This window comes from Ferrimicrobium sp., from assembly GCA_022690815.1.
Classification (GTDB): domain Bacteria; phylum Actinomycetota; class Acidimicrobiia; order Acidimicrobiales; family Acidimicrobiaceae; genus Ferrimicrobium.
Window position 1 is genome coordinate 1 of the sequence record JALCZJ010000005.1, and the last position, 57,671, is coordinate 57,671.

Genomic DNA, 57,671 nt, shown 5'->3' on the forward strand with positions numbered 1-57,671 from the left:
GGGCTTGGCGCTGAATTTGAACCTCCAGTACGCCTCGGGGAACACCTCGGTGACCCAGGAGATGGACGCCTATCAGTCAGCGGCCAAGCAGGCGGGTATCACCATCAACCTGAGTTCGGCGACCTTTAATACGGTGATCGGCAATGCTGCACCGTGCAAACCCAGTCAGGCTGCCTGTAAGTGGGAGATGGAAAACTGGGCTGGTGGCTGGGAGTACAGCCCGGATAACTATCCGTCTGGTGGTGAGCTCTTCGGTACGGGTTCAGGATCGAACTTCGGTAGCTACAATAGCTCCGAAGCCAACACCCTGATCGCGGCGACCCATACGTCGTCTAACCCACAGGCGGCTCTCGATGCCTACCAGAACTACATGGTCAAGAACCTGCCGGTGATCTATCAGCCATCAGCTGACTATTCGATCTCGTTGATCTCGAGCAAGCTCCATGGCGTTACCCAGAATCCGTATCTCAATCTCACACCTGAGAACTGGTACTTCACTAAGTAACTACCATTAGCCTATTACTATAAGCTGACTGTGAATGATGGTCCTGAGCGATAGCAACTACGCTGCAGCTCAGGGCCATCGTTTGCGATCCATTCACTATCGCTAGAGGGGAAGCCATGGTTGGTTACACCATCCGCCGAATCATTCAGTCCATAATCGTGGTGCTCGGTGTCCTGGTTATCATGTTCATCTTGCAGTCACTGCTGCCTGATCCGGCGAGAGCTATCGTGGGCGTGCATGCCTCCCCTGCTGTTGTCCACGCTTTCATTGTGCAAAATGATCTCAACAAGCCCTTTTATATCCAGTTATGGCATTACTTAGTGCAGGTCGTATGGCACCATTCCCTGGGTCGCTCTTACAAATTAAACGAATCGGTGGGATCGATCATCGGTCGCGATGCTCCGAAGTCGCTGCTGCTCGTTGGCGTTGCATTGTTGATCTCGATCGTCGTGGCCGTCCCGATCGGCATCTTCCAAGCTGTGCGACGCAACAAGGCCAGTGATCAGGTTGTCACTGGTGTCTCGTTTATCTTGTACGCCATGCCGACGTTCTTCCTAGGCGAACTGCTCATTCTTTTCTTCTCCGAATACTTCCACTTATTTCCCGCCGAGGCGCCACAAGGCTCCACTGTCGGACAGATCTTGGCACAGCCCAGCGGCCTCGTTCTCCCGATTGCGACGCTCGCTCTGGTAAACTTCGCTGGATACTCACGTTTCATGCGTTCTTCGGCTATCGAATCCCTTGCACAGGATTTCATCCGTACCGCACGGGCGAAGGGCCTCTCCGAGCGTGCGGTACTTTTCAAGCACATGTTGCGCAACTCACTCATCCCGATTGTGACACTCATCGGCCTCACGCTTCCGGCAGTGCTTACTGCGGGTCTGATCACCGAGGTGCTGTTTAACTTCCCAGGCATTGGCTCGGACTACATCACGGCTTTAACCAGCCAGGACTACCCAACGGCGCTAGGGATCACTTTAATCGTTGCCATTGCTACCGTTCTTGGTAATTTGCTTGCCGATATCGCCTACGCGGCCCTTGATCCGCGCGTGCGCTACTGAGTCAGGAAGGAATCCATCCATGTCCATCACTGAGGATCTCAATCCAGAACTTGAGGGCGAGTTTGCCGCCCCGTTTGCCAACCCTCCGGGCGGACCGATCCCAGATGGTGGCGACGTCTCCGGGTCGGGTTCGGCTGCCCGCCTGATCGTCCGCACTTTTTTTGACAACAAGCTCGGTATTCTCGGCATATCCCTCCTGGTATTGTTGCTGCTGTTCAGTTTCGTAGGGCCATTGTTTTACCATTCGGATACGGTTGTCGCCACGTACAACATCAACCTGCCACCGGGTGCTGGTCATCCATTGGGGACCGACCCAAGCGGCCGCGATGTCTTAGGTCGACTCATGATCGGCGGCCAGGATAGCCTCATCATTGGCATTATTTCGGCGCTCGTTTCCACCATCATTGGAGCCCTCTGGGGTGCCATCTCTGGATTCTTCGGTGGGGTCGTCGATACGGTCCTCATGCGTATCGTCGATGTCCTTCTCGCCATTCCGACCATCTTTATCTTGCTCTACCTCGAGACCATCTATCACCCGACCGTCCTCCTACTCATCATCACTATTTCCGCCGTGTCGTGGCTCACCGCTGCCCGTTTGGTCCGGGGTGAGACCTTGAGTCTGCGTACGCGTGAATATGTTCGTGCGGTCCGGATCATGGGTGGCGGGAGATTGCGGACCATCCTCCGCCATATTATTCCCAACACCATTGGCGTAATCGTTGTACAAGCCACCTTCTCGGTTGCCAACGCGATTCTGCTGCTCGCGACGTTAGGATTTCTCGGTTTTGGCCTCGCCCCACCAGCTGCTGACTGGGGTTCGATGCTTTCTGGTGGAGTTAGCTATATCTACGACGGTTACTGGTGGCTTATCTACCCCGCCGGTGTCCTTATCGTCTTGGCGGTTCTGGCGTTTAACTTTATTGGTGATGCCGTGCGCGATGCCCTCGAAGTTCGTCTGCAGCGGCGTTAAGGACTACTGAACTCTGGCTAGCCCTACGCGCAAGTTCGCCTGGTAGCCTGTTGGCATTGTGACTCATCAACATCAAAAGAAGGTCGTGAAGTCTTCGAAGCTGCGTCGGCGTCGTCGTCTGGTAACCGCCCTCGTTGGCTTTCTAGTCTTGGTTCTCATTCTGGGGATCGGTGGCTACGTCTACGTGCATTATCGCTACGATCAAATTGGGCGGGTTCACGTCGATGGACTCACAACGCAAGCAACAGGCGGCAAGCCCGAGAACATACTCTTAGTCGGTGACAACAGTCGCTGTACGCTCAAGAAGTACTCAAGCTTCTATCAGCAGCAGAACAACCATTTCGGCACCTGTTCGGAAGTTGGGGGCGGCAGGAGTGATGTAACGATGGTGCTCCATCTCGACCCGGCGACCCACTCGGCGTACCTCCTCTCCATCCCTCGAGACCTTTGGATGCCAATGCCAGGCGGGCATGGGCTCCAGTTGCGGGTTGATGATTCCCTGAACTCTGCTGAAGACTCCTATCTCCATCTCAAGTTTGGACCAACCATGTTGGTCAAGGCCATCCAACAGGACCTTGGTATCCCCATTAGCCACTACGTCGAACTCAATTTCTACACATTCGAAAAAGTAGTCAATACGCTTGGTGGCGTTACCATCGACTTCCCAACCAAACTCAAGGATTACTACTCTGGGCTCAACATCACCCAACCAGGATGCCAGCATCTCAATGGCACCCAGGCCCTCGCGCTCGTTCGAGCTCGGCACCTCTACTACTACGATCCAACGACAGGTACCTGGAAATACGACGGTACCGGAGACCTGGGGCGCATCCAGCGTACGCACATCTTCCTAAGGGTACTGGCGTCTCAGGTGAAGTCATCGGCCCTGTCTAATCCGCTGAACGCCAATGCTCTCCTCGGTTCCATCCTTCCGGCGCTCAAACTCGATCAGGGGTTTACGTTGAGCGACCTCGTCTCGCTTGCGCTGACATACTCGCACGTCAATCCTGGGTCGATCCCCACTACGACGCTCCCGGTGATTATCCCCAACGGTACGTTCCACGATCTCGCGAATCCGAGCAACTATCAGGCGCCAGGCTCTATCGTTCTTCCCTACCAGCCAAACGACCTTGCCCAGATCTCGAAGTTCCTCGGCTCCAGTGCCACCGACTATCAGGCGGTCAAGCCGAGTTCCGTAACGGTATCGGTACTCAACGGCTCTGGTGTGACCAACGAGGCCGCGCAGACCGCCTCAGCCTTGCACGCGTTGGGATATCAGATCCAGGGCACTGGCAACGCCACGTATGCAGGCAACGATTCTGAGGCAGTAGTCTCCTACCGGCCCGGTGATCTCGCGATGGGTGAGAAGGTGCTGTCATCCCTCACCGGCCAGGCGATCATGGCGCAAGGTCCAAGCTCGCAGGCTGCAGATGTTGTTGTCACAACCGGTTCTACGGTGGCTGTCGATCCCCCTAGTGGCACATCGGGGGCTTCGTCGTCGAGCTCCTCGAGTTCCACATCGACGAGCTCCTCGAGTTCCACATCGACGAGTAACCTTCAGACTGTTAGCCAGATTGCCAACACCAATCTCTGGCGCTCCTCTGAGCCGATCAGCTGGTGGGATCCAAAGGCTTGCCCGACGAAGTAGGGCTTACCCGACCTGCACTGCATCTGCCGTTCCAATGGCATGAGATTCCCGGAGCAGTCAGTACGCGACGGCGATGCTCATCATACATGGCTGGGCCCGTTAACGGAGGCTGGAGCGGCCGTGGTGAAAGAGCCTTGGCTTCAGATGGGCGCTTCCACTGCGAGTTCATTGGACTTCAACACAGCTGGAGTACCACGGTACGTCGCACGTCGAGGTTGCCCGAAGCATAGTCATGGCGCTCTCCTTCACCTCGCAGACCGTCTCTTTGTATCGCAACAGAAGCAGCCACCCATAGGTAGATGTTAGATTTTAGCTTCGCTGAGCATCGATGCAATCGAAGGAGAACCGATAGATCACCTGGGACAAGTGCTTAGCCCTAAGCAGCAAGCCTCGCAGTATCACCATAGCGTCGCTCACCACCAACAACGTCTCCCGTCACCGGCATACCGGAGACCACAAGCGAACTCGAGGAAAAATCGCATCCGCTGTCTTTGTTGGAAGGCTTCCTCCGCAGCGGTGCCGACGGTTTGATAGCCGAGCCCTACCTGTTCAGACTACGAAGGCGTTGGGCACAGCAACAGCCATCCGATCCCTGCGTATGGTGGTTGCTGCGTACCCCAGCCACCGCCCACTAGGAAGGCAGCGCACCTGCGGCTTTAGCGGCTGTCAAAGGATGCGATGGCTACGAACTTTGAGTACACTACCCAACCGTCGCTGCAACAACGGCAATCATCCATCACCCAACGCCACACAGAATGTTCAGTGGGATTGAGCAAATGCGGACGAACGCCCTGTAGCGTCGACCAGGACACCATCTCTGTCAAGTTCGCTGACCGGACCCCCGTATGATGACTCTAGGCGCGCGCTGTGCGCAGCTGCCCACATGCAGGCTAGCCAGCGGCTTCTACCTCGGCAAAGCGTGGCGCCTGCGCCATCGGGAAAAAGCAGGCAGCGTAGTGCTCATCGCCGTATTGGGTATACTCTGGCTGCTCCTCGGCACAACGGGCTTGTGCGTACGCACATCGCGTCCTAAATCTACAGCCAGATGGTGGCGTGATCGCCGAAGGGATCTCACCACGAACGGTACCGTGTTCTTTAGCAAGTTCGGTCTCCGGGTTCGCCTCTGGGACGGCATCGAGCAACATGTGGGTGTAAGGATGCTTTGCCCGCTGAAAGATGTCGGCCTCCGTTCCCAATTCCACCAACTTTCCAAGATACATAACAGCGATTCGATCAGCCATGAACCGGACCACCGACAAGTCGTGTGAGATGATGATGTAAGTCAAATCGTGTTGCTTTTGGAGATCCTTCATCAGATTGAGCACTTGGGAGCGAATGGAGACATCCAAGGCGGAGACAGGCTCGTCAGCAACAATGACCTCAGGTTGTAGCGCCAGGGCTCGAGCAAGACCAATACGCTGCCGTTGACCGCCAGAGAACTCATGTGGGTAACGGTCAGCCGCTGACGGCGAGAGTCCGACCTCTCGAAGCAGCCGTGCCACCGTCGCATTACGCTCGCGCTGGTTCCCTACGCGATGGATCGACAATGGTTCAGCGAGGATTTCCCTCACCCGCATACGAGGATCAAGTGATGCGTATGGGTCCTGGAACATGAACTGTAAGTCCTGGCGAACTGACTTTAGGTATGCGCCATGATGTTCGATGATTGACTTGCCTTTGAAGCGGATATCACCAGCGGTTACACCTTCGAGGCCGACGATCATCGACCCAGTAGTCGTTTTGCCGCAACCGGATTCACCAACGATTCCAAACGTCTCGCCACGATAGATCGTGAAGGAGACGTCGGTAACAGCCTTGACGGTACCGATCTTGCGCTGAACCAACGCACCTTTGGTGACTGGATACTCTTTGACCACATGATCGAGCTCGATAACTGGCTCAAGCCCAGTCTTAGATCCTGCCTGCGCTCGACGCGTGACGCTCACGGGCACACGGTCAGGGGCACTCACTGGGTAGAAACAGGTAAATGGGTGTGAGTAGCCATCGGGAGTTTCATACGGCGGCTCTTCGATCCGGCACCGATCCTGGACATAACGGCATCTCGGTGCAAAGCGGCATCCCACTAGGTCGGTGCTCAAATCGGGCGGCAGCCCAGGGATAGAATAGAGACGCTCCGGAATCGCTCCTTCGAGAGGAGGGATCGAGGCCAAGAGGGCTTCGGTATAGGGGTGCGATGGGTTGCGGAAGAGCTCCTTGGAGGTCGCAAATTCAGCGACCTTACCGGCGTACATCACGACAACTTCATCGGCTCGGCCGGCGATGACGCCCATATCATGGGTCACCAAGATCATCGCCATGGAGAGACGTTCCTTAAGGTCCTCAAGCAGTTCGAGGATCTGTGCCTGAATCGTGACGTCAAGAGCCGTCGTCGGCTCGTCGAGAATCAAAAGCTTGGGATCACAGGTCAGTGCCATTGCGATCATCACGCGCTGGCGGAGACCACCCGAGAGCTGATGAGGGAAGTAGGTTAGCCGCTCCTTCGGGTTCGGCATGCCGACCAAGTTAAGCACTTCAATAGCTCTTGCCTCAGCATCAGTCTTGTTCATGCCCAGGTGTAAACGAGCGGTTTCACCAATCTGATCGCCGATGGTTAGCACCGGATTCAATGAGGTCATGGGGTCCTGAAAAACCATAGCGATATCGTTGCCGCGGTATTTTCGCATTTGTGCCTGCGACAGTTTGGCTAGATCTACCCCGTCAAACAGGATCTGCCCTTGAGCTATGTAACCCCCGGTGGGTAGAAGGCCGAGGATTGACATCCCCGTCATGGTCTTACCGGATCCTGACTCGCCAACGATCCCAACGGTCTGACCAACATTGACCTCAAAACTCACACCGTCGACCGCCCGCACCTCACCCTTGCGAAGTCGGATGTTAGTGTGCAGATCGTTGATCTCTAAGAGTGGCACGTGCGTTCCCCTTACGTGAATGGCCTCATAGTATGTTATCCGGTCGGCGCATAGGCGAAGCTGCCTTGGGTGAGGAAAACTTCCTCTCTGCGTCAGCACTCAGGTTGTGCAGTGGGTAGTATAGATTCTCGCACGTCGGAGTGGCGGAATAGGTAGACGCGCTAGGTTGAGGGCCTAGTGACCGATAAGGTCGTGCGGGTTCAAGTCCCGCCTCCGACACCAAAAGGGTTTCGACCGATACCACATACAGTTCATACAGCTTTGGGTCGACACAGCACACAAACTATGCCCCCACAAAGACCATGGCATCCGGAGGACGCTATTACAACAAGGGCTCCATGTATACCAGGCGAGACTGGGTTCTACCTCCCGGCGTGATAGCCAATTGATTGCGCAGCGCTCGATAGTCCACTAACAGCGGTCGTGCGAATGCTCACCCAGGTCATCCTGTGAGCTGGCTCGACCTATGTTTCTTGTATTGTTTGTAGCTGGTGGCCGTTGTTCATGTTGCGCTGGTACCCAGCTGGATGTTGCACTCAAACCATGGGCCACACGGCCTCAAAGCCACTCGCCATCGCTTCAGTCCATATGACAATCCTGGTCTTTGGAGGCACGGGTCATAGCTAATTTGGAGGTCATCTTCGAGTCACCCCGAGGAGACCTCGCGGGTCCGCAGTCTACTGACGTGCCAAATTATGCAAGTATCGTTTAAAGGCCTGCCGGAGTCGCGTCATCGATTCCACCAGATGCACGTGGATCTCGTCCCATTGGGCCTCCGGGGATTCGAACCCCCCCGGTATCATCAGGGCAATCCGAAAGTGTCCCGAACCCAACGACTCCCACAACAATGGATCAGGTGCAATCGCCTGCTCCAGATCCTCTCTGAGCGCCAGTAACGAGTTGAAGATGTGATTGGCCTCAGCCTGGCGGTCTCCTGGACCAGCAATACGAATCTCAACGCCACTCTCAAGTGGCTCAACAACGAAGTTGTAGGTCACTCCCGCCAGACGAGTCAATCGATGGATGACAGAAGTGGCACCGCGGACCGCGGGCACCATCACTGGTGCGCTCTCATGTCCAGCGAGGAGAGCAAAGAACCTTCGGCGCTCTTCACTGCGATCTACCAGGGTCCGGCGCTCAAACTCGGCGATGCGAATCAATCGCGATGGACCGAGGATTCGATTGACCAGATGCGATACCGTACCATCGATACCCCGCAGACCATGAACCTGGAGGAGGAAAAACCGTGTCATCGAGCAGCGATTGAGCCATGCCACCGCACCGATGTGTTCGGCGCTAAACTCTTCCGCAACCCAGATGACGGTTGTTGCGCCCAACGCGCTTGAGTATGTGAGCAGTCGCCCAAGACCTGCGTTATTGCTCTTTGTGAGGCATATCTCGACTACGACGATGCCGCCCTCGGAGTCCTCTCCAATGAGATCGGCGGACCGCGGGCCAGCGTTCACCGGACGCACCAGTGTGGTGATGGAGCAATCAAGCGCATCATTGAGCGCATCCGGGTGGCGGGTAAACCAGTCGATGAGCTCATGGGTGCCACCGAGCCAGATCTCCCGAGCCGAAACCCTCATCGGCCTGCCGATGACCTGCTCCGCCACGATCACCCTCCTTGGTACGTCTTTTGGACCCTATGCTCGTCCCATGTCACCAGCCGCTGGGGCAGGACACTTGACTCCTTCGCACAACGATAGCCGACCGCGCCAGAAGTGCTTGCGCTCTTGCCAAGGAAAGTCCCGAAGAACAAGGCATGTCGCTTTCGCTCGCCCGTACGAGTCCAATTACAATCACTTTTAGTGCTTGCATACCCACATATAGTGAAGTACCATTCAACGCAACACCTCGATGCGTTGACACCGATTTAAGGGTGAAGCGCGGAACGCCATTTGCCAACTCCATGCTCTGCTCGATTGGAACGGGACCATCGACACTCCCCAACGGTCCTTAGTTTGGAGGGTAGAGTCACGACCCGACCAGTGTCATTGGGCGAGCGATGGCAACGGGGCGAAAGCTCCAATCTCGCCGCTGGCCACCAGTTCGGTTGCAGCTTCGATATCGGGCGCCATGAAGTGGTCGACGTCATAGTGAGGGACGACCTCGCGCAACCGGCCAATCACCTGCTGGAGTTGAGGGCTGGTCTCGACCGGGGCTCTTAGCTCGATGCCCTGTACGGCAGCGAGGAGTTCGATACCGACGATCGTGGCAACGTTACGCGCCAATGGCCCTAGACGCCGTGCAGCGAAGGTCGCCATTGAGACGTGATCCTCCTGATTAGCAGACGTCGGAAGCGAATCAACCGATGCCGGATGCGCAAGGCTCTTGTTTTCAGAGGCGAGCGCAGCAGCGCTCACATGCGCGATCATGAAGCCAGAATTGACTCCCCCATTCTTGACAAGAAATGGCGGTAAGCCGCTCAGCGTTGCATCGATCAGAAGTGCAATACGGCGTTCTGCGATACCCCCTACTTCGCTAGCGGCGATGGCAAGAAAATCACTTGCCATAGCGACGGGCTCGGCGTGGAAATTACCGCCAGAGAGCACCTCTTGGGTTCCAGTAAAAACCAGTGGATTGTCAGAAACGCCGTTAGCTTCGGTCAACAACGTTCCCCCGCACCACTGCAGTGTGTCAAAGACCGGACCCATCACCTGCGGTTGGCAACGCAAGCTGTACGGATCTTGGACTTTCTCACAGTCCTGGTGCCACTGGGTGATACCAGAGCCTTCAAGCAGGGTACGGTAGGCAGCCGCAACCACTGCCTGGAGATGATGACCACGCACCGCCTGGATCCTAGGATCGAAGGGGACGACCGACCCCGCTGCGGCATCGACACTCAATGCCCCGGTTACCACTGCGGCTCTGGCCACGCGATCGATGGCCAAGAGTCCTTCGATGGCCAATGCGGTGGAGACCTGCGTTCCATTGAGGAGGGCTAAACCCTCCTTCGGCTGGAGGGTGATCGGTGAACGCCCGAGGAGCGAAAGAGCCTCTGACGCAGGCATGCGTGATCCGCGTACTCGAACCTCGCCGATGCCGAGGAGGACGGCCGCGAGGTGCGCCAGCGGGGCGAGATCCCCCGATGCACCCACCGAACCCTGGGACGGAATAATGGGCAAGACATCGTGGGTGAGCAGGTCGATGAGGGCCTCGAAAACCTCGGGTGTCACGCCTGAATACCCTTGGGCCAGACTTGCAATCTTGAGTAGCAGCACCATGCGCACCACCGCATCCCCCAGGGGCTCGCCGACACCAACAGCGTGCGATAGGACGAGGTTACGTTGCAACAGCAACAACTCGGACGGGGGAATCTGCGTATTGGCCAAACGGCCAAACCCAGTGTTGATCCCATAGGCCGGATCGGTGGCCTCAGCGATGGTAGCTACGGTGGCCGCGGAGGTCCTGATGGTATCCCATGATCGGGTTGGCAGGGTGAGTTTATTAACTCCATCCCTGACCATCAACAGCTGCTCGTAGGTGAGCGAACCTGGTTCAATCTCCATTGGTGATCCCTTCGTTCTGTGGCGAGGCTGTAGTGCTTGCATGAAATCTGATGGATGTGCGGTTGTTATCGACCCCGATGACCAGGCAGCCAAAGGAGTGATGGCCGCACAGGCTTACCCACGTCGTTCGTCTCTTTGTGATCAGGGTAGCATCGAATGCCTATTCTTTGCCATCCAAGCTGCGCCGATATCCAAGGAGCTTGACCTGTGGTAATGTGAGATCTCGCTCGGGAACCCGAACGAAACCCATTCGTTCATACAGCCGCTGAGCCTGGACCATCTGTACATTCGTATGTAGTGATACCGCATGCTTCTGGTTAGCTCTGGCTTGATCGAGACAGGCTGTGACCAGCGCTCGACCCGCTCCATGACGCTGTACCTTGGGATCAACGCCAAGCATCCGAATGCCGGCCTCGCCAACTTGGAGCCCCTCCGCGTATTCGGATGCTTCATCAAGCACGAGCGTCACTGAACCAATAAGCCGCTCGCCCAGGAAGCAACCAAGGACTGGCACCTGCGAAAGCCGAGCACCAACGTCTGCGACGTAATGCAGATAACCCTCTTCGCTCGACTCTCCTTCGGGATAGATCTGGCGATACGCCGCCAACAATACGGCACTCGCTTGTGGGGCCTCCGCTTGTCGAAGCTGTCGAACCATCAGCGTATCCATCACGACCTCCTTGCGTCTTAGAACGTGTGTATGCCCGCGGGACCTACACCCTTTGCTACCTACACTAGAGCTATGTCAACCCAAGAACCAACGATCCTTGCCACCTCTGGTGGGCTCATGCGTGGTGGACGCACGGAGATGGCGTTCGCCCCCTTGCTCAAGTATGCACTGGCACTCAGTGGTGCCAGCAAACCCAAGTTGCTCTACGTCGGTACCGCCATGGGAGACGATTCCGCTATCGCAGCTCGGATGATCGAGGCCGGGCGAGCCGCTGGGGTCCCAGTTGATCTGCTGAAACTCTATCCAATGCCAAACGTCGATGACCCCCTGGCTTGGGTACTCGATCACGATGTGGTTTGGGTCGGAGGAGGAAGCGTAGCCAACTTGTTGGCGCTCTGGCGCTTGCACGGTCTCGACGATGTCCTGACGCAAGCATGGCACCAAGGAATCGTCCTTGCGGGTGTCTCAGCGGGTTCGCTCTGCTGGCATAGCGGAGGCACGACCGACTCCTTCACCCCTCGGCTCTCCCCGGTCACCAACGGGCTCGGCCTGCTTCCCTACTCCAATGGCGTCCACTATGACTCCGAAGAGCGTCGGCGACCGCTGTTTCAGCGGCTGATCGCCGAGCGTGTGTTACCCGACGGCTACGCCACCGAGGACGGCACTGGCCTTGTCTTTCACGGTACCCAACTTGTCGAAGCAGTGGCCGAGATCCCGGGCAAGCAGGCCTACTCAGTGCGACTCGACGGAGATAGCGTTCAAGAAGAGCCTCTCGCCACACGCCTCCTCCAAGCCTAAGGTTCGCAACGACAACCCGCCGACCTTGTCCTAATCGAGACTCATGGCGCTATCACGAGGCAAGAGTTTGGTACCTGGCCGCTGTTGTTACGCAACCACGCCTCAGATACCATCCTGGCACCGTCCGCTTAGGCGGTGCCCTTGAGTTTACGCCCTACTGAGTCGACCAACGTATTCCAGTCAGCGGTAAAGCTCTGAGCTCCGTTGACCTGAAGCTCATCAGCGAGCTGCTCGATATCGAGCCCCGCCTCTTCAAGGCGGGCAATCGTCGCCTCTGACTTAGCAAGCGCGTCATCAAGCACCGAAGAAATCTCGCCGTGATCGTCAAAAGCCAGCAGCGTCGTCTCTGGCATGGTGTTCACCGTTCCAGGCGCAGCTAAGGCAGACACGTAGAACGTGTCCGAGAAGGCGGGGTCCTTGGTCGAGGTGGAGGCCCATAACACGCGCTGCATCCGATCGGCACCGTTGCAGAGATCCTGACAACGGTCGGTCGCAAGTATCTGTTGATGGGCTGCCCAGATTGATTGCATGACGGCCAAGCCGGTCTGTTGTTGCAGCTGGGGCGGCAGCTTCGGGTTGGCAGCGGAATCCCAACGAGAGACGAAGACCGAGGCAACTGAGGGAACATCCAAATCCAAGCCAGCGCGTTGGCGAAGTTCGAGACCGTCAAGAAAAGCCGTCGCCGCAGCAACATAATGCTTAAGGCCAAAAAGCAGGGTCACGTTGACACCGATGCCATCGGCGATAAGATCCCGAATCGCTTGGCATCCAGCCTCGGTGCCCGGCACCTTGATGAGCACATTCTCGAGATCGAAGCGCGCACGCAATCGACGGGCCCAGGACATGGTCTCAGGAACCGAGTTGGCATACTCTGGAGGTACCTCGATGGATACAAAGCCATCTCGATGACCGCTTCGCTCCCAAGCCTCTCGTAGCAGGTTCGCTGCGTCCGTGAGGTCGACGATCGCCAGCTCGTAGATCATGTCCTCGGCCTCGTGCACGCCCTTGGCCACAAAACGATCAAGCGCCCCATCGTAATCATTCGAATGGCCAATCGCATGGGCCAAAATAGATGGGTTCGACGTGAGACCGGTGATGCCGACATCATGCACATAGTGAGCTAACGTACCCGAATCGATCAACTGCCGTGAAATCGAGTCCAACCAGACACTTTGCCCGAGCTTTGCGAGCGAACGTACTCCATGCATTATTTACCTCCAATGATGGTTTTGATGGTCTCAACGACCTCGTCGGTGCTGAACCCAAAGGCCTCAAGCACCTCATCTTTGCGGCCGGAGGCACCAAAGGTACGCATTCCGATAACCGAATCAACGAATTCGTACCAGCCAAACGGCGACGCAGCCTCGATGGCGATCTTCGGTGCGTGGCCCAGGAGCTCCGTACGTTCGGCGTCTGGCCTCTGACGCAGTAACTCAAGCGATGGGACCGAGACGACGGCGGCCTCAACCCCACCTTGGGCGAGGACATCAGCCGCATCGAGGGCGAGGCTCACCTCGGAGCCGGTCGCAACCAAGGTAACATCGTTACCGCCGCGAAGTCGGTACCCGCCGAGGGATTTTTGATCGATCTTGGCTGCCACCGGCAACACCGGTAGGCCCTGCCGTGACAGCACGAGCACGGTCGGACCCTCCGAACGTCCGATACCGAAGGCGACACAGGCCGCGGTCTCGTTCGCATCTGCTGGCCGCAATACCACGATGCCCGGCATAGCCCGCAAACCAGCCAGCTGCTCAACCGGTTGATGCGTGGTGCCGTCCTCGCCGAGTGCGATGGAATCATGCGTGAAGATGAACATCGTCTGCAGCTCCATAATCGCGGAAAGTCGCAAGGCGGGCTTCAGGTAGTCAGAAAACACGAAGAACGTGCTTGCAAATGGCAGGAACCCACCGTGGGCCGCAATACCATTCGTGATGGCGGCCATCGCGTGTTCGCGGATCCCAAAATAGATATCGCGACCTGCGTAGCTGGGCCACATCACCTCTCCAGCAAGCTTGGTCTCTGTCGAGCTCTCGACGTCGGCAGCTCCACCGACGATCTCAGGGAAGTGTTCCGCGCCAGCACGCAGGGCTGCACCGAGCGCCACTCGGGTTGAGACCGTCGTTTGATCAGAGAAGTCAGGCAACGCAAATGATCCCTGGCCAAGCTTTCCATCGAGAACCCGTCGCGCAAACTCCTTGAACCTAACCGGGTCGCGTGACGAAGCCAACTGACAGGTGGCCTCCCACGCGGCGTACCCGGAGTCACGATCCGGACGCCATGCGGCGTAGGCCTCGCTAGGCACAACGAATGGGGCGTGGGGCCACTTGAGCTGCTCACGCGTCGCCAGTACGGCTTCAGCACCCAACGCTGCCCCATGGGCACGATGATCGTCATGATACGGGCTACCCATCCCGATGTGCGAGTTCATGATCACCAAGGTCGGTTGTCCCCGGGTCTTGGTGGCCTCTGCCAACACGGCATCGACTTGAGCAAAGTCATCAACATCGGTAATCCTCAAAACCCGAAAGCCATAGGCCAGGTACCGCGTTGCAACCTCTTCGTCAAACGAGAGCGCACTGGGCCCATCGAGGGTAACGAGGTTGGAGTCGTAGAGGACCGTCAGCTTCTCCAGCCTCAGATGGCCCGCCAGCGAGGAGGCCTCAGAGGCGATCCCCTCCATCATGTCCCCATCTCCACAAAGCACCCAAGTGCGATGATCGACGACGGTGGCTCCTTCGACGTTAAATTGCTCGGCCGCCATTCGCTCAGCGAGCGCCAGCCCTACCGCGTTGGCCACTCCTTGTCCGAGTGGACCAGTGGTGACCTCGACACCGGGGGTCATCCCACGCTCGGGGTGACCAGGGCATCGTGACGGATACCGTCGAAATCGCTGCAGATCCTCGAGCGTCAGATCGTAGCCATTGAGGTGCAGTGCTCCATAGAGCAGCATCGAAGCATGCCCTCCGGAGAGGACGAAGCGGTCACGGTCCGCCCAATCCGGACGGCTGGGGTCATGCCGCAGAAACCGCGTGAAGAGCCGGTAGATGACGGGGGCCATCGCCAGCGGCGTCCCCGGGTGGCCCGAATTCGCCAGCTCCACGGCATCAACGGCGAGAAATCGCAGCGCATTGGATGCGACGTCGTAGACGTCCGGACTTCGTAGGCCACCAAAATCGTTCTTCTGCTCACTCATGTAGGTCGTCCTCTCATATGTCGGTAACGCAAGACCAAGTCAGCGGTGGAGGCATCGACGGTGTCCAGCGCTGGGGACTCTGGGGCGCCGAGCATCGGCACCAGCTCCGAGGCCAACTCCTTGCCGAGTTCAACACCCCATTGGTCGAAGGAGTCGATCCCCCAAATCACCCCTTGGGTGAACACGCTGTGCTCGTAGAGGGCGATGAGCGCACCGAGCACCTCTGGTGTGAGGCGTTGAGCAAGGATCGTGGTAGTTGGACGATTCCCGGGCATGCGCCGTGATGCACGCTGCTTGAGCGGAACACCAAGGGCTTCGAGCTCGGCATCGTTGCGTCCGAACGCAAGCGCCCGTGTCTGGGCCAGTCCATTGGCAAACAACATGTCTTGTTGTGCGTCTGGGCCTCCAAGCGGCTCTCCAAAGAGAATGAAATCTGCCGGCACAAGGAGCGTGCCTTGATGCAGCAGCTGATAGAAGGCGTGTTGACCGTCGGTACCGGGCTCACCCCAATAAATAGCACCCGTACCATAGTCGACGGTGGTACCATCGATGCGCACCGACTTGCCGTTGGATTCCATGGTGAGTTGTTGGAGATAGGCAGGGAACCTCGCGAGTCGCTCGCTATAGGGCAAAACTGCTTGCGATTGGGCCCCAAAAAAGTTTCGATACCAAACCGACAAGAGGCCCATGATGACAGGAGCATTCTTGGCGAATGGCGCTTGACGGAAGTGTTCGTCAACCGTGGCGAAGCCATGAAGGAACGATCGGAACCGTTCTGGCCCAATGGCCAACATGATCGAAAGTCCTACCGCGGAATCCACCGAGTACCGGCCACCGATAAAATCCCAGAATCCGAACATATTCTGAGGATCGATGCCGAACTCGCGCACCCCAGCCTCGTTGGTAGAGACGGCCACGAAATGCTTTTCGATGGCATCCGGGTGGTCGCTGAGGGCTTGAGAGATCCATTGGCGAGCGGCCTTGGCATTGGTTAATGTTTCGAGCGTGCCAAAGGTCTTCGACACGACCACGAATAATGTGGTCTCAGGGTCATTGCGTTCGAAGATAGACGCGATGGCGACAGGGTCGATGTTCGAGACAAAATATGTCGATCGGGACTTGTCAGCGAAGTCGTACAAGGCGACCGTAACCATCTCAGGGCCAAGATCTGACCCTCCGATACCGATATTGACGACGGAGGTGAAGGGCTTGCCGGTCGCGCCAACCCGTACGTTAGAACGGATCGAGCGGGCGAAGGCCTCCATCCGCTGGAGGACATCCTCGACCTCGCGGTCCACATCAATACCGTCGATCGGTGCCGTGATCTGGGCACCGTGGCGCAGGGCCGTATGCAGAACTGCTCGATCCTCGGAGACGTTGATATGATCTCCTCGCAGCATTGCCTTGATAGCCTCTGGAAGGAAACGGGCCTCAGCAAGGGCTATCAGCCGCGCGAGGGTCTCCGTGGTAATGAGCTGTTTGGAAAAGTCCAGATACAGTGGACCAACCTCGGCGCTAGCCCAGCTAAGTCGTCGATTATCTTGGGCAAAGAGTTGGCGCAAATCGGTGCGCTTGATCGTTGCAGCGTGTTCAGTGAGCGCGCTCCATTGGGGTAATTGCTTTGGCGAAACCCCAGCAACCGGATACGGCACGAATTTCCCTCCGATCCATTGATGACTCCAGCCTAGACGGGACCGTCGGCACCCCCGACGTTGGTAATTGCGACCCGAAGCTCTCGGTCAAACAGGGATTCGAGCAACCGACGCTTCCTTCGCAACGCATAGAGTTCGGCCCCCAGATCAGTCGTGGCGCTGATGGAGAGCTCCAGCGACGAGGGATGCACCTTGCAACGAAGCGAGCGAATCAGCTGTTGGTGGGACCGATCCAGAGCATCAGCCAAACGCACCAGGGCTGTCGCTACCTTGATCTCGTGTACATCGATCTCGTCGAGCTCTTTGGCGATCGAAATCTCCCCTTTGGTATGGGATCCGATCACGTGAGCGATGATCTCGATCTCACGCCGCGAGAACCCCCGCGGGGGCGACGCCGTAACCAGGTATTGCCCGTGACGATCGTGGTTATCACGGCTGATAAAGGCTCCAATGTCGTGCAACAGGGCAGCTACTTGGAGACGCTCACGAGCTTGCCCTGAGAGCCCATGCAAGACGGCGAGATCGTCAAAGAGTCGACATGCCAGATCGGCCACAAACGTCGCGTGGGCCTCATTGCCCCGATATCGCTGCAACAACTCCCGCACCGATCCATGCCTCAGCTCTGATGGGTCGACCGAGAATGCGAAGTGCTCCTGGCTTGCAGCCTCGCGCAGCACAATACCTTCACGAAGTGCCCAAGAACACAGCCAGACTTCGTCGACGGCGACGGCATCAAGGATGGCCATGAGAATATTGGCACCAAATCCAACGGTCGCGGCTCGTCGGTCATCGATCCCTTTGAGGCTTGGCCGGTCGCTGATGGGAGTGGCAAGAATCGCCGAACAGGCCCCGAGCAGCGATTGGCGGCTGACCAAGCGGGCCAAAAGTCCATCATCGAGTTCATCGCGCTCGCTGTCGAGCGAGAGCGCGAGACGGCCAATGGCATTCATCGTCCCACTGGTGAGGATTAGCCGAGTGGGCAAATAATTAGCCAGTGTCGACAGCGGCTCGTTGAGCTCATGCGCAAGGTAGGTTCTCACCCTTTGATCGCCGTCATCATCGCCAAATCTGGCTCGCAAGCGTCCGACGCCGAGCCTGAGGCTACGGGCTGCAATCAGCTGCCGCTGGTCACCAAGCATCAGCTCCAGACTTCCCCCACCGAGGTCGACACCCAACACGGGCCGTGAACCGAGATGACAGGCAGCGCGTATGGCATCAAAGATGAGTGTTGCCTCTTCGTGACCACTGATCACCTGAACATCAATACCGGTTTTCGTCGCGATCGCATCGATGAGCTCCTGGGTGTTTTCAGCATCTCGGAACGATGCTGTCGCCTTGGCAACCACGACGTTAGCGCCAAAACGCTCAGCAATGATGGAAAATCGAGCAACGGTGCTGACCGCGGCCTCGATGCTTTCGTCGGGGAAATATCCCTCGCGATAGACGACCTCGCCAAGACGCAGCATCTCACGCTCTTTCGCAATCGGCTCAAGCGTGAGATCGGGTCGCACCTTCACCACCGCGAGGTGAAATGAATTCGAACCAAGGTCTATTGCTGCAACGACGACATCAGCGGCCATGCTGGGTGACCTCACGGTAGTGGCTTCATTGATCGACACCACCTCTGGCGTCAGACCATGGAGTGATGATTGGGGTCGATTGCTCGAGCAAGTCCGCCAGGCGGCCACCTAAGTCCGCAACCCGGTCAACCGACGAGGGTCCAGATATCGACTTCGCCCCCCCTTGGGCGCAAGCGCTCCCTTCAAGGGCGGTTGCCAACTTCGATGCCGGACTGGGGGTGACATCGGGGAAGCGTTCGTCGATCTCGTCAACAAGTCGGCGAAGCAGGTCACGATCTTGGCTCTCGACCTCGATCTCGACAAAGGTCAACCGGCGAGGGAAGGCAACGTGGACGACATCGAGACAGATCTCGAGCTCGGCTCCCCCACGCTCACCAAGCCACCGCTCCCGCGTGGTGTCGAAGGCGGCGATCTCCACGAGCGGTAGACCTACTCCTAGGGAGCGCAACGCAAGCGAGAGCGCAGCTGGAACCTCGCTCCATGAGCCCATCGTCTCGTACTCCCTAGCGATAGCGAGACCACTCGCATCTGGCACTGCGCCAATTTTGACCGTCCAACAGGTTTCACTGGCTCCGCGATCTCCGCGAGCTCTCAGCCCAACGCCGTGTCGACCAAGGGTGACTTGGTCGTCGTCAAGGTAGCGCGAGGTCAGGGTTTCAATCGTGGATGGCCCGACCATGCGCTCGCATGTTGCCACGATGGCTGCAACGACCTCTCGGCCGCGTGGCCGGTCTCCTGGACGCCGCTTGAGTTCGCTTTCACGCGCCACTGAGAGTCCCGTGATCAGGTGCGGACCCGTTAAGGATTAGCTGCGCAGAGATTCCTCGTTGACGAACCAGACGCGTCCAGCGTCCCTCGGCGCCGAGCGTCCAGGCATTCGTATCGTCTTGCCACTCCAGCTCCAGCATTTGAATAACCCGGCGGCGAAGGTCGAGGTTCTCGAGAGGGAACAGTAACTCCACTCGTCGATCGAGGTTACGCTGCATGAGATCGCTTGAACCGAGAAGAATCTCAGCCGAGGAGTCCCCAGCGTCTCCGAAGACAAAGATGCGCGAATGTTCAAGGAACTCGCCGACGATCGAGCGGATCTCGATTCCTTGTGAAAGCCCCTGAACCCCTGGACGCAGCGCGCAGATGCCACGAACCAGTCCGCGAACCCTGACACCAGCCTGCGATGCCACATACAGGGCATCGATGATCGTAGGATCGACGAGCCCGTTGACCTTAAAGCCGATGTATCCCTCGGATCCACGTGCTGTCTCTCGCTCGATCAGCGAGGTGATGCGGGCTCGCAGATCGATTGGGGCAAGGATGAGCTTCTCCAGATGCGAAGGGTGTGAGAAGCCGGTGAGGTAGTTAAACACCTCACCGAGATCATGACCAATCTGGGGGTCAACGGTGAAGAGCCCGTAGTCTTCGTATGTCTTAGCAGTCTTGGCGTTGTAGTTGCCGGTGCCAAGATGGCAGTAGCGAACCAACCCTTGGCTCTCGCGGCGAACGACCATAATCGCCTTGCAATGGGTTTTGAGTCCGACGACACCGTACACGACATGGACGCCAGCATCCTCGAGTTTTCGCGCCCACCCGATGTTGGCGAGTTCATCAAATCGAGCCTTGACCTCGACGATCACCACCACTTGCTTACCGCCTTCAGCCGCATCGATCAGTGATTCAACGATCGCAGAGTCCCCAGAGGTGCGATAGAGCGTCTGTTTGATCGCTAATACGTCAGGATCGCGGGCAGCCGCCGCAACGAAGGTCTCCACCGTTGATGAGAAGCTATCGTAGGGATGATGAACAAGGATGTCCCCCGCCTTAATGGCGGAAAATAGATCGACCGGCTCGCCTTCTGGGCAGGCAAAAGCCGCCGGTGTACGGCCGGCCGCCCGAGGACCACATTCGTCCTCCAGCCCGAGGTCGTACACCTCAAACAGGCATCGCATGTCAAGGGGTAGCCCCGTGCTGTAGACATCATCGCGATGAAGCTCTAACTCGTCGATCAGTAAGGCCAAAATCGCCGGCGACGAGTTGGCGGCGATCTCAAGGCGGACCGCTCGCCCAAATCGACGCCGCCGTAACTCGGTCTCGACCATGGCCAGAAGGTCATCAGCCTCGCCTTCTTCCAGCACGAGATCGGTATTGCGGGTCACGCGGAACAACGCCGTCTCACCGATCTCCATCCCAGGAAACAGCAGTGCACCAAAGGACTGGATCAGGTCTTCAAGCAGTACAAAGGAGCCACCACCAATCGGATAAAGGCGTGGAAAGTTCGAGGGCACTTTTATACGAGCAAAGCGCTCTTCGTGGTCGAGGGGCTCTCGAACTGCAACCGCGAGGTTCAGTGAAAGATTCGAGATGTAGGGAAACGGGTGTGCTGGATCCACCGATAGCGGCGTCAAGACTGGGTATAAGTCGGCCTCAAAGGCGCTCTTGAGCCGCGCCCGAGTCGCATCCGGAAGTGTCGCTACTTGCTCGATCCTGATGCCAAGCTCTGCGAGGCGCGGCAGCAGCCGATGGTGATAACTTGCCTCACCAGCCTCGAGCAGACCAGTTAACCGTCCCCGAATGTTGCGCAACTGCTCACGTGGGGTCAGGCCATCCGTAGAGCGGATCGTAAAGGGTGAGACCAGTTGATCCTTGAGACCGGCGACCCGCACCTGGAAGAACTCGTCAAGGCCAGCACCGAAGATAGCAAAAAACTTTGCCCGCTGCAGCGCACCGAGGCTTTCATCGTCAGCCAGCTCGAGAATACGAGCGCCAAACTCCAGCCACGAGAGCTCACGGTTGAAATATCTCGAATCCCCCGGTTCCAACGGCTTTGGATGAAGTTCGAGTGGCAGTTCAAAAGGTTGGCGCATCTCGCTCCTTGTTCTACATGACGGGCAGACTATAGTCTAGGTTGTGGCAACAACGGAGCAGGTGAGGATACGTACCCGCGGGTACGAGCGTCGTCGACGAGAGCTTGAGCTGCTCACCGTCGCTGCTATCGTGACCATCTTCGCTTGGGTTCTTGGATTCTACGGACTCCACCCCAACGGGCGCATTGACATTGTGGACCCATGGCTCGCGATCGTGGTGCTCGTTCCGATCGGAGCCCACATCGCCAACCGCTACCTGGCATCGGATGCGGACGCAATCCTGTTACCGATCGCCGCACTCCTCAACGGGTTAGGCTTTGTCATGATTGGAGTCCTCGACCCCCCTCAGGCACATCTCCAGGCGATCTGGACGCTGGTATCCGTTATCGCCTACGTCGCGTGTATCTATTTCATACGTAATCCAGACTCGCTGGATCGGTTTCGTTACATCCTCGCTATCGTTGGTATTGGTTTGCTCTTTAGTCCACTACTCCCAGGTATTGGCGAGGATATTGGCGGCGAACGCCTCTGGGTGCATCTGGGTAGCTTGAGTTTCCAACCGGTTGAGATCGCCAAGTTGCTCCTCGCCATTTTCCTCGCCTCATTGATTGTTGAGAAACGGGATCTTCTCGCTCGATTGCGAGGCGGTGGTCTGCGCCGCTTTGGACCGATTGCCTTGACCTTTGGTGTCGCACTCGCCATCATGGCCGCCGAGAAGGATGTTGGCTTTGCTCTGCTCATCTTCACCACCTTTGTGTTGATTATGTGGATCGGAACCGGCAATAAGGCCTACTTGTTCTTTGGGGCGGTGACTTTTGTCCTGGGGTTCGTGGTCGGAGGCCTCGTGCTGCCACAGGTCCATCAACGCATCACCGTGTGGCTTGACCCATGGAAGTACGCGGCCACCAGCGGGTACCAGTTGATCCAGGCCCAATACGCCTTTGGCCTTGGGGGCCTGAGCGGGTCTGGACTTGGACTGAGCCATCCCACGGTTCCTGTCGCAACCTCTGACTTTATCTTCGCCGCCTTTGGCCAGGAACTCGGGCTTTTGGGCACCAGTGCCATTATCATCTCCTTCCTCCTCCTCGTCGGCGCTGGCCTTCGAATCGCACTGAGGGCACATGGGGAGTTCAGCTCACTGCTTGCAATGACGCTCACGGTCATCGTTGCGCTGCAGACCTTCTTTATTCTGGCTGGGGTGATCCGGGTGCTGCCCTTGACGGGGATGACCCTTCCGTTTCTTGCCTATGGTGGATCGTCACTGCTGGCTAATTACATTCTTTTGGCTATCCTCATGCGCATTTCGCATCGATCAAATCAGTACGGCGATCAACGCGAGTCAAACCTCAACGCGGCCAAGGAGTGTGCTGAATAAGTCATGTTTCAAGAACATCACAGCTCTCTGAACAGGACCTTTAGCATCTTAGTTTGGCAATAATCGGGCTTATTCAGCACGCTCCTAGCATTACGCCCCCGCGCCGACACCGAAGGCACCCTCGCGCAGGCACGAGCCACCACTCACGCTGGATTTGATTAAACGCCCGGCCGATCGGCTGCAAACGACCTTCAAGAAATCGAGCAGCACTACGATATCTATACCATGACATTGGGTCAACAATGCGAATTCCCTTCGAGGGCCGAGACGGCTGGGTCGCAGGTATACCCCGGAGCATTCGTACGCGATGGCTGCTGAACTTGCTCTGACGATCATCCTCGTCATCGGGGTCGTCGCCGGTGTCGGATATGGACTGAGGCGCAATGCCTTCGGTAAGCGACTAGCTCGCAACAACGAATACCAACGCCTGCTGGCACAAGCGAGTGAACTCATCCGTGCCGATGCCCATGAAAGTGTTCTCTTTCAAGACCTCTGCTCTCTGATCTGTCAAATCGACCCGGTTCGCCTCGCCTGGATCGGTCGCCCTGGGCCTAACGGGCAGGTCGTTGCGTTGGCAAGCTGTGGGGATACTGGTTATCTCGACAAGATCGATGTCTCCATTCTCGAGAACATCCCCGCCGGACAGGGACCGGTTGGTAGAGCCTGGCGAATGGGCCGCGCTGTCTTTGATGCCGAAGCGCTTCACAACCCTAGTTACGAGCCCTGGCGTCACGCCGCTTCTCAACACAACTTGATGGGGGTGCACGCGCTCCCGATCATGGAGCACACCTCGATCGACGCTATTCTTGTGGTCTACTTTGGCAAGCACGCCCTTCCAGGAGTTGAGGAGCAGTTGTTGCTTGAGCGTCTCGCGAACGACCTCTCCAACGGCCTCACCGTAATTCGCGATCAACAACAACGTCGTCAGCTTGCCGCCGCAATCGCACAGGTGCCCGAGGCGGTCTTCATGCTCGATCAAGCTGGACTGATCTCCTGGTGTAACGAGGGGTGCGAACGTCTCTTCGAACTTGAAGCCGGCAGGTGCGTGGGAGCCGACCCTGGGGTCGTCTTTGGCGACCGTCATTTTGACGGGCTTCTCACCCGACTTGGTCGAACGTCCCATGGCGACGACGCACTCGAGTGGGATGCACCCCAGGTGAGTCAGGCCGGCGTACATCACTGGGTGCACGTCTCAGCAACCCGCCTGTTAGATGATCACGAAGAGGTCATCGGCGCGGTCGTCGTCGAAGTCGACCTCACCGATGAACGCGCGGCAATCGATGCCCAGCAGCGACTGCTCGCAATTCTTGACTCCACCTCAGACGGCATCGGCATCACCGATCGCAACGGCAAGCTCATCTACCTCAACAACGGGGGGCGTCAGCTCCTGAACCTTACCCCAGAAGCACACGTCGAGGGTCAGCACTTCATCGAACTCATCGGTGACCCTGCAGGGCAAGACTCCTTCCTGATCTCCGTCCAACAAGCTGTCTCGAATGGCCGCTGGCAAGGAGAATTGAGCATCACACGTACCGATGGCACTACCATACCGCTCTCGATGGTCATGATGGCCCACAGGAACGGTTCCGGACACGTCGAGTACCTTTCTGCAATCGCTCGCAATATCGTCGACCTCAAGGAGCGTGAGCAGGAGCTGAGCTATCTGGCTGAACACGACGCGTTGACTGGTCTACCGAACCGCCGTGCACTTGACAAGCTGCTCACGAGCGCCCTGGGCCAAGCGAAGGTGAACCAGCGCACGCTTGCCATCGGCGTGATCGACCTCGATGACTTTAAGCCGGTCAATGACCGATTCGGCCACCATAGCGGCGATGAACTACTCGTGCAGCTTGCACGCAGACTCATGGGGCTCCTGCGTGAGGGTGACAGCATCATCCGTCTCGCCGGCGACGAGTTCGTCGTCCTCATCAATGCGCTCGCCACGACACCATCGCAGCCAAGCCATGACCTTACCCATACGCTCACACGCCTCCATCAGGCGGTAGAGATGCCTTTTGATCTTGATGCAAACACCAGTGTCACCATCGACATGAGCATCGGTGTCGCCCTCTTTCCTCACGATGCGCTTGAACCAGACGCACTACTGCGAGCTGCCGATGCGGCACTATACAATGCTAAGCAGAACAAGTATCATCGCCAACGTTGGTGGACGTTGCTCTCAGAGTCCATGGAGTTGTCGGTGGCCAACCCCCCAAAACCATCACCCCCGTCCGCCTATGGGGACCAAGCCGCTGGCCTATTGGCGTCGGCGCTCACCGAATGCGACGGTCTCGTCGAAAATGCCATCGGTGCTTATCACGAGGTAATCGACCGCTTTGGAGCCAGCCAACGGATCCGTGCGAGCCTTGGCGCCGACGGACACACGGCGCTGAAAGCGCAACAAGCAAAATACTTGGCGGCGATCCTGACCCCAACACTGGAGCAGTCCACATTGGAGCGCATGGCCGCTCATGTCGGTGTTGCTCACTGGCTCGTCGGTCTTAGCCCGGCGAATTTGGTTGATTCCACCAACACCTTTCGTCAAGCCCTGATCGACAGTCTCGATGGCGTGCGCACGCAGGCTCACAACGCCAAGCAGCTGATGGCACTGATCGACCGACGAATCGACGACGAACTCGCGGCTCAGCTCGCGGCCATCAGCGCGGTCAATGACCGCTATTTCAACATCTTCGCCAACCCGATCCCCGCCGAAGCGGCGACATGGATCGATATCATCCAGGCCGAGGTTGACATCATTGGAGACCTACCAGGCGTTCGTGCCGTGGTGCTCGCCCGACAGGCGAGTAACGACGCCCTGATTGTAGAGGCCTATGCAGGCTCGAAGGGCCGCGCGATCGCGGATGCCTTCAACACCCCCGAGGCCTCCAATGTCGTGTACCCATCGAACACGGCAAATCAAGGTCTCCCAGCCAGGGCATGGCGCGAAGCGACCATCGTCGCCGCTGACCGTCTCGTGGGTGACGACATCAACGTAGGTAACGACGCCGTGGTAGGCAAGTTCGGCCTCACTTCAGCGGTTGCGATTCCAATTCAGAATCTCAACGGACGCCCGGTAGGCCTTGTGATGATCGTTGGCACACATCCAGCACAGTTCTCGTCGGACTGGATGAGGCGATTCTGCGTTAATCTCAAGCAACGCTTTGAGAACCTTTTCTATCGAATTGTCACCCCGACCCAGGTGCTCGCACGTGGTCAGGCCATCGCGTATCGCGAGCTCCTACTCAGTGGCGGTTTGCGCATGTATGTCCAACCAATCATCGAACTTGGTACCGGCAAGGTGGTCAAGGTCGAAGGGCTTGCTCGCCTTGCCGATCCTGATGGGACCATTATCGGTCCCGGATCGTTCCTTGGCATCCTTGGCACCAGCGAGCGCTATCAACTGTTCCGGCTCGCCCTCTTGCAGCTCCTTGATGCCGAGCGCCATTGGCGATCCCATGGACTCATCCTCGACATCACCGTCAACATCGATGCATCGACACTTGCCAATCCCGAACTAACCTCCTGGTTGTCCGGGACGCTTCGCGAGCACCGATTTCCTCCCCAACGCCTCATCCTGGAGCTCCTTGAGACCGACCAGCACCCCGTCACCGACCCCAGGACGCTTGCTGCGGTGACCCAGACCGGTATCCAGCTCGCCATCGACGACATGGGCTCTGGCTACTCGAACTGGTTACGCTTGATCGACATTCCCGCCAAGTTGATCAAGATCGATCACCACTTCGTTGCCCGCATCAAAGACCATCCTCGCACCGCCCTGAACCTCCTCGGCACACTCATTCTTTCGGCCGTCGACGCGGGTCAAAAGGTTGTGGTTGAAGGAATCGAAGACGCGACGCTGGCGGAGGTTGCCAAGCGCCTCGGTGCCACCTTCGGCCAAGGGTTTCACATTGCACGCCCCATGCCCACCGATCAGCTCGTACCCTGGGCACTGTCGTATCACTGCGGCATTGACGACGAACTACAATCGCTGCTCGGAGCGATGGCCTACCATTGGGCCTTCGTGCACAGCCCGGGCCACTATCGCCGTGGACCACTCACAGAGTGCGCATTGACTCGCTACTTCGAGCGTACTGGGTACTCGGACAGCGTCGGAGCAATGCTGCACAACGATCTCCACGCTCACGACATACCGCCAACCGAGGTGGTAGACGCGCTCACCGACTGGTTCGAGGAGGTCACCACCCAAGTTCTAGCTCAAGCACCACTGGAAAATCCCACCGCATTTGACGGAGCCTCACTCGATCCTCTCCAGTCAGAGCGCCAAGATCGGACTCGAATGCCAGCTTCAGCCCAGGAAGATCACGATACTCCGTGGTCATGGACCATCTAGCACGGCCACTGATGATCGGTCAACGCCAGGCGCTGCTGGGGGCGTCTCCGCTATGGCGCCTCGCTCGCGAAGTGTGACGGACGCTCTTCGAATAACGTGGCCATCATGGTTACCGAGCCCATCAAAGAAACCGAGCCCATCAGAGAAACCGAGCCAAGCAGCGAACCTCCGGTCTTTCTTGTGGTCGTCCCGTTGCAGCTCGACGCACACCAACCCTTCATACTCGCTGAGCAAAGGGGTACCTGCCTCTCACTCCTTCGCGTGCATCTCAATGCCCTCGATGCGAGCCTCATCTCCAAAGCCGAACGGTTCTTGGTTGGTACCGTTGGCCTTACCATCTCGCGCTTGACCTTGAGCATCGCTACCCAAAACCTGGCAATCGAACCGTCGGTTGTAGAACTTTGCTATTACGGCTTTGCCAAAAGTCGGTTTACCAACGGAGACAACCTCACCTGGGCCCCCCTCTACCAGCTGCTCCCAGAGGCTGACCAACGCCAGCCGCCATCACGGCCATGCAGCGACACGCCCGATGAGCAGCTCAACCCCCATGATCGGGAGCTGCTTGCGGCAACCCTCGATCACCTTCGGCAATCACTGGATCGACGGCCAGTGATCGAAGAGATCGAACCCGAAGCCTTCACCCTCTCGTATCTACAACACCGCACCGAGATGCTGCTTGGACGCTCACTCCATACCCAGAACTTCCGGCGAAAGATCCTTGAGTCTGGGTACGTCGAATCGACTGACCTGGCCGTCAACCAAACCATAGGACGCCCAGCTCTCTTATACCGCGTCAGCCGATCTCAGCACGACTAGCTCAATCGTTCTGCCTAGCTTCCTGGTAGCCAAGCTATACTAATGCTCATCATGAGTATTATTGCACCGCCGCTCGACCAGGTGGATTTCGAACGACATATTCGGCAAGCCGTCGACGATCATCACGCCATCATTTTGGCACACAACTACCAGCCGCCTTGGATCAAACGGGTTGCCGATGTAACTGGAGATTCTCTCTACCTGTCTCAGCAGGCTCGCGACACCGACGCCTCAACGATCGTCTTTTGTGGAGTCCGCTTCATGGCCGAGACGGCAAAGATGCTCTCCCCTCACAAGCGAGTCATCCTCCCAGCCGACGACGCTGAATGCTCCCTTGCAGACTCGATTACCGCAGCCGATCTGGCTGCTTGGAAGTCGACGTACCCTGAAGCCATCGTGGTCGCCTACGTCAACACCTCGGCAGCCGTAAAGGCGCTTTCCGACGTCTGTTGCACCTCGTCAAACGCTGTCGAAGTCGTACGCTCCATCCCCGAGGACCGTGAGATTCTCTTTTTGCCCGATCAATTCCTTGGAGCGTACGTCCAACGCATGACGAAGCACCCCAACATGCACCTCTGGATGGGCGAATGTCACGTCCATGCCGACATCTCACCCGATCGACTCCGCGCCAAGATGGCCGAGCACCCCGAGGCGAGTATGATGGTGCATCCTGAGTGCGGTTGTACTACCTCGACCCTGTACGAACTCGCTGATGGGGACCGAATCCATGGACGCCAACGCGTACAGTTTCTCTCCACCAACCAGATGATCGCAAAGGCACGGGAGACGACCGAGGACCACGTGCTCGTCGCCACTGAGATCGGGATACTCTCTGACCTTCGGGCAGCGAACCCAGCGGTGCACTTCGAGGCGGTCAATGACCAGGCTGAGTGCCCGTACATGAACCGGATTACGCCCGCACGACTCCTTGAATCGTTCGGTGGTGCCAACGACGAAATCATGCTCGATGACGAGACCATCGCAAGGGCTCGCTTAGCCGTTGAACGGATGGTCGATCCCGCCTTGAGAACCTGGGCACGGCCGTGACCACGATGCAGATCGACGACGATGCAGCCTTCGACGTGGTCATCGTCGGTGCTGGCATTGCTGCGCTCACCGTCGCACTGTCGTTGCCAACCACAACACGCATTGTGATTGTCAGCCAGAGCTATACCAGCACCTCCAGTCACTGGGCAAAGGGTGGTGTTGCCGCGGCATCGGATGGATCAGCCGACATTCTTGCCCACGCCGACGACACCATCGCCGCCGGAGCAGGCCTCAACGCCCCCGCCCAGGTCCGTCGTCTGGTCAGCGAGGCACCAGAGGCGATCGCCTTTTTGATCAGCCAGGGTGTTGAGTTCGAGCCAACACTCGAGCGCGAGGCAGGACATCAGAGCCCACGAATTCGCCACGCCAATGGCGACGCGACCGGTCTTGCCATCATGGAGGTACTTGGGCCCCGGTGCGCTAGCGCACCCAACATCACGCTGGCGACCGGTCGGCTAATCGAAATTCTGGTCGACGATGCCGGGGTCTGTGGCATCATCGCTGAACGCCAAGGAAAGGGGTGGTCGGTGCGTGCGCCAAGGGTGGTGCTCGCTACTGGTGGATCCACCGGTCTGTGGCGAGATCACACCTCGCCCGACACAAATATCGGTACGGGCATCATCGCCGCATACCGGGCTGGCGCAATGCTTGCGGACCTGGAGTTCACGCAGTTCCACCCGACAGCCATTGCCCTGTCGGGCTCTCCGCTTGCGCTCGCAACCGAGGCCCTACGAGGAGCAGGTGCCTTCATCGTCGACGAGGACGGCAAACGCTTTCTCTTCGAGACTGATCCAGCTGGTGAGTTGGCAACACGTGATCGGGTTGCCCTGGCCATGCATCGCCACTGCGGACCGAGTTATCTTGACGTGAGACCAATCGGTGCGCGTGAGGTCGCGGCGCGCTTTCCGACCTTTCTGGCCAACTGTCGGCGTTATGGGCATGATCCGTTTGTCAACGGTCCCGTTCCCATACGACCGGCTGCGCACTATAGCATGGGCGGGATCGTCGCTGGTGCCGACGGCGAGACTAGCGTCGACGGTCTCTATGCCGTTGGTGAATGCGCGAACAGTGGCGTTCACGGAGCCAACCGTCTTGCGTCCAACTCACTGCTCGAAGGCCTGGTATTCGCCCGGCGCATCGCCACCTCTCTCGCCGAGAGTCCGCGACATCTGCGCTCATCACACCCCCATGAAAGCCTCGATCTGCCATCACGTGCTCCCAAGCGCTCCGAGCTTTGCGCACTTGTAGATGCCGGCTTAGGCATCGAGCGAGACCGCGCGACACTCATGGCTGCCCGCGCAGACCTCACAACCCTCCCTACCATCCCCATGGATCCCTGGGATGCCCATGCCCTAACCGGTGTCACGGCGTTGGTCGAGCTCATGTTCACCGCCGCCATCTTGCGGGAGGGAAGCGTTGGCGCACATACCCGATCAGACGCCAGCAACGAAGACCCAAAGTATCGCATCGAATTTGTTGGCGCCCAAGTTCCTCGACGAGTAGGACGGCCCCAATGACACTGCTTGATGTCATCAATCACGCCCTTGACGAAGACCTTATCCAACCACAGCTTGACCCGATGTCAGCTTCGACTGAACCACCGGCGCATCGCGCATCCTCCACCCATGGCTCGATCCAAAGCGACGACTCACGCCCAATCGACCTCACTGGCTCCTTGCTCGAAGACCACGATGTGGAACTCGCGCTCGTCGCACGGGCGCCTGGCGTCTTCGTTGGTCAGCAAGTCGTCCCCTTGGTGTTGGCACTGACCGCACAACGTCTCGGTTATGAGGTGCCAAACTATGAAGCCCTCCTCGGCGATGGTGACCCGCTCGAGGCGACAACGAAGATCGCCACGATAAGCGGTAGCTTGCGAACCATCCTGGCTGCAGAGCGCACACTACTGAACCTGACGTGTCATCTCTCAGGCGTGGCAACGTTGACCCGCACCTACGTAACAAAGGTCGCTCACACCTCAGCCAAAATACGCGATACCCGCAAAACTACCCCCGGCCTGCGCCTCGAGGAGAAACACGCGGTGCGCTGTGGCGGCGGCGTCAACCATCGCCTCGGGCTCTGGGATGCCTTTTTGATCAAAGATAACCACCTTGCCTACGGGTCGCTCGCCGACCTGGTCACACGAGCACGACTCCATCAGCCAGCGCGGCCGATCGAGGTAGAGGTCGACGATCTCGACCAACTCGACCAAGCAGTGGAACTGGGTCTAGATCTCATCTTGTTGGATAACATGGATGTCGACACAATCAGCGAGGCGGTCAAACGCGTGCGAAGCCGCTGTCGACTCGAGGTCTCGGGCGGAGTGAGCCTTGACAATGTGGTCCCAATCGCAGAGACGGGCATCGATTACATCGCAATCGGTGCACTCACCCACTCAGCACCGATTCTCGACCTTGGACTCGATGACCGCTAAGGCGCGCCCGCCCACATGAGGTCGTGATCGCACCCAATCATATGATCGCGGTCGAGCCTGGCTCCATCAGGGCCTCTGCCCCATTACCACATGTGCCCCATCACCAATCGTGCGCCCTGGCTCGTCAGATGTTGGTCGAGAGTTCTCGTTGGAGCCGTCCGAATCGCGTTCGTCTTTGTGAAACGTAGTGTCCATCATCGTGTAGTCGTCACCTTGTTGCGTCGACCCAGTCTCAGCGGCCTGGATGTCTCCAGGTTCGATATCTCCCGCCTCGATATCATGGTCGGCCTCGTCTGGACGCCCACCCACCAATCGAGGTGCGACCAGGATAGGAGCCGGAACTGGCTGCAGGAGCGCCAGCATGATAGCATCCGATGGACGAGCGCTAAAAAGCTTGATATGCCCGTCTCGACTTGACACCGCCAAGATCGCGTGGACGTTGCCCTCAACGACATCGTCGAGTGCGACGTAGCTCACGCCCTGCCCGTGGGCAGCGAGGATATCTTGCATCAATTCGGTCGTCATCGGCCGCGGTGCACGCTCCTTCGCTAGGATCAGCGCAAGTTGGCGCGCCTGTTCAATAGAGATCGGTATGTCGAACTCGACCAAGGACGTGTCGTCAGGCAACAGCGTGATACGGGCAAATGGCTCCGGAAGGTCAACGCCGACCCGAATAAGTCGACAGGGTACAAAACCGGCGAGGTTGAAGTTCTCAGGATCGACTACGGGCACGCTGGGCCCCAATGTTGAGTGCCAGGCCGACCATCGCCAAGAAGGCCAACATGGCCGACCCCCCGTAGCTGATAAGCGGCAGCGGAATACCGGTAATCGGCATGATACCGATGGTCATGCCGACGTTCTGAAAGATCGAGTAGCCAATCCACGCCACGGCCCCGGCAACGATCAGTGTTCCGGTGATGTCTTTTGCCCAGCGCATTGCGCTCCAAAGTCGCCATATCAGTATCGCATATCCGGCCAGTAAGGCCGCTGATCCAACAAAACCAAGTTGCTCTCCAATTGCCGTAAAAATGAAGTCAGTCTGCTGCTCGGGAACGAACGCCAGTGTCGTCTGCGATCCCTTGAAAAGTCCAACTCCAAAGATATGTCCGGAGCCGATAGCGATCTTGGATTGAGCCAGGTTGTAGCCAAAACTTGAAGTGTCAGCCTTCGGATTGAGAAATGACAGCAACCTATGGAGCTGATAGCTTTTGAGAAAGCCAACGTGAAGCACCGTGACAACTCCAAGAACCCCGACGACGAGCAAGGCCAACAGGTATCGTGCCGGCACGCCGGCCATGACCAGCAGCAACGCCGTAATGATGCCGATCACGATCCCGGTACCGAGATCCGGTTGCTTGATCACCAACACCATTGGGATACCACCCATCAGGAGAATGGTGATAACCCCTCGCAGATCGATGGGATCCTCTCGATTCGCCACGTATGCAGCGATGCCGAAAATTACACCGATCGGCGCAAATTCCGATGGCTGCACTTGGACAGGACCGAGCTGGAACCATCGCTGCGATCCGAGCTGTGAAGACCCAACCGGAGTCAATACGGCCAGCAATCCAAGAAGGCTCGCACCATAGATGAAATAGGCGAAGTGAGCGATCCGCTGGTAGTCCACAAGCGCTAGCACCACCATAGCCACGGCTCCGAGGAGGAAATAGATGGCCTGACGCTCGAAATAGTAGTTTCCAGAGATTCCTGCGTGGATCAGCTGTTCTTTGGTGGCAGAGTAGACCATCAATACGCCAAAAGCACCAATGCCCAGCGCCACGACAGCGAGCAGAAGATCGACCTTGAAGAGCCGCTGCACCAGGCTCGTCCTGCGACGAACGGCCATCTGGGTCATGACAGTCCCAGGATCCTCTCAAGCGTCGAGCGCGCCATCGCGCTTTGACCGGCCTCAGCCTGGAAGCGAACAAGTGCGGTGGCAATCCAGTCGGAGAGCTTCAAATTCTCTGATCGAATGCGTACGCCACCAACGACGTGGTCGACCCTGCTGGCCACCACCTTGCCGTTTTTGTCACGTTCAAGGCTAAAACGCTCTGATCCAACATCGAAATAGTCGGTGCGCTGTTTGCGCTTGGCTTCTGTGTGCACCCGATCCCCAAACAGCTCGAGCACGCGCTCCAGACCTACCGTCTCAAGGGCTTGTGCCTCTGCAGCCAGCTTGAACAAGTCTGAGGAATCAACCAGACCATCGGCATCCGCGCCAAAGGCGCCACCTGATTCTTGACCATTGTCTGCTACCATGATAGCTATAGAGTAGTAGCTCTAGCTGGTATCACTTTAGGGTTAAGGAGATCCTTTCATGAGCATGTTCAAACGCGTCTCTCAGGTCTTCCAACAGAAGTCGAACGCGCTTCTTGACAAGGTTGAGGATCCAACACAGGCCATCGACCTCAGTTATGAAAAGATGCAGGAGAATCTTCAGCAGGTTCGTCGCTCGATCGCCGACGTCCTCACCTCACAAAAACGTCTCGAAGCCCAACGTGCGCAACTCCAAGCGCAATACGACAAATTGCAGGGCCAAGCCCGCCAGGCGCTGCAGCAAGGACAGGAGGACGTCGCAAAGATGGCGCTCCAGCGAGCGACCGCGATCCAACCCCAAATCGACTCTCTAAACCCCCAGATTGCACAACTCGCCCAACAAGAGAGCGCACTCGAAGAGACCGGGCGCACGCTGAACTCAAAGATTGAGGCGTTCCGTGCCCAGCGCGACACCATGAAGGCCCAATATACCGCCGCCAAAGCATCCTCCTCCGCGCTTGAGAACCTGACTGGCCTCTCCGATCAAATGACCGATGTCAACATGATGATGGACCGAGCCCAAGATAAGATCACCCAGATGCAGTCTCGTGCTGCAGCCGTCGGCGAACTCGCCAACTCGGGTGTTCTTGATTCACCATCACTTGGAGGTCATGGCGATGACATCGAGGCAGCCTTGGCGCAGAAGTCCTCGGCCAGCGACGTAGATCTCCAGCTTGCCGCCATGAAGGCGGAGCTTGGAGGCGGAGCTGCCCCCGCAGCGAGCATCGCTGCCCCGTCGACGCCGGCTACTCCTGCCGACGATGACGCCACAAAACAAATTCAAGCAGGTTCGACCGACGCATCACCATCCGATGGTGCCGCCCAGCCACCAGTGGTATCCGGAGCCAATACTTTCGTTGTTCGTGTGCTTGGACAGAATCGTTTTCGAATCGCGAACTCGATTCGACCAGCGCTTGACGGCCTCGACGCCGCCCTTGAGATGGCCGTGGACAAAAACGATTCCGACTCCTTCGCACAACTGGTCAAGCAACTCGGACTGTTGGTTGCAAGTAACGGAACGGCACTTGATGAGACCGACACCACCAAGGCGGACCTCGTACTCCCTAGTCCTGACATGACGCTCGAAGAAGCGAAGAAGCTCTTCTTCGACACGCCGACAGCATCAGTTCCCGATGAGGATGCTCAAACAACACCAGCCAGTGGGAGCTGAGCAGCTCCATACTGTCGCGACCAAATTGGTCTGATCGACAAGCTGCTAATAGCTGTAGTTCGATCGTTGTTGGGTTCGATCGTTGTTGGGTTCGATCGTTGTTGCCTTGTCTGTCGATCACAAGCGTTATTGACGCCATGCTTTCGTCTGCCTCGATGCCTGGGATGAGCCCGAGCTCCAGCGCAAAGAGTTATCCTCACCCGCCCACAAATCATGTGCACCAATACGTCGCAAACCACCCAGTTCGGCAAGTTCACAAGTTTGGAATTGAAGTCTAACCAGCGGCCCATCAATCGGGTGGTCTCTTGCTATCGTTACCTCGCGTTGACTTGCGTCGATCGCGCGATTCTTGACATCTTGGCCGAAGTTCCCCCACCATGACAACCAATATCGGGCCCCACCAGGGGGTTTGTAAGTAGAGCCCTGCCTACAGGTAGCCGAGAGTCGGAGAGACTCCAAGAAGCTCAAAGGCACGTTGTTGTAAGGGGGTGGGTTTGGTGATCATGACAAACGAGTCAAGATCGGTGTCTCTGGGTTGGATCCGGTTGGCTGTGACGGTTGCCAGATCCTCCATGAGGGTAGCAAAGCTGTGTACTGGCATGTGATCGGCGCTCACCTTGGTGCTCGCCTTTGCCTTAGCACTCGTTGATCGCATCGCCGGTGCAACGGGTGAGTCCCTAAGGGCTTTGGCACCGGCTGGATCATCGTCTTTGAATAACATCGGAGCCAAGGTGTGTGCCATCGCAAAACTCACGTAGTAGCTGAGCATCCGTAAGAACACATGCACCCTCACTCGTGTCTCGGTGCGGTGACGGATTGGCCGGATATCGAGGTCGGTGTTACAGCCACGAAAGACGCGTTCGACGTTTGACAAGGACTTATACGACAAGACGACCTCTTCGGTCCCCAGTACCTTGGACTCCACGCTGGTACGAAGCACAGAGACACCGTCCAAGATGGTCTCAGCTGCGATCTTTGCCTCATCACGTCGGTAGGTGAAGGTCTCATCGGTGATCTCGATAATGAAGTGCTTGGCCATCTTGTAGCGGTCAATGACGTTGCCGACCTTCATCGCTATCTTGTCCTTACCCCGGAGTGGTCGACGTTCGCGATTCAAAGAGGCGACGATCTTGTCGAGCTCTGTTTCGGTAGCCGCCAAGAGGGATTGGCGCGTCTTGGTACGCTCCTTGGCTACGTGTGGGTTCAAACACGCAACGAGGCGTTCACCCGGATCGTCAGGGTGCGTGACCTCGACGAGATCCCTCTCGTCAAAGAGGGAGAGCTCTATCGCCTCGTCTCGTATCAGGGCTCGAATCTGTGGAGCACGTCGTGCGGTGATGAAGTCGAGCTGTTTGGGGGTGACGTCTTCTCGTAGACGTGCTTGGGTCAAGAGTCCTCGATCTTAAACGAGCACTACGTTGGCAAGTCCAAAGCGACCCTTTAGCTTTTCGACCTGTTGGGCGATCGTCGTTGGCTCACCGGTGTTGCCGGCAAAGACCAAAATGGCGATTGGAACCCCCTCTTTGGTGGCCAAGAGCCCATAGACGATCTGGAGTCGTCCCCTCACCCCATCCTTTGGGTGACCCCGTTTGCCAAGGGGACAGGTCTTACCCTCAAAGGCTGCCGATGACATGTCATAGAGAACCAGGGTTCCATCTTCTAGGTGTCGCTTTGCGGGTTCGGCCTCGATTCGTGACTGACGTGGTGCCGTCCATCGCCTCATAGAGGTCATCCTCATCGACCGAAGAAAGTGAGAGCACCTCACCGAGTGAACTCGTCGCACGCTTGGCCCTTAGCCCCCTGGCACCGGCGAGCTTGGAGGAGGGGCGAATCACCTGGGAGATGATCATGGCTACAACGAGATCTCGTTGGCGAGAGGGGACAGGATCAATGAGGGTATCAAGGCCTAGGTTAGCTATCGTGCCAAGCACGGCCGCGACATGACCATGGCCAAGGCTACGGGTGATGTCAAAGCTCTCTTGGAGCTTTGCCTTTGGGGGTTGGTTCATAAGCACCCGGCGCAGTTGCTCTACCTTGTCTGGTGACCAACGGCTCAAGTTCGCAAGCGTACGGGTCTTGACCTTGCCATTGTCTCGATAGCTCTCTCGTAGCAGCATCGCCGGTGCTAAGTTACGATTGGGGATCGTGGCCGCGTAACTGCTTACTACCTTAGACGTCGATAACACTCATGTCGGGACCAACCCCAACACATCCTCACCATGCCTGAGCATACATGCCTACACCCTCTACTACCCTAGGCAAGAACATACTGGTCAAGGCGCGATTTGGGCATAAATCGAGACCGGCTGGGGGGAACTTCGGTCTAGGTTGATCGGGCTTGAATTCAGGCTGAGACCAGACAGGATTGCCAGTTATTATGAACTTGCATCGCGAACAGGCACTGTGATCAATACCTGCAACAATGTGTCGCAGCCTTGCCCGGCGCCTTGCGCCACCACCAATCAAAACTCAGCCGTGCTGGCGGGCCAGCGACATCTTCACGTCTCGCAAGGTTAAACGCTATCGTCAGCCGCTGCAGTGTTTTAGCCAAGCAGCCGACTTAGCTCCTTGATGTCATCGCGAAGCTTCGCTGCTTCCTCAAAGCGAAGCTCGGTTGCGCAAGTCTCCATCTCGACGGTCAACGCATCGATGACCTCTTGGAGCTGTTCTGGCGCCAGGTGTGAGAAACGCTCCTCCACCTTCGAGCGTCGCAACTTGGGCACACGGGTGGGGCCATGTTCATCGCCCATCAGCGATCCGAGCCGCGCAGTCACCGTCGTTGGCGTAATCCCATTGGCGCGATTATATTCTTCTTGGAGAGCGCGCCGACGTGCGGTCTCTGAAATGGCGTACTCCATCGACTTGGTTACCTTGTCGCCATAGAGCAGCACGGTCCCACGACTGTTACGCGCCGCGCGGCCGATTGTTTGCACAAGCGAAGTCTCAGATCGGAGAAAGCCCTCTTTGTCGGCATCGAGAATCGCCACCAATGATACTTCCGGGAGGTCCAAACCTTCTCGCAGCAGGTTAATGCCAACCAGTACGTCGTACTCGCCGAGTCGTAGGTCACGAATGAGCTCGATCCGATCGAGAGTCTCTACGTTTGAGTGAAGGTACCGCACACGCACTCCAAGCCCCTCAAGGTAGTCGGTAAGGTCCTCAGCCATTTTCTTAGTTAACGTCGTGACCAGCACACGCTCATCACGCTCCACTCGATCGCGAATCTCGACCAGAAGGTTGTCGATCTGACCCTTCGTCGGGCGTACCTCGATAACCGGGTCCAACAGACCGGTGGGTCTGACGATCTGCTCGACGACTTGAGAGGATTGGGCGAGCTCATAGGGTGCCGGCGTCGCGGAGAGGAAGATCGCCTGATTGATCCGCTCGTAGAACTCATCAAAACGCAGAGGACGGTTATCCATCGCCGACGGTAGGCGAAATCCATGCTCAACCAACGTCTCCTTGCGCGAGCGATCGCCAGCGTACTGGCCGCGAAGCTGGGGCACCGTCACATGGCTCTCGTCGATGATAAGGAGATAGTCCTTTGGAAAGTAATCGAGTAACGTAAACGGAGGCTGGCCAGCGGCGCGACCATCGAGATGCCGGGAGTAGTTCTCAATGCCGGAGCAGAATCCAACCTCGGCCAACATCTCCAGATCGAACTCGGTTCGCATCTTGAGGCGCTGGGCCTCCAAGAGTTTGTTGTGATCCTCGAAGTAGCGCAGTTGGCTCAAGAGTTCGTCTTCGATAGAGCCGATTGCCACCTTGAGACCCTCAGGACTCGCGAGGTAATGTGACGCCGGGAAAATCACAAACTCGTCGATATCTTTGACTAATTCACCAGTCATGAGATCAACCTTCGCGATGCGCTCAATCTCGTCCCCGAAGAACTCAATACGCATGGCGAACTCCTCGTAGGCTGGGTGAACCTCAACCGTGTCACCACGCACGCGGAACCGTCCGCGTACCACCTCAAGGTCGTTGCGCTCGTACTGCATGGCCACCAACGAACGTGCCATCGCAGGAAGCGCCAACGTATCCCCAACGTGCAGCGGGAGAATCTGGCCCTGATACTCTTCCGGAGAGCCCAAGCCGTAGATACACGACACTGACGCCACCACGATGACATCACGGCGGGTCAGGAGAGCTGAGGTTGCCGCGTGCCGTAAACGGTCGATCTCGTCGTTGACCGAAGAGTCCTTCTCGATGTAGGTGTCAGTCGATGGAAGGTAGGCCTCCGGTTGGTAGTAGTCGTAGTACGAGACGAAGTACTCGACCCGGTTGTGTGGGAAGAACCCTCGAAACTCATTCGCAAGTTGGGCAGCCAGCGATTTATTCGGTGCAATCACGAGGGTTGGCCGCTGCACCGACTCGATGGTCCACGCGATGGTTGCGCTCTTGCCCGAGCCGGTAATCCCGAGCAACGTCTGGAAGCGATCTCCACGGCGCACGCCCTCAGACAGCGCAGCGATAGCTTTCGGTTGATCACCAGCCGGTTGGTAATCGGACACGACCTGAAACGTAGTCACTCATTTAGCTTAGGCGGCTGCTCAATACGAGGACGTCTTGGCCACCAGGCTCCGGCAGTACGCGGTGTGCGCTGTTCCGTAGACGCAAGGAAGGCCGTCACTTTGCCGCAAGTGAACCGTATCCGACCAATCACCATCGTTCGTGTCCGACATTATCATCCATTGTCACTGGACTACGAGCTCCAAGAGCGCGATCGACACACTTCCCTACCCACGAGATGCTCTGTCCACCGAGATGCTCTGGCCAAGACATAGCTGCGCCAGCGGATACGGTGTTGTTCCCCAACGACATGCTAGTCACACAGTTGGTCAAGTCATGATTCGTGACTCTCCAGGCAGCCTCGTCAACGGTATTGTGCCATCGCGCGAGGACCTTTCAGAAGGTGACGTTGCCGGACGCCGACCAGGGAGAGGATAAGGTGAACTAGTTGCAAATTGCAACTTCTTGACCGCGGTGGTGCCCCCTCTGCATCCACCCAAACAACCGTATGGAGGAATTATGACAGACCACGCAGTACTCGGTGAAGAGATCGCATTACGAGGAGCGGACGGCGACTGGATCGAGGGATTTTATGCACGTCCACTCGGGCTCGCATCCATCGGCTCCGTCGTCGTTATCCATCACATGCCGGGCTACGACGAGGCAACCAAAGAGATCGCCCTTCGCTTCGCTCGACACGGTTACGCGGCGCTCATGCCAAACCTTTATTTTCGTGAGGCCCCCAACGCTGCCCCAGACGACGCTGCGGCCATTGCGCGCTCCAAGGGAGGAGTACCTGACGACCGACTTCTTGGCGATGTTGCCGGGGCTCGTGACTTTTTGCTGCATCAACCCAATGCCAACGGCAAGAGCGGCGTGATCGGCTACTGCTCGGGTGGCCGCCAGTCCTTCCTCTCAGGCTGCGAACTGCCATTTGACGCAGTGGTCGACTGCTACGGGGCCTTCGTGGTCAATCAGCCGCCGGCTGAATCGCCAATGCAAGTACGTGCCGTCGTCGATCGCGCCCCAAAGCTTACGGGACCAGTACTCGGCCTCTTTGGCAACGATGACTCGTATCCAGGACCAGATGAGGTCAATGTCTTAGACGCTGAACTTACCAAACTCGGCAAACCACACGAGTTTCACCGCTACGACGGCGCAGGCCATGCGTTCTTCAACACTGCGGCCCCTTCATATCGACCAGAGGCTGCAAAGGATGCCTGGGGACACATCTTCACCTTTTTTGCAACGAACCTAGGGGCACAGTAACCGATGTGTACCTATACGACATCGACACTCACCCTCGTTGGAAATGCCAAAAGCGGCGAGTCCTGGGAGCGCGTCAAGACGGCCTCGGTGTACCTCGATCACCCAGTTTCCTTCCCAGCTACACACTCACTCAACATCGATCTCTTTGCTGACCAGCCTGACCCTAAGCGGTCGACGGCCCTTGAACTCTCACCTCGCTCGGCTAAGGCCCTCGCTGAGGCGATTCTCACCATGATCGCAGAGGCACCTGAGGGTTTGATCGAGGAGGAATAATTATTCGGAGCTGACTTCGCTTTTGCCACGATTGTGCCGCCTATCGTCACAATCGTGGCAAATCTTTAATTTTGTGACTGTTTTCATTCGATGCATAGTACAATATTCTTCATGCCGAGAGCCTGCGACCGAATGGCTCTCACGTCCAAGGATGGTAATCATGCATCGTTTGCTCTCGCTTACGTCACTACGTACCTTGATCCCGCTCGGAGCCGTCGGGATCCTCTCTTTGACCGGTATCACCACTCAGACGACGGCATCAGCGCAGCTTGCCGACTTCTCGATCCCCAACATTGGGGTCGGATCCGCACCCCATTGGGGAACCCTCGTCGAACAGAATGCGACACTGTCGGGTACAGTCACCGGTGGTTTGGCTGTTGGTGGGAGGTTAACGATGCACCCCAAGACATCCTGGTTGTGCACCCGAACGTCCTGCCCTCCGATTCCAGTCGCCTTCAACGTCGTCAGCCAGGCGTACACGATCGACGCAACGCGGTGGGGGGCCCTCGCACCGAGCATGACCCAGCACTCGACGCCGGCCAGGGTTGAACTCACTGGCAGTAACCGAACCCTCGACGTCGCGCGACTCACGTCAGTCCCGACGGGGTCCTTCTCGGTCACCATCAATGCGCCAGCGACAGCGACGGTTCTCATCGAGGTCACCCCGCAGGTCGCCAGATTCATCGACCGCCTGCAGGTTACCCGACTCAACGGCGTCCACACCGATCACCTTCTCTGGGATTTCGGGAGCGTCACATCGTTAAATCTAGGCAGTCAGTCCTTTGTCGGGACGGTGCTAGCGCCACAAGCACTGGTGACGCTACCAGCGCTCATTGCAGGCGATCTCTTCGCTAAAGATCTGCAGTCTACACAAGCTGTGGTCATTCACGATGTGACCAATGGGTTCACCGGATCGTTGCCACAGTATCCGATCACGGCAGCACGAGCGACGGTCGTCATTCCCAACGCTCAAGCGAGCCGTTCAGCAACGACGGACGGCCCTGCTCACATCACAGCACCCTAGGAGCGTAGGTCCAAATCACCCCCCAGGTCCGGTAGCTGGCACGGAGTTGGTCAAAGTCGTAGCACCTTGATGTTCCTCGGACAGCCAGGGAGCAAGTCTTCACAGGGAGATACTCAGACCGGAAGCTGTTGAGCGCGCAAAGGGTACTGCGACAGCTATCAGGGCGCGTTAGAACAAGCACCGCCCGATTTTGTCGGGTAGCCAGCTGCGGTCGCGGGGCTGGTGCTAGAGTGCGAGGGGCGCGAGCGCCCGTGTTGGGTTGCGAGACCCAGAGCGGAGACCCTTTGCGAAATTCTTCACTCCTGCCAGGCGAAGGATGTTAATTACGAGGTTCCGTAGTGTCGCGAATGCTCTGGGTGCTGAGCCAGAACGTACTTTAGAACGATCCTCTCCCATCGTCGCATCGCGAACTCAGTGCAGCGCGTTCTCGATCCCCCTGTGCTGACGTATGAAGCCAAGAAGTTTGGCCTTGCTCGCCCGAGTCTCCTGAAGGCTTGTCACGTAGTAGGCGGACTCGGTAGAAAGCTCATCTCCAGCCTTTGGATTGTCGACCGTTCTTTCGATGCGAATCGCTTGGGCGACATAACGGAAGGAGAGCAAGCCATCCAATGCACTCGAGACCTGGATCGAACGGGTCTCGTAGCGTCCATGGCCTTTGTTGGTCTCGCTGTAGTGTTGAGAGAAAGCCGTCTCTTCCAGGGTGCTAATCGCGTTATAGAGGCCGGGCTGGTTCTCCTTTACTTGAAGGACAAAGTCAGCGTGTTTCTCAGTGAACAAGAACTCTGCGTGGTCACGTTGTGCGTGGACTTGTTCTAGAGACGTTATGGCAAACTATGCTAAGGAGCGATGAACTTAGCCATACCAGTAGCGTGCCCCTGAAACCACAACACAGACGGGCAGACTTTGAGGACCCACAAGTACAGTTCCACGGCAACCCGAACAGACAAGATCAGCCCTAGGATGTCCATATGACAAACAGTTCCGGCCTGCCCATCGACGAATTTTCCAACTCCATCACGCCCCAAGTTGACCTGTTTGGACACGTGAACGACTCCTGGCTTGCGACAACGCCGATCCCACCTGACAAAGCATCATATGGTACCTTCTCCATCCTGGCTGAGCAGGCGGAACTCGCTGTGCGAACGATCCTCGAGGAGGCCCAAAGCGCTGCTCCGGGTACCGAAACCCGTAAGTTGGGCGATCTCTACACCAGCTTTATGGACGAGGAGGCGATCGAACGCCACGGCCTTACCTCGCTTGAACCCTGGTTTGCCCAGATCGCTGCCATCGACAGCATCGAAGACCTCTTGCAGTTCCTTGGTCGCGCACAACACGAGGGTCTCGCAAGCGTCTTCGATCTCTACGTCAGCTCAGATCCTGGTGACCCCAATCGCTATCTCGTCTCAGTGGAGCAGGGCGGGCTCTCGCTACCAGACGAGCGCTACTACCACGAAGAGCAATTCCGTTCAATCCACGACGGCTTGGCGCTCCACATCGAGCAGATGCTTCGACTTGCACAGCTCGACGACGTCGCCAACCGCACGGCGGGTATCGTCGCCCTCGAGAACGCGATAGCGGCCCACCACTGGGATAATGTAGCCTGCCGCGACGCCGTCAAGACCTACAACCTGACGACCATCGACCAGGTAAGTAACACGATCGCTGCCGCTGGTACCTTAAAGGGACTCACCCCTTGGCTCAATGGCTTACAAGCCCCCGCGAGAGCCCTCGACGAACTCATCGTCCGCCAGCCAAGCTTCCTTTCCGGGCTTGCAACCCTGTTGACCGATGATCAGCTCCCAGCATGGAAGGACTGGTTGAACTGGCAGATTCTTCACGCAGCCGCACCCTATCTTCCGGAAGCCTTTGTGCAGGAGAACTTCGACTTCTATGGTCGCATGCTGACCGGAGCCGACAGCCTCCGCGATCGGTGGAAGCGTGGCGTCGGCCTGGTCCAAGGCGCCATGGGCGAGGCAGTTGGTCGAATCTATGTCGAGCGCCACTTCGATGCTAAGGCCAAGAAGGCGATGGATGAGCTCGTCGACAACCTTCTTGACGCCTATCGCGTCCGAATCGAAAACCTCGATTGGATGACTCCAGCGACACGCACCCAAGCCCTCGATAAGCTCAACAAGCTTCGCCCAAAGATCGGTTACCCCACCAAATGGCGTGATTACTCAGCGATGGTCGTGGACGCCGGCAACCTGTGGGATAATGTCCGCCACATCGGGGCCTGGTACTTCAACCGAGAGATGAACAAGATTGGGACACCGGTTGACCGTGATGAGTGGTTCATGACACCGCAAACCGTCAACGCCTACTACAGCCCTGACTTCAATGAGATCGTCTTTCCTGCCGGTGTGCTCCAGTATCCATTTTTCCAAGCCGATCGGGATCCCGCCACCAACTATGGCGCGATCGGTGCTGTGATCGGGCACGAAATCGGCCATGCCTTTGACGATGAGGGATCCAAGTATGACGGCGATGGGAGGCTTCGAGACTGGTGGACCAGCGAAGATCGCGCCGCCTTTGAGGCCAGGACGCACGTATTGATCGATCAATACGACGCGTTGGCTCCCCGGCAGACCCCAGACCAGCACGTCAACGGTTCGCTCACCATCGGTGAGAATATCGGTGATCTCGGTGGACTCGGTATCGCATGGGTCGCCTATGAGATCTCGCTCGGTGGCGAGCCCTCCCCTGTCGTCGATGGACTGACCGGAGCGCAACGATTTTTCAGTTCATGGGCACTCGCGTGGAGAGAGAAGCGACGCGACGCGGAGATGCTACGCCGCTTGGCTATCGACCCTCACTCGCCAAACGAATTTCGCTGCAACCAGGTCGTCCGTAACCTCGATGCCTTTCACGACGCGTACGCGACGACCGAAAATGACCCGATGTGGCTGGCCCCTAACGAGCGCGTGCGCATCTGGTAGTCACCCCGCTCACAGCTGACGATAGCGTCACCCCGGCCCAAACGCAATGAATCGACCTTACCGCGTCGATCTCGCGCAGCCGGTGGGTGCACGTAGCAACCCGCAAACAGGTCAGCTTGTGATGCCCAACACCAGCACTCGCTTGCATCCATCACCGTCTCCAGGTTGCAAGGAGTGCGATCGCCGGTGGATCTTGCCCCCGAAAGCTATCCATCAAGAACTTTGTCAAACTTAGCTGATCTCGGTCGCCCCCTCGCCAAAAGAGCGACTGAGAGAAGTTCCAAGGGATCATGATCCGATGTCAGCGATCACTAACCTTGGACGCCCAGACTGACCAGGGACGCTGTGCACGGTTCGAGATGGACGCGATCGAGAAAACGTGAACGTTTCGTTCACCTCAGAACAGATCGTTGATCATCGCCAACGAGCGTGTTCGAACGTTGGCCAGCACACCTTCAAGCTGCGCATCGGAGACGTAGTTTGGCCAGAGCATGCCAGGAACCTCACGACACTCGTCAAGGGGTAGTTCCAATCCCACTAAGTGCGCGAGCCGGTCCCCATCGACCAGCGCAGCATGCGTTCGCGAAAGCGAGCCCTTGGGAGTGTGATGCTGGGCGACCGCCTGCACGAGGTCAGGGTGAAAATTCCAGCTAGCAAGGATGTCGGCACCGATACTAGCATGGTGAAGCCCGTAGCGCTTGCGCTCATCGGTTAGCATCGAGAACTCGGCATCCACGGTCAACGGAGTTGAACGGCGCGCTGTGAGCTGCTCTTGATACGCGGAGTCGAGACTCGCGATCACCGCCTCACCGATGTCGTGCAACAAGGCGAGCGAGAACGCTTGCTGTTGATCGGCACCAATCATCCGGGCAACTTCGCTGGCCGCAACGGCCGAAGTGATCGAGTGCTCCCAATCCTGGGGGGTGACGCTGCCGGTACCCGCGACAAAGGCCGCGAGAGCAAGCGACTTGACAGCGTCAAAGCCAACAATCGCTATGGCCGCATGGAGCTCGCGTACTCGTCCACCAGTCCCATAAAAAGCGGAGTTCGCCATACGCATGACCCGCTGCACCAACGCGGGATCGGTGCTCACAACGGTCGCCACTTCGCGTGCACCCACGTCATCTCGCTCGATCACCGTCAGCAGTCTGCCAGCTATCGCCTGCGAAGCCTCAAAGACCTCTATTTTTTGGTTGATCTCTTCAACCGAAACAAGATCCAACCCGCACCTCCTGGTCGAAACCAGTATCGGCGCATCGCTAATGGCCCTTAATTTCTTCTACGATCCGGATAACCTGGTTCCGAAGACTCGCGAGGTCATCGTCGTTCTCAATATACCAGCGCCCCTCTACCTGACCGATTCCCTGGCTCGCCTGAGCCCGAAGACGCGCGGCGGCATCGCCAGGGTCGAGGCCACGGCGCTGTACAAGTCGCTCAAGCGACACCGCAGCAGAGGCGCGCACGACCACAACGTCATCGATCATGTAGTCATGAACGCTCTGAGGGGTCAGCAACGGAATTTCGATCACAACGGCCGGCTCTCCTTTGCCGACACACGCAGCGACAAAGGCAAGAATTACGGCTCGGATGCGCGGATGGGTGATCTCCTCGAGCTGTCTACGATAACGATCATCGGAAAAGACAATCTGCGCAAGACGGGCGCGGTTCAGCGATCCCGTCTCGTCGAGGACGCGATCGCCGAAGGTTGCCACGACCTCATCGAGGCCAGGTGTTCCAGGTGCAACGACATCACGGGCGACGGCGTCGGCACTGATGGTGCGAAGCCCATACTCAGCAAACAACCCGAGTACCGCTGTCTTGCCAGAACCTATGGTACCGGTGACAGCGACCACTCGGGTTGTTGATTCTGTCGTGGTCACGTGCCGTAAAAGCCCTTGACCAACAGAGACGAACTACTCTGCGTCCGTGCCGCCTTCGCCTTCGACACCCTCTTCGGCTGGTCCGATGAAGTTACCTTCTTCGTCATAACCATACTCCGCGAAGGCATCACGATACTCGGGAGCAAGCTCACCACCCTCAAGCGCCTGTCGAATGGACAACGAGATGCGGCGACGCTGTGGATCGAGGTCGATGATCTTAACCCATAGCTCTTCACCAACGGTGACCACCTGCTCTGGAAGGTCAACATGATGGAGGGCCATCTCCGAGATGTGGACGAGTCCTTCAATCCCGGCAGCCACCTGCACGAAGCAACCGAAAGGCACCAACTTGGTGACTCTGCCGTATACGAGTTCACCAACCTTGTGCGCGGCAGCAAACTCCTGCCAAGGATCGCGCTGTGTTGCCTTGAGGGACAACGAGATTCGCTCGGTGTCTTGGTCAACCTCTAGCACGAGCACCTGAACCTCGTCGCCGACTGAGACAACGGATGATGGGTGGTCGACATGGTTCCAAGACAGCTCCGACACGTGCACCAGTCCGTCCATGCCACCGAGATCGACGAACACACCAAAGTGAACGATCGAGGAGACGACACCCTTCTTGACCTCCCCAGGTCGAATACTGGTGAGGAACTCTTCACGCTGCTCGCGCTGATTCTCCTCAAGAAACGCCCGGCGGGAGAGCACAACGTTGTTGCGATTCCGATCCAGCTCGATGATCTTAGCCTCGATGTCCTGACCAATCATCGGCGTCAGATCACGAACCCGACGCAAGTCAACGAGCGAGGCGGGCAAAAAGCCACGAAGGCCGATATCGACAATAAGGCCACCCTTGACGAGTTCGATGATCTCTCCTCGGACTACGCCGTCACGGGCCTTGATAGCCTCGATTTCCTTCCAGGCCTTCTCGAATTGAGCTCGCTTCTTCGAGAGAACGAGACGACCTTCCTTGTCCTCCTTTTGGAGAACGAGTGCCTCGATCTTGTCTCCCGGGCTCACTACTTCGCTAGGAGCGACATCCTTACGGATCGAAAGCTCACGAAGCGGTATGACCCCCTCCGACTTGTATCCGATGTCCAAGAGGACTTCGTCTTTGTCAACTTTGACGACGGTTCCGATGACGACATCGCCCTCGTCGAAATCAACAACACTCTTCGCGATGGCGTCTTCAAGACCCGTCTCGCCAAGATCATCAACCACAATGGTATCTGCGCCGGCTCCGTCTTCGACTTCAGCCACCACGTCCGCTTCGCTCATGAACTTCCTTACACGACTATTTCAATAATTGAACCGATAAAATTCGAGTCCTACGGACTCTCAGTTAATGATAGCCCAACTTTAGCCGCCCCGATCGCGAGCCGGGAAATTCTTCCAACTGTTTGCCGAGCGTTTACCGACTCGAGGCTATGTCCTGGCCTCCGCCCAGTTGGCACCGACGCCCACGTTGACGATGAGTGGCACAGCAAGCGGATAGACACCAGCCAGCGACTCACGAACCAAATCTGCGACCATCGTTGCCTCATCCTCCGGGGCCTCTACAACCACCTCATCGTGAATCTGGAGGACCAATCTGGCGTTGGTGTCAAGCAACCGCTTATCCAGGGTCACAAGCGCCATCTTGAAAATATCGGCCGCCAGTCCTTGCGTTGGCGCATTCATGGCTTGTCGCTCGGCACCTTGCCGGATGGCATGATTGGGTGATTGCAACTCCGGCAAATAGCGTCGACGCCCAAGGAGCGTCGTCGTGTAACCTCGCTCGCGTGCCTCGCGAATCACCGACTCTCGGTACTGGACCAACCCCGGGTATGCGGCAAAGAACGATGTCAGAATTGCATCAGCCTCCTCGCTCGAGATGCCCAAACGACTAGCGAGGCCGTAGGACTCCATCCCATAGGACAGCCCATAGGTCACCATCTTGGCCACCGCCCGTTGTTCGTAGCTAACCTGGGAGGCCTCAATGCCATAGATAGAGGCGGCCACCATCGCATGCACGTCGCCGCTGCCCCTTAGCACCTCGATCAAACGCTCATCGTTGCTCAGATGTGCGAGAATCCTGAGCTCGATCTGCGAGTAGTCGGCCGCGACGAGCACCGCGCCTCGGGGCGCAACAAAAACCCGCCGAAACTGTCGACCCTCCTCAGAACGAACCGGGATATTTTGCAGGTTGGGATGCTCCGACGAGATCCGGCCCGTCCTCGCTACGGTCTGGTTGAAGGTGGCGTGGATCCTGCCATCGGCGGCGATCTCAGCCCTCAGCCCTTCATAGAACGTCGAGCGCAACTTGTCGAGTTCACGAAACTTCAGCACGAGTGAGACCAACGGGTGCTGGTCTCGGAGCCCCTCCAGGACTCGAGCATCGGTGGAATAGCCTGTCTTAGTCCGCTTACCTGTCGGTAATCCCAATTTTTCGAACAACATCGTACCGAGTTGCTTGGGCGAGTTCGGATTGAAGTCATCACCGGTGAAGGCGTGAATTGCCCTAAGGGTCAAGCTGGCCTCAGCAGCTAGACTCACCCCGATCTCCTCTAAGACCTGAGTATCGACACCGGCACCGGCGACCTCCATCTTGGTAAGCACGCCTACGAGGGGAATCTCGACCTCCATGGCCAGTCGTTGAACGCCCTCGGCTTGGATCCGGGTAAGTAACCCATCGAGCAGAACCGGCATCACAGCGAGCTCTGTAGCCATCCGTTCCTGATCAGCGCGATCGTCAAAGAGACCATCGGCTGGGCCGTCGGGCCAATCGATATCTAACAGGTGAGCGACTTCCCTGAGATCAGAGCGCCGTTGTGATGAATCCAGGACGTAGGCAAGGACCCCAAGATCCATGAGCCGTGATGGGGCAACCTTGGTCCCCATGGTGAGCGCAAGCGATCGGAGCGTCTCCTTGAGCCCAATACCAACCCACTCTGACTCGTTGAGAACCGCAAGTGACACTTCTTGGTCCATGATGGCCTCGTCGTGGCCCGGCCCTAACGGGAACCAGACCGGGGTGGCTGCATTCGGCTCTGGCGCACCAAAACCGAGCGTTCGAGGGGCAACGCGACCATCCTCGCCAGCAAAGCGCGCTGACACAGTGAGATAGTCCGAATGCGCGTTGAGCAACTCCTCGGGCGTAGCAACCACCCGATACTCGGGTGCAAGGGTGACGTGCTCTCGGAGCGACTGGTCACCAAACGCTGGTTCACCGACACCAAAGAGCTCCTTAAGGCTCGCAAAGACACCTCGCAAACCAAAGGAGACGACAAACATCTGCTCCGCAGCTGCAACATCAAACGAGGTTGGCAACGCCAGATCGCTGAGCGCGATCGAGATTGGGGCCTCTTGATCGAGCGCAACCAGTTGACGCAGCAGGCCGAGCTCTGATTCAGCCTCATCGAGGGCTTCGCGCTGACGAGCAGGCAACGATGAACGCTCGGCAAGTATTGTGTCGATATCTCCAAATCGATTAATGAGCTGGGCGGCGGTTTTCGCTCCGATGCCGCGAACGCCGGGAAGGTTGTCGGACTTATCCCCACGCAAGAGCGCAAAGTCGCCGTATTGCTTCGGGGCGACACCGTACTTCGCGATGACGGCACCCTCGTCCATCGTCTCAAGGTTCGAGACCCCTTGACGGGTGAGATGGACCCTAACGAGCGGGTCGGCAACGAGTTGCAAGATGTCACGATCACCGGTGACGATCTCTGTCGCGACGTGATCGGCCGTCGCCAACCGAGTCAGCGTTGCAATCACATCATCTGCCTCGAACCCAGCAAGCTCGATCGCTGGGATCTGGACCACTTGAAGTAACCCCCGGACAGCTTCCAGCTGAAACCGGAGTTCATCGGGGGTGGTTGCACGGCCACCCTTGTAGTCAGCGAAGAGGTCATCACGAAAGGTTGGCGAGGGATGATCTAACGCCACCGCCACGTAGGTAGGTGAGAACTGACGAACCGCAGATACCAACATGCGAAAGAACCCAAAGAGCGCATTCGTGGGCCCGCTCTCCCCTTGCATTGGTGGCATTGCAAAGAACGCACGAAACATCAACGAATAGCCATCGAGGGCGAGAAGGGTCGGTCGTGCTTCGCCGCTACTGGGCAGGCTTGAGGTCGCCATCGATCACCTTTTCCGCGATGTCCTTTACCTTGCCACGAGTATCCATGGCTGTCTTTTGAAGAAAACGAAAGGCATCGGACTCGGAGAGTTGATACTCTTCCATGAGACGGGCCTTGGCGCGATCAAGGATCACCCTGGTCTCGAGCTTCTCCTCAAGCTTACGACGCTCGTCGTGGATTCGCCCTAGCTCACTCTCGACCATCATCTTCTCATCAAAACGTGCCAGTGCCAACTCGATAGCTGGGACCAGGTCGCTCGCTTGGAAGGGCTTGACCAGATAGGCCATCACACCCGCCTCTCGTGCCTGCTCGACGAGGGACCGCTGGGAAAACGCCGTGAGAATGATCACCGCACAAAGTTGCTCCGCATTGATGGCCTCAGCAACACTCAGTCCGTCCATGCCTGGCATCTTGACATCCAACACGGCCGCTGAAGGACGCATGGTTCGCACCGCCTCAAGCGCCTCATCACCCCGACCGAGATCGGCGATGACATCGTAACCCTCAGCGACGAGCATCTCTTTCAGGTCCCGCCGGATAATCGCCTCATCCTCGGCGATGATGATACGTTGTGCCATAGCGCCCTCGTGATCTCCCTAACCAAAACCGTCTTGCTCCCTAGTAAACTAGGCGGTCGGTACCCCTGGAGGTGCCATTTGTTACACCGAGCCACTGGAGGCACGATGATCATTGGCCGTTCGCTTTGGGTCGCCGGAACCAACACCTGGATCATCACAGGCGACAACAACGAGTGTGTTGTTATCGACTGCCCACCCGACCCACAAGCAATCGTCGACCTCATCACGGAACACAACTTGACTCCCAAGGCGATCGTTGCAACCCACGGTCACGTCGATCACACCGGTGGTATCCCAACGGTCTCTCGACACTACACCAACGTACCGGTTTATCGCCATCGCGGGGATGCCCACTATCTAACCGATCCACTTGGAGCTAGCGGCATGCTGCGAGAGGCGCTCAGAGCGACCGGGCTGGATCTTCAAGAACCTGAACTCATCTGCGACCTCGAGGACGCAGATACAGTTCGTGGCGCAGGCATTCTCATCAAAGCCATCCATACCCCGGGTCATACCCCAGGATCCATCTGCCTTCTCGTCACGAACCCGGACGGGGAGATGCTTTTTAGCGGTGACCACCTCTTCCGAGGCTCGATTGGTCGAACGGATTTGCCAGGCGGATCAGCCGAACTCTTGCTGCAGTCGATGAGGGATAAGATTCTCCCCCTTTCGGATGATCTACGAGTCTTTCCTGGTCACGGCGAGACGACAACGATTGGGCACGAACGCACTACTAACCCGTTTCTTTGCCAGCTCTAGAGCGCCGTCATGTCACACACATCAACGTGGTGTGTTGAAGCCTTCGAACACCGCCACGATGGCCACCAGGCTCGAGCCACCGCCCGAACACTCGGCAAAAATACAACGCTGGTGGCCCGATGCCGCCAAGGCTTTGTGCCGTGACCCGAAGATTGGCGCCAACGCCACCATCACAATGCAGGCCTGAGTCAAACATATCGTCATATCCTGTCGAACGTAGAGCGTCAAACATCTAGAGAGCCTAAACCAGCATAATCACGGCTTCTCATGCGCTCACAACGCTGTGCGCTGGGACCGGCGATGTGCCGGCTCAATACCACGCTCGAGGGACCGTCCACTTGAGACAGAGCCCACTCACGTACGTTTATTATGTCTCGTTGCAGGAGATTGCTCTGACAACTGTTGGAACCCCTCTGGTACCAGGTCCTGATAGACGTGTGCCCAGTAATCTTGAGCGGATCAACAGCCCAAAGCTACTAACTCAGCGGAGAAGCAGTGAGCGATGGGATAACGTCCAATCAAATGACGTCCAATCGATGGCATCGCCGACCGAGGTATCGGCAACTGCCCCATCGGCGTACCCGGGGCGGGACTCGAACCCGCACGCCCTTTCGAGCAGAGGCTTTTGAGGCCTCCGTGTCTACCATTCCACCACCCGGGCTAGGGCAACCAGCATAATCTAGCATCAACGTGTAACCAATCAGCGAGCAACGACATCAAAACTACTGAAAGCAAAACGGTGAAAGATTGGTGACGATCTCACCGAGAGCTATGGAGGTAACGAGCGGCAATGATTGCCTTTGTCTTTCCAGGGCAAGGATCACAGCAGGCAGGCATGGGGGCCCCTTGGGCAGACCACCCGTCCTTTGAGCTTGTCGAAGAGGCGAGTACGGTCCTCAATCGCGACTTGACCCATCTACTCACCGATGCCGACTCCGATGCCCTCCAGATCACCCGCAACACACAAATCTCAACTTTTCTCCTATCGATGGTTGCTCTCGACGCCGTCGAGCGACTTGGGGTTGCCCCGCAGGTGTGTGCCGGACACTCACTCGGTGAATACGCGGCCCTGGTCGCGGCCGGTGGCCTCGCATTTGACGCCGGCCTTCGGCTCGTTCAAGAGCGAGGTGAGGCCATGGCGGTCGCCGCAGAGGCTCAGCCGGGTGCGATGGTGGCCCTTCTAGGGGCGGATCTAGATGTGGCTCGCGCGATCTGTGACAGCATCCCGGGAGACCTCTGGATCGCCAACCATAACTCGTCCACCCAAATCGTGCTCTCAGGCACCCATGACGCCATTGTCCAGGTCGAGGAGCGGGCTAAGGAGTTTGGTGTAAAGCGGGTCACGCGCCTGAAGGTCGGTGGCGCGTTTCATTCGCCTTACATGGAGGCGGCACGCGACCGGCTGAGTAAGGCCATCACCGCTACCAAATTCTACGACCTCGAGGTGCCGGTGATCGCAAATGTCGACGCCCGCGAACACGTCGATGCCGATGAGTGGCCTGGGCTGCTCGCCGATCAACTCACCCATTCCGTACGCTGGGAAGAGACGATTCAGTATCTGCGGGAGCTCAAACCGCGCCTCGTGCTTGAGGTCGGACCCGGTGGCGTCCTAACCAACCTCTTAAAGCGCACGGCACCTGAATTGCGCGTCCTCTCAGTCGCCACGCCAGCCGATCTCGAAAAACTGCTCGCGCTAGTTGCCGCTCAGGGTCCGATGGATGACTGGGCCACGTCCCACCAGGGGGAGCGCCTCTATGGAACCGAACGCCTCGTCGTGGCGCCATCGAGCGGCGTCTTTCAGCCTGAGGCAGCGGCCTGTATGCCTGGAGGGCCGATCGCGGTTGGCGATCTACTCGGTGTCATCGGTGAAACGCAGCTTCGTTCGCCGTTTGCAGGAACCCTTCAGGGGATGATCGCACTCCCGGGGGAACGCGTCACTGCGGGCCAACCAATCGCCTGGCTCACAACCGATTCGCAGCGCTCTATGGAGGAGTAGGTGCTGCATAGCATCATCTCATGAACAAGACCCGGTGAACGCTACAACATCAACCCCCAAGCACCATCGCTTGCGTAGTAATTACGGCATCGTCAACCACACTGAAATGGAGAGGCACTATGGGAGCACGCATCACTGGCTTTGGGTCAGCCTTGCCGGAGCGTATCGTCACCAACGCCGAATTTGAGAAATATCTCGATACCTCCGACGAATGGATTACCTCGCGGACCGGGATCCGAGAGCGCAGATTTGGAGGCACGACCACATCGCTCGCCGTTGAGGCTGGTCGCAATGCAATCACATCGGCGGGTCTCACACCAGCCGATATTGACTTTGTCATCCTCTCAACGACCACCCCAGATCAGACCGTCCCCGCCACCTCGGCCGAAGTGACGTTCCAACTCGGGACCAGCGGAGCTGGCATGGACATCAATGCCGCCTGCGCCGGGTATGTCTACGCTCTCGTCACCGCCCGTGGTCTCATCGAGATGGGATATCATCGGATCCTCGTGATCGGCGCCGATACGCTGTCCAAGATCACTGATCAGCACGACCGTTCGACCGCAGTCCTCTTTGCCGATGGTGCTGGGGCCGTCGTCCTCGAGTCGAGCGAGGCCGAAACCTTCCTCGGATGGGACCTGGGCGTCGACGGCTCTGCACGGCCCATCCTGTACTGCGACCACGGAGGTTATATGTACATGGAGGGCCAAGAGGTCTTCAAGCGTGCAGTCAGGGCGATGCTCGAGTCGGCACAACGAGCGCTCAAGCAGGCCGGGGTGACCGGAGATGATGTCGGCCTCTTGGTGCCTCATCAGGCGAACCTTCGCATCATCCAAGCAGCCAACGAACGCCTCGGGATTCCACTGGAGCGTACTGCCTTGGTGCTCGACAAGACCGGAAACACCTCGTCGGGTTCCATCCCGCTCGCGCTCGCCGACGCTGCCGGTGCTGGACGACTCGCAGACGGTGACTTAGTCCTCTTCACCGGCTTTGGGGCCGGCATGACGTGGGCCAGCGCCCTAGTTCGTTGGGAACTGCCATGAGTCACGTTCTTGTCACCGGTGCCGCCTCAGGTATCGGACTCGCGAGCGCCATGCGTCTGGTCGCCGATGGGCATGACGTCACTGCAACCTACCATGGGACGCCACTTCCTGTCGAGCTCGCCGGTTGTGCGAGTGTCCAGCTCGACATCACCGATGCCGCTGGAATCCAAGCCGCCATCAAAGAGGCCGAAGCTCGCTCGGGCCCCGTCGAGGTCTTGGTTGCCAACGCTGGAGCTACCAGAGACATGCTTCTTGCACGGATGGACGACGCGCGATTTGAGGAGATGCTCAACACCAATCTGACGTCTGCCTTTCGACTCACGAAAGCAGTGCTCCCGTCGATGATGAGGGCGCGACAGGGCCGACTGATCTTCATTTCGTCGATCGTCGGGCTCACCGGGGGGCCAGGCCAGACCAATTACGCAGCATCAAAGGCCGGACTTATCGGATTTGCACGCTCAGTAGCTCGCGAACTAGGGTCACGCAACATCACCGCCAACGTCATCCTCCCCGGTGCAATCGATACCCAACTGCTCTCAGAAGCGGGCGAGAATCGGCGCACCCAGATCGAATCACAGATCCCGCTTGGCAGAGTTGGTCGTCCCGACGAAGTCGGTGCGGTAGTACAGTTTCTGGCCTCCAGTGGGGCCAGTTACATCAACGGCGCGCTTATCACCGTTGATGGTGGACTGGGGATGGGTATTTAACCCTCTCCAGACTCGAACCATGGAGGGTATAGTCCCTTCAAGGTCAATAGGAAGAAAGGAAAAACAACCGCTATGGATCGACAAGAGGCATTTGAGAAGTTCACCGAGTGCACCGTCAAGGTTCTAGGTGTCAACAAGGATCAGGTCGTGGAGTCAGCGAGTTTCGCCGACGACCTCGATGCCGACTCCCTCGATCTCGTCGAGTTAATTATGGCGCTTGAAGACGAATTCTCGGTCACCGTACCCGAGTCTGAACTCGAGGGTGTTGACACGGTCGGAAAGGCCTTTGATCTCGTTTACGGGAAGCTTGGATGAGGCTGAGTTACGGCGACAACCCGATCTTTGCCACGCACCGCGTCGCGGTCACCGGGCTAGGGGTGATATCGGGCCTAGGCCTGAATCTCGAGAGCTTCTGGCAGGGGTTGCTCTCACCCCCACCACCTGGGATCCGCCGAGCTGAGGGCTTTGACCCCACCAACTGGCTCAACGCCAAGGAGATTCGACGTCACGATCGTTACAACCAGATGGGAGTCGCTGCTGCCGATATGGCGATCAACGACGCCGGCAATCCGACCTACCCAGCCGAGCGTGTCGCTGTCTGGATGGGAACCGGAGTCGGTGGTCTTGAGAGTCTTGAGAATCAGGTGGTTATTGGCCATGACCGCGGATACTCGCGGGTGTCACCGTTCCTTGTTCCGCTGATGATGGCGAACTCTAACGCCGCATCGATCTCGATGCGCTTTGGCTACCAAGGTCCTTGCGAGACGTCGGTGACCGCATGTGCGGCATCGAATCACGCGATCGCCAACGCGGCGCATCTGATCGCCACCGGCCGGATCGACATGGCTATTACCGGTGGAGCCGAAGCAGCTATCACAAAAACTGCCTCCGCAGGCTTCACAAACATGACCGCCATCTCAAAGGTTGACATCTCCCGACCATTTGACCGAAACCGTGATGGCTTCGTGATGGGAGAGGGAGCTGGCGTCCTTGTGCTTGAGGACTTCGACAAAGCGCAGGCGCGTGGCGCGAGGATCTATGCCACCATCGATGGCATCGCCTCGACCGCTGATGCCTATCACATCACACAACCAGCACCTGGCGGCGTTGGGGCACGTAGCGCTATGTCAATGGCGATCGAGGATGCTGGCCTTACCACGGCTGACATCGCTCATATCAACGCCCACGGAACATCGACCCCGATGAATGACCTCGCGGAGGCGACGGCGATTCGGACACTGTTTGAGGAGTTGAACCCTCCAGTCACCTCGGTAAAAGGTGCCCTTGGGCACGCACTTGGGGCCGCGGGTGGACTCGAAGCAGTGGCCGTGGCGCTAACCTTTGCCCATCAGCTGATACCTCCAACCGCCAACACCGTCGATCTTGACCCAGAGGTTGACATCGACGTGGTGATGAAGGATCCTCGACCACTCCCGGCTGGGCATATCCTATCGAACTCCTTCGGCTTTGGAGGTCACAACGCCTGTATCGTCTTTGGGCCGCCACCGGCGTAATCGATCGGCGTCCAAACCGCATCGATAATTCAACGGGGGCCAGGGTAGGCTGGGGCTATGTCATCTGATGAAACCAGCCACCCTGGAACCCTCGAAACCGACGATGCAAAGGTCGGTTCATTCTCCTTGGCGCAACCGTGGATCGTCAACCCGGAGCGCCTCGAGTGGCTACCCGCCA

General features: G+C 57.7%; 46 protein-coding genes and 2 tRNA genes (1 of these 48 running past the window's edge). 24 read left to right on the top strand and 24 right to left on the bottom strand.

From position 1 onward, the window contains the following. The 4 genes from MP439_02385 to MP439_02400 form a co-directional block, all read left to right on the top strand. Positions 1–505: ABC transporter substrate-binding protein (locus tag MP439_02385; protein MCI2974907.1), on the top strand; the 505-nt coding region annotated here is incomplete at its 5' end. Between the two features lie 116 nt (positions 506–621). Beyond that, positions 622–1,566, top strand: coding sequence for an ABC transporter permease (locus MP439_02390; GenBank protein MCI2974908.1), 945 nt, complete (start codon positions 622–624; stop codon positions 1,564–1,566). Between the two features lie 19 nt (positions 1,567–1,585). Continuing rightward, positions 1,586–2,536, top strand: a complete 951-nt coding sequence (locus MP439_02395) for an ABC transporter permease (GenBank protein MCI2974909.1) — start codon at positions 1,586–1,588, stop codon at positions 2,534–2,536. A gap of 85 nt (positions 2,537–2,621) precedes the next feature. Then, positions 2,622–4,184 carry an LCP family protein gene (locus MP439_02400; protein MCI2974910.1) on the top strand — a complete coding sequence of 521 codons (1,563 nt, stop codon included), beginning with the start codon at positions 2,622–2,624 and terminating at the stop codon, positions 4,182–4,184. Between the two features lie 890 nt (positions 4,185–5,074). On the opposite strand, the gene MP439_02405 is transcribed toward MP439_02400, so the two are convergent. After that, positions 5,075–7,114 (bottom strand): ABC transporter ATP-binding protein, encoded by a 2,040-nt coding sequence (locus MP439_02405; protein ID MCI2974911.1) that lies wholly within the window; start codon positions 7,112–7,114, stop codon positions 5,075–5,077. Between the two features lie 134 nt (positions 7,115–7,248). Here MP439_02405 and MP439_02410 point away from each other — a divergent pair. Continuing rightward, a tRNA-Leu gene (locus MP439_02410) sits at positions 7,249–7,336 on the top strand. A 455-nt stretch (positions 7,337–7,791) separates the two neighbouring features. Here MP439_02410 and MP439_02415 read toward each other — a convergent pair. From MP439_02415 to MP439_02425, 3 genes are all read right to left on the bottom strand, one after another. Beyond that, complete coding sequence (locus MP439_02415) at positions 7,792–8,730, bottom strand: DUF4268 domain-containing protein (protein ID MCI2974912.1); 939 nt, start codon at positions 8,728–8,730, stop codon at positions 7,792–7,794. A 378-nt stretch (positions 8,731–9,108) separates the two neighbouring features. Continuing rightward, entirely contained in the window at positions 9,109–10,626 is a 1,518-nt protein-coding gene (gene hutH / locus MP439_02420) for a histidine ammonia-lyase (GenBank protein ID MCI2974913.1), read from the bottom strand. 160 nt (positions 10,627–10,786) lie between these two features. Next, the gene (locus tag MP439_02425; protein ID MCI2974914.1) at positions 10,787–11,296 is read right to left on the bottom strand and encodes a GNAT family N-acetyltransferase; all 510 of its coding nucleotides are present in this window, start codon (positions 11,294–11,296) and stop codon (positions 10,787–10,789) included. A gap of 72 nt (positions 11,297–11,368) precedes the next feature. Here MP439_02425 and MP439_02430 point away from each other — a divergent pair, with 72 nt between their 5' ends. Then, positions 11,369–12,094 (top strand): peptidase E, encoded by a 726-nt coding sequence (locus MP439_02430; GenBank protein MCI2974915.1) that lies wholly within the window; start codon positions 11,369–11,371, stop codon positions 12,092–12,094. 128 nt (positions 12,095–12,222) lie between these two features. Here MP439_02430 and tal read toward each other — a convergent pair whose 3' ends face one another. Genes tal through ppk1 form a run of 6 tightly spaced genes read right to left on the bottom strand, consistent with a single transcriptional unit; the run spans position 12,223 to position 21,377 of the window. Further along, positions 12,223–13,302, bottom strand: a complete 1,080-nt coding sequence (tal, locus tag MP439_02435; protein MCI2974916.1) for a transaldolase — start codon at positions 13,300–13,302, stop codon at positions 12,223–12,225. Further along, positions 13,302–15,287 (bottom strand): transketolase, encoded by a 1,986-nt coding sequence (gene tkt / locus MP439_02440; protein MCI2974917.1) that lies wholly within the window; start codon positions 15,285–15,287, stop codon positions 13,302–13,304. The genes tal and tkt overlap by 1 nt, the downstream gene beginning before the upstream one ends. Next, positions 15,284–16,939, bottom strand: a complete 1,656-nt coding sequence (gene pgi, locus MP439_02445) for a glucose-6-phosphate isomerase (GenBank protein ID MCI2974918.1) — start codon at positions 16,937–16,939, stop codon at positions 15,284–15,286. The genes tkt and pgi overlap by 4 nt, the downstream gene beginning before the upstream one ends. 32 nt (positions 16,940–16,971) lie before the next feature. Beyond that, positions 16,972–18,534, bottom strand: a complete 1,563-nt coding sequence (locus MP439_02450) for a Ppx/GppA family phosphatase (GenBank protein ID MCI2974919.1) — start codon at positions 18,532–18,534, stop codon at positions 16,972–16,974. A gap of 10 nt (positions 18,535–18,544) precedes the next feature. Next, complete coding sequence (locus MP439_02455; protein ID MCI2974920.1) at positions 18,545–19,288, bottom strand: CYTH domain-containing protein; 744 nt, start codon at positions 19,286–19,288, stop codon at positions 18,545–18,547. After that, positions 19,278–21,377: a polyphosphate kinase 1 gene (gene ppk1 / locus MP439_02460; GenBank protein MCI2974921.1), complete on the bottom strand. Its 2,100-nt coding sequence runs from the start codon at positions 21,375–21,377 to the stop codon at positions 19,278–19,280. The genes MP439_02455 and ppk1 overlap by 11 nt, the downstream gene beginning before the upstream one ends. 43 nt (positions 21,378–21,420) lie before the next feature. Between ppk1 and MP439_02465 the strand changes: the two genes are divergently transcribed. From MP439_02465 to nadC, 6 genes are all read left to right on the top strand, one after another. Continuing rightward, complete coding sequence (locus tag MP439_02465; protein ID MCI2974922.1) at positions 21,421–22,752, top strand: FtsW/RodA/SpoVE family cell cycle protein; 1,332 nt, start codon at positions 21,421–21,423, stop codon at positions 22,750–22,752. Positions 22,753–23,059: 307 nt separating this feature from the next. Beyond that, positions 23,060–27,103, top strand: a complete 4,044-nt coding sequence (locus tag MP439_02470) for an EAL domain-containing protein (GenBank protein MCI2974923.1) — start codon at positions 23,060–23,062, stop codon at positions 27,101–27,103. Positions 27,104–27,208: 105 nt separating this feature from the next. Next, on the top strand, positions 27,209–27,919 hold the full coding sequence (locus MP439_02475) for a hypothetical protein (GenBank protein ID MCI2974924.1): 711 nt from the start codon (positions 27,209–27,211) through the stop codon (positions 27,917–27,919). 51 nt (positions 27,920–27,970) lie between these two features. After that, entirely contained in the window at positions 27,971–28,966 is a 996-nt protein-coding gene (nadA, locus tag MP439_02480) for a quinolinate synthase NadA (protein MCI2974925.1), read from the top strand. 5 nt (positions 28,967–28,971) lie between these two features. Continuing rightward, positions 28,972–30,483 (top strand): FAD-binding protein, encoded by a 1,512-nt coding sequence (locus MP439_02485; protein MCI2974926.1) that lies wholly within the window; start codon positions 28,972–28,974, stop codon positions 30,481–30,483. Continuing rightward, a complete protein-coding gene (gene nadC, locus MP439_02490) occupies positions 30,480–31,397 on the top strand; it encodes a carboxylating nicotinate-nucleotide diphosphorylase (protein ID MCI2974927.1) in 918 nt (305 codons plus the stop codon). The genes MP439_02485 and nadC overlap by 4 nt, the downstream gene beginning before the upstream one ends. A 66-nt stretch (positions 31,398–31,463) precedes the next feature. Here nadC and MP439_02495 read toward each other — a convergent pair whose 3' ends face one another. From MP439_02495 to MP439_02505, 3 genes are read right to left on the bottom strand one after another with little or no spacing between them, the layout of a single operon-like run. Beyond that, positions 31,464–32,129, bottom strand: a complete 666-nt coding sequence (locus MP439_02495) for a bifunctional nuclease family protein (protein ID MCI2974928.1) — start codon at positions 32,127–32,129, stop codon at positions 31,464–31,466. Next, a complete protein-coding gene (gene rodA, locus MP439_02500; GenBank protein MCI2974929.1) occupies positions 32,110–33,255 on the bottom strand; it encodes a rod shape-determining protein RodA in 1,146 nt (381 codons plus the stop codon). The genes MP439_02495 and rodA overlap by 20 nt, the downstream gene beginning before the upstream one ends. Then, positions 33,252–33,659, bottom strand: a complete 408-nt coding sequence (locus MP439_02505) for a hypothetical protein (protein ID MCI2974930.1) — start codon at positions 33,657–33,659, stop codon at positions 33,252–33,254. The genes rodA and MP439_02505 overlap by 4 nt, the downstream gene beginning before the upstream one ends. 58 nt (positions 33,660–33,717) lie before the next feature. Here MP439_02505 and MP439_02510 point away from each other — a divergent pair, with 58 nt between their 5' ends. After that, entirely contained in the window at positions 33,718–34,887 is a 1,170-nt protein-coding gene (locus MP439_02510; GenBank protein ID MCI2974931.1) for a PspA/IM30 family protein, read from the top strand. Positions 34,888–35,314: 427 nt separating this feature from the next. Here the strand turns inward: MP439_02510 and MP439_02515 are convergent, their stop codons facing one another. The 4 genes from MP439_02515 to uvrB all read right to left on the bottom strand — a co-directional run bounded on the left by MP439_02515 (position 35,315) and on the right by uvrB (position 39,416). Further along, entirely contained in the window at positions 35,315–36,277 is a 963-nt protein-coding gene (locus MP439_02515) for a hypothetical protein (GenBank protein ID MCI2974932.1), read from the bottom strand. Between the two features lie 12 nt (positions 36,278–36,289). Then, positions 36,290–36,610, bottom strand: a complete 321-nt coding sequence (locus MP439_02520; GenBank protein MCI2974933.1) for a hypothetical protein — start codon at positions 36,608–36,610, stop codon at positions 36,290–36,292. Further along, the gene (locus tag MP439_02525; protein MCI2974934.1) at positions 36,522–37,004 is read right to left on the bottom strand and encodes a hypothetical protein; all 483 of its coding nucleotides are present in this window, start codon (positions 37,002–37,004) and stop codon (positions 36,522–36,524) included. The genes MP439_02520 and MP439_02525 overlap by 89 nt, the downstream gene beginning before the upstream one ends. A gap of 426 nt (positions 37,005–37,430) precedes the next feature. Then, complete coding sequence (gene uvrB, locus MP439_02530; protein ID MCI2974935.1) at positions 37,431–39,416, bottom strand: excinuclease ABC subunit UvrB; 1,986 nt, start codon at positions 39,414–39,416, stop codon at positions 37,431–37,433. Positions 39,417–39,915: 499 nt separating this feature from the next. Here uvrB and MP439_02535 point away from each other — a divergent pair, with 499 nt between their 5' ends. The 3 genes from MP439_02535 to MP439_02545 all read left to right on the top strand — a co-directional run bounded on the left by MP439_02535 (position 39,916) and on the right by MP439_02545 (position 41,962). Beyond that, positions 39,916–40,665 carry a dienelactone hydrolase family protein gene (locus tag MP439_02535; protein MCI2974936.1) on the top strand — a complete coding sequence of 250 codons (750 nt, stop codon included), beginning with the start codon at positions 39,916–39,918 and terminating at the stop codon, positions 40,663–40,665. Positions 40,666–40,668: 3 nt separating this feature from the next. Further along, complete coding sequence (locus MP439_02540) at positions 40,669–40,938, top strand: DUF6295 family protein (GenBank protein MCI2974937.1); 270 nt, start codon at positions 40,669–40,671, stop codon at positions 40,936–40,938. Positions 40,939–41,098: 160 nt separating this feature from the next. Further along, positions 41,099–41,962: a choice-of-anchor A family protein gene (locus MP439_02545; GenBank protein MCI2974938.1), complete on the top strand. Its 864-nt coding sequence runs from the start codon at positions 41,099–41,101 to the stop codon at positions 41,960–41,962. A 411-nt stretch (positions 41,963–42,373) separates the two neighbouring features. On the opposite strand, the gene MP439_02550 is transcribed toward MP439_02545, so the two are convergent. Next, positions 42,374–42,739 carry a hypothetical protein gene (locus MP439_02550; protein MCI2974939.1) on the bottom strand — a complete coding sequence of 122 codons (366 nt, stop codon included), beginning with the start codon at positions 42,737–42,739 and terminating at the stop codon, positions 42,374–42,376. Positions 42,740–42,930: 191 nt separating this feature from the next. On the opposite strand from MP439_02550, the gene MP439_02555 reads away from it, so the two are divergent. After that, a complete protein-coding gene (locus MP439_02555; protein ID MCI2974940.1) occupies positions 42,931–44,898 on the top strand; it encodes a peptidase M13 in 1,968 nt (655 codons plus the stop codon). A 397-nt stretch (positions 44,899–45,295) separates the two neighbouring features. On the opposite strand, the gene MP439_02560 is transcribed toward MP439_02555, so the two are convergent. The 5 genes from MP439_02560 to MP439_02580 form a co-directional block, all read right to left on the bottom strand. After that, on the bottom strand, positions 45,296–46,120 hold the full coding sequence (locus tag MP439_02560) for an HDOD domain-containing protein (protein MCI2974941.1): 825 nt from the start codon (positions 46,118–46,120) through the stop codon (positions 45,296–45,298). 37 nt (positions 46,121–46,157) lie between these two features. After that, a complete protein-coding gene (gene coaE, locus MP439_02565; GenBank protein MCI2974942.1) occupies positions 46,158–46,778 on the bottom strand; it encodes a dephospho-CoA kinase in 621 nt (206 codons plus the stop codon). 33 nt (positions 46,779–46,811) lie between these two features. Then, complete coding sequence (gene rpsA, locus MP439_02570) at positions 46,812–48,056, bottom strand: 30S ribosomal protein S1 (GenBank protein MCI2974943.1); 1,245 nt, start codon at positions 48,054–48,056, stop codon at positions 46,812–46,814. A gap of 147 nt (positions 48,057–48,203) precedes the next feature. Beyond that, positions 48,204–50,897 (bottom strand): DNA polymerase I, encoded by a 2,694-nt coding sequence (gene polA, locus MP439_02575; GenBank protein MCI2974944.1) that lies wholly within the window; start codon positions 50,895–50,897, stop codon positions 48,204–48,206. Beyond that, positions 50,872–51,474, bottom strand: a complete 603-nt coding sequence (locus MP439_02580) for a response regulator (protein MCI2974945.1) — start codon at positions 51,472–51,474, stop codon at positions 50,872–50,874. Before MP439_02580 ends, polA begins: the two co-directional genes overlap by 26 nt. Positions 51,475–51,579: 105 nt before the next feature. Between MP439_02580 and MP439_02585 the strand changes: the two genes are divergently transcribed. Then, positions 51,580–52,233 (top strand): MBL fold metallo-hydrolase, encoded by a 654-nt coding sequence (locus MP439_02585; protein ID MCI2974946.1) that lies wholly within the window; start codon positions 51,580–51,582, stop codon positions 52,231–52,233. 578 nt (positions 52,234–52,811) lie between these two features. Here the strand turns inward: MP439_02585 and MP439_02590 are convergent. Next, positions 52,812–52,894: transfer RNA gene (locus tag MP439_02590), tRNA-Leu, on the bottom strand. 129 nt (positions 52,895–53,023) lie between these two features. Between MP439_02590 and fabD the strand changes: the two genes are divergently transcribed. The 6 genes from fabD to MP439_02620 form a co-directional block, all read left to right on the top strand. Further along, positions 53,024–54,229 carry an ACP S-malonyltransferase gene (gene fabD, locus MP439_02595; protein ID MCI2974947.1) on the top strand — a complete coding sequence of 402 codons (1,206 nt, stop codon included), beginning with the start codon at positions 53,024–53,026 and terminating at the stop codon, positions 54,227–54,229. 119 nt (positions 54,230–54,348) lie between these two features. Next, entirely contained in the window at positions 54,349–55,272 is a 924-nt protein-coding gene (locus tag MP439_02600) for a ketoacyl-ACP synthase III (protein ID MCI2974948.1), read from the top strand. Then, positions 55,269–55,979: a 3-oxoacyl-ACP reductase FabG gene (gene fabG / locus MP439_02605; protein ID MCI2974949.1), complete on the top strand. Its 711-nt coding sequence runs from the start codon at positions 55,269–55,271 to the stop codon at positions 55,977–55,979. The genes MP439_02600 and fabG overlap by 4 nt, the downstream gene beginning before the upstream one ends. Before the next feature lie 72 nt (positions 55,980–56,051). After that, complete coding sequence (gene acpP, locus MP439_02610; GenBank protein ID MCI2974950.1) at positions 56,052–56,294, top strand: acyl carrier protein; 243 nt, start codon at positions 56,052–56,054, stop codon at positions 56,292–56,294. Beyond that, a complete protein-coding gene (locus MP439_02615; protein ID MCI2974951.1) occupies positions 56,291–57,493 on the top strand; it encodes a beta-ketoacyl-ACP synthase II in 1,203 nt (400 codons plus the stop codon). Before acpP ends, MP439_02615 begins: the two co-directional genes overlap by 4 nt. 57 nt (positions 57,494–57,550) lie before the next feature. After that, positions 57,551–57,671: the start of an AarF/UbiB family protein gene (locus MP439_02620; protein ID MCI2974952.1), read on the top strand. 1,499 nt of this gene lie beyond the right edge of the window; 121 of the gene's 1,620 nt are visible here — the first part of the coding sequence; the start codon lies at positions 57,551–57,553; the stop codon falls past the right edge of the window.

Bases quoted from the DNA above. Each gene is read 5' to 3' on its own strand.
- MP439_02390 (MCI2974908.1), top strand. From the start codon at position 622: ATGGTTGGTTACACCATCCGCCGAATCATTCAGTCCATAATCGTGGTG.
- MP439_02395 (MCI2974909.1), top strand. From the start codon at position 1,586: ATGTCCATCACTGAGGATCTCAATCCAGAACTTGAGGGCGAGTTTGCC.
- hutH (MCI2974913.1), bottom strand. From the start codon at position 10,626: ATGGAGATTGAACCAGGTTCGCTCACCTACGAGCAGCTGTTGATGGTC.
- MP439_02425 (MCI2974914.1), bottom strand. From the start codon at position 11,296: ATGGATACGCTGATGGTTCGACAGCTTCGACAAGCGGAGGCCCCACAA.
- MP439_02430 (MCI2974915.1), top strand. From the start codon at position 11,369: ATGTCAACCCAAGAACCAACGATCCTTGCCACCTCTGGTGGGCTCATG.
- tal (MCI2974916.1), bottom strand. From the start codon at position 13,302: ATGCATGGAGTACGTTCGCTCGCAAAGCTCGGGCAAAGTGTCTGGTTG.
- tkt (MCI2974917.1), bottom strand. From the start codon at position 15,287: ATGAGTGAGCAGAAGAACGATTTTGGTGGCCTACGAAGTCCGGACGTC.
- ppk1 (MCI2974921.1), bottom strand. From the start codon at position 21,377: ATGCGCCAACCTTTTGAACTGCCACTCGAACTTCATCCAAAGCCGTTG.
- MP439_02470 (MCI2974923.1), top strand. From the start codon at position 23,060: ATGGCTGCTGAACTTGCTCTGACGATCATCCTCGTCATCGGGGTCGTC.
- MP439_02475 (MCI2974924.1), top strand. From the start codon at position 27,209: ATGGTTACCGAGCCCATCAAAGAAACCGAGCCCATCAGAGAAACCGAG.
- nadA (MCI2974925.1), top strand. From the start codon at position 27,971: ATGAGTATTATTGCACCGCCGCTCGACCAGGTGGATTTCGAACGACAT.
- MP439_02485 (MCI2974926.1), top strand. From the start codon at position 28,972: ATGCAGATCGACGACGATGCAGCCTTCGACGTGGTCATCGTCGGTGCT.
- nadC (MCI2974927.1), top strand. From the start codon at position 30,480: ATGACACTGCTTGATGTCATCAATCACGCCCTTGACGAAGACCTTATC.
- rodA (MCI2974929.1), bottom strand. From the start codon at position 33,255: ATGACCCAGATGGCCGTTCGTCGCAGGACGAGCCTGGTGCAGCGGCTC.
- MP439_02505 (MCI2974930.1), bottom strand. From the start codon at position 33,659: ATGGTAGCAGACAATGGTCAAGAATCAGGTGGCGCCTTTGGCGCGGAT.
- MP439_02510 (MCI2974931.1), top strand. From the start codon at position 33,718: ATGAGCATGTTCAAACGCGTCTCTCAGGTCTTCCAACAGAAGTCGAAC.
- MP439_02520 (MCI2974933.1), bottom strand. From the start codon at position 36,610: ATGAGGCGATGGACGGCACCACGTCAGTCACGAATCGAGGCCGAACCC.
- MP439_02525 (MCI2974934.1), bottom strand. From the start codon at position 37,004: ATGCTGCTACGAGAGAGCTATCGAGACAATGGCAAGGTCAAGACCCGT.
- MP439_02535 (MCI2974936.1), top strand. From the start codon at position 39,916: ATGACAGACCACGCAGTACTCGGTGAAGAGATCGCATTACGAGGAGCG.
- MP439_02540 (MCI2974937.1), top strand. From the start codon at position 40,669: ATGTGTACCTATACGACATCGACACTCACCCTCGTTGGAAATGCCAAA.
- MP439_02545 (MCI2974938.1), top strand. From the start codon at position 41,099: ATGCATCGTTTGCTCTCGCTTACGTCACTACGTACCTTGATCCCGCTC.
- MP439_02555 (MCI2974940.1), top strand. From the start codon at position 42,931: ATGACAAACAGTTCCGGCCTGCCCATCGACGAATTTTCCAACTCCATC.
- rpsA (MCI2974943.1), bottom strand. From the start codon at position 48,056: ATGAGCGAAGCGGACGTGGTGGCTGAAGTCGAAGACGGAGCCGGCGCA.
- polA (MCI2974944.1), bottom strand. From the start codon at position 50,897: ATGGCGACCTCAAGCCTGCCCAGTAGCGGCGAAGCACGACCGACCCTT.
- MP439_02580 (MCI2974945.1), bottom strand. From the start codon at position 51,474: ATGGCACAACGTATCATCATCGCCGAGGATGAGGCGATTATCCGGCGG.
- MP439_02585 (MCI2974946.1), top strand. From the start codon at position 51,580: ATGATCATTGGCCGTTCGCTTTGGGTCGCCGGAACCAACACCTGGATC.
- fabD (MCI2974947.1), top strand. From the start codon at position 53,024: ATGATTGCCTTTGTCTTTCCAGGGCAAGGATCACAGCAGGCAGGCATG.
- MP439_02600 (MCI2974948.1), top strand. From the start codon at position 54,349: ATGGGAGCACGCATCACTGGCTTTGGGTCAGCCTTGCCGGAGCGTATC.
- fabG (MCI2974949.1), top strand. From the start codon at position 55,269: ATGAGTCACGTTCTTGTCACCGGTGCCGCCTCAGGTATCGGACTCGCG.
- acpP (MCI2974950.1), top strand. From the start codon at position 56,052: ATGGATCGACAAGAGGCATTTGAGAAGTTCACCGAGTGCACCGTCAAG.
- MP439_02615 (MCI2974951.1), top strand. From the start codon at position 56,291: ATGAGGCTGAGTTACGGCGACAACCCGATCTTTGCCACGCACCGCGTC.